Annotated in this window: 44 protein-coding genes and 1 pseudogene (2 of these 45 cut by a window edge); 11 read left to right on the top strand and 34 right to left on the bottom strand. The window is 71.3% G+C overall.

Annotated elements, in window-relative coordinates; genetic code table 11:
- Together ACI79C_RS05505 and ACI79C_RS05500 are read right to left on the bottom strand one after the other, a co-directional pair.
- Window positions 1–463, bottom strand: partial view of a DedA family protein gene (locus ACI79C_RS05505; protein WP_456944617.1) — the 5' portion only. 170 nt of this gene lie to the left of the window's left edge; only the first 463 of its 633 coding nucleotides appear in the window; its start codon is at window positions 461–463; the stop codon falls past the left edge of the window.
- Window positions 460–1281 carry an MBL fold metallo-hydrolase gene (locus ACI79C_RS05500; RefSeq protein WP_456944616.1) on the bottom strand — a complete coding sequence of 274 codons (822 nt, stop codon included), beginning with the start codon at window positions 1279–1281 and terminating at the stop codon, window positions 460–462. Before ACI79C_RS05500 ends, ACI79C_RS05505 begins: the two co-directional genes overlap by 4 nt.
- Before the next feature lie 279 nt (window positions 1282–1560).
- On the opposite strand from ACI79C_RS05500, the gene ACI79C_RS05495 reads away from it, so the two are divergent.
- A complete protein-coding gene (locus ACI79C_RS05495) occupies window positions 1561–2517 on the top strand; it encodes a hypothetical protein (protein ID WP_456944615.1) in 957 nt (318 codons plus the stop codon).
- On the opposite strand, the gene ACI79C_RS05490 is transcribed toward ACI79C_RS05495, so the two are convergent.
- Window positions 2518–5124 (bottom strand): EAL domain-containing protein, encoded by a 2607-nt coding sequence (locus tag ACI79C_RS05490; protein WP_456944614.1) that lies wholly within the window; start codon window positions 5122–5124, stop codon window positions 2518–2520.
- Between the two features lie 168 nt (window positions 5125–5292).
- On the opposite strand from ACI79C_RS05490, the pseudogene fdh reads away from it, so the two are divergent.
- The 4 genes and pseudogenes from fdh to ACI79C_RS05470 all read left to right on the top strand — a co-directional run bounded on the left by fdh (window position 5293) and on the right by ACI79C_RS05470 (window position 11193).
- Window positions 5293–8583 (top strand): annotated as a pseudogene (gene fdh, locus ACI79C_RS05485) (formate dehydrogenase).
- Window positions 8584–8701: 118 nt separating this feature from the next.
- Complete coding sequence (locus ACI79C_RS05480) at window positions 8702–9766, top strand: 4Fe-4S dicluster domain-containing protein (RefSeq protein WP_456944613.1); 1065 nt, start codon at window positions 8702–8704, stop codon at window positions 9764–9766.
- 73 nt (window positions 9767–9839) lie between these two features.
- Window positions 9840–10880 (top strand): NrfD/PsrC family molybdoenzyme membrane anchor subunit, encoded by a 1041-nt coding sequence (gene nrfD, locus ACI79C_RS05475; RefSeq protein ID WP_456944612.1) that lies wholly within the window; start codon window positions 9840–9842, stop codon window positions 10878–10880.
- 40 nt (window positions 10881–10920) lie between these two features.
- Window positions 10921–11193 (top strand): hypothetical protein, encoded by a 273-nt coding sequence (locus tag ACI79C_RS05470; protein ID WP_456944611.1) that lies wholly within the window; start codon window positions 10921–10923, stop codon window positions 11191–11193.
- Window positions 11194–11220: 27 nt separating this feature from the next.
- On the opposite strand, the gene ACI79C_RS05465 is transcribed toward ACI79C_RS05470, so the two are convergent.
- Window positions 11221–12375 (bottom strand): lipid II:glycine glycyltransferase FemX, encoded by a 1155-nt coding sequence (locus tag ACI79C_RS05465; protein WP_456944610.1) that lies wholly within the window; start codon window positions 12373–12375, stop codon window positions 11221–11223.
- A gap of 725 nt (window positions 12376–13100) precedes the next feature.
- Here ACI79C_RS05465 and ACI79C_RS05460 point away from each other — a divergent pair.
- Complete coding sequence (locus ACI79C_RS05460) at window positions 13101–13598, top strand: hypothetical protein (protein WP_456944609.1); 498 nt, start codon at window positions 13101–13103, stop codon at window positions 13596–13598.
- Between the two features lie 262 nt (window positions 13599–13860).
- Window positions 13861–14940 (top strand): NAD-dependent epimerase/dehydratase family protein, encoded by a 1080-nt coding sequence (locus tag ACI79C_RS05455; protein WP_456944608.1) that lies wholly within the window; start codon window positions 13861–13863, stop codon window positions 14938–14940.
- 60 nt (window positions 14941–15000) lie between these two features.
- Here the strand turns inward: ACI79C_RS05455 and murJ are convergent, their stop codons facing one another.
- Window positions 15001–16584: a murein biosynthesis integral membrane protein MurJ gene (murJ, locus tag ACI79C_RS05450; RefSeq protein ID WP_456944607.1), complete on the bottom strand. Its 1584-nt coding sequence runs from the start codon at window positions 16582–16584 to the stop codon at window positions 15001–15003.
- Between the two features lie 280 nt (window positions 16585–16864).
- Between murJ and ACI79C_RS05445 the strand changes: the two genes are divergently transcribed.
- Window positions 16865–17584 carry a class I SAM-dependent DNA methyltransferase gene (locus ACI79C_RS05445; RefSeq protein ID WP_456944606.1) on the top strand — a complete coding sequence of 240 codons (720 nt, stop codon included), beginning with the start codon at window positions 16865–16867 and terminating at the stop codon, window positions 17582–17584.
- 167 nt (window positions 17585–17751) lie between these two features.
- Window positions 17752–18372, top strand: coding sequence for a hypothetical protein (locus ACI79C_RS05440; protein WP_456944605.1), 621 nt, complete (start codon window positions 17752–17754; stop codon window positions 18370–18372).
- A gap of 140 nt (window positions 18373–18512) precedes the next feature.
- On the opposite strand, the gene ACI79C_RS05435 is transcribed toward ACI79C_RS05440, so the two are convergent.
- The 3 genes from ACI79C_RS05435 to ACI79C_RS05425 all read right to left on the bottom strand — a co-directional run bounded on the left by ACI79C_RS05435 (window position 18513) and on the right by ACI79C_RS05425 (window position 21542).
- Window positions 18513–19745 (bottom strand): flavin-containing monooxygenase, encoded by a 1233-nt coding sequence (locus tag ACI79C_RS05435; RefSeq protein ID WP_456944604.1) that lies wholly within the window; start codon window positions 19743–19745, stop codon window positions 18513–18515.
- Between the two features lie 319 nt (window positions 19746–20064).
- Window positions 20065–20280, bottom strand: coding sequence for a hypothetical protein (locus tag ACI79C_RS05430; RefSeq protein ID WP_456944603.1), 216 nt, complete (start codon window positions 20278–20280; stop codon window positions 20065–20067).
- Between the two features lie 65 nt (window positions 20281–20345).
- A complete protein-coding gene (locus ACI79C_RS05425; protein WP_456944602.1) occupies window positions 20346–21542 on the bottom strand; it encodes a glycoside hydrolase family 3 N-terminal domain-containing protein in 1197 nt (398 codons plus the stop codon).
- Window positions 21543–21678: 136 nt separating this feature from the next.
- On the opposite strand from ACI79C_RS05425, the gene ACI79C_RS05420 reads away from it, so the two are divergent.
- Window positions 21679–22419, top strand: coding sequence for a PP2C family protein-serine/threonine phosphatase (locus ACI79C_RS05420; RefSeq protein ID WP_456944601.1), 741 nt, complete (start codon window positions 21679–21681; stop codon window positions 22417–22419).
- Window positions 22420–22431: 12 nt separating this feature from the next.
- Here ACI79C_RS05420 and ACI79C_RS05415 read toward each other — a convergent pair whose 3' ends face one another.
- On the bottom strand, window positions 22432–23418 hold the full coding sequence (locus ACI79C_RS05415) for an LCP family protein (RefSeq protein WP_456944600.1): 987 nt from the start codon (window positions 23416–23418) through the stop codon (window positions 22432–22434).
- 842 nt (window positions 23419–24260) lie between these two features.
- Here ACI79C_RS05415 and ACI79C_RS05410 point away from each other — a divergent pair.
- The gene (locus ACI79C_RS05410) at window positions 24261–25580 is read left to right on the top strand and encodes a UDP-glucose dehydrogenase family protein (protein WP_456944599.1); all 1320 of its coding nucleotides are present in this window, start codon (window positions 24261–24263) and stop codon (window positions 25578–25580) included.
- Window positions 25581–25668: 88 nt separating this feature from the next.
- On the opposite strand, the gene ACI79C_RS05405 is transcribed toward ACI79C_RS05410, so the two are convergent.
- From ACI79C_RS05405 to ACI79C_RS05285, 25 genes are all read right to left on the bottom strand, one after another.
- A complete protein-coding gene (locus ACI79C_RS05405) occupies window positions 25669–26415 on the bottom strand; it encodes a carbohydrate deacetylase (RefSeq protein WP_456944598.1) in 747 nt (248 codons plus the stop codon).
- Window positions 26412–27431: a phosphotransferase family protein gene (locus ACI79C_RS05400; RefSeq protein WP_456944597.1), complete on the bottom strand. Its 1020-nt coding sequence runs from the start codon at window positions 27429–27431 to the stop codon at window positions 26412–26414. The genes ACI79C_RS05405 and ACI79C_RS05400 overlap by 4 nt, the downstream gene beginning before the upstream one ends.
- Window positions 27428–28573 (bottom strand): glycosyltransferase, encoded by a 1146-nt coding sequence (locus tag ACI79C_RS05395; RefSeq protein ID WP_456944596.1) that lies wholly within the window; start codon window positions 28571–28573, stop codon window positions 27428–27430. The genes ACI79C_RS05400 and ACI79C_RS05395 overlap by 4 nt, the downstream gene beginning before the upstream one ends.
- Window positions 28570–29748 carry a hypothetical protein gene (locus ACI79C_RS05390; protein ID WP_456944595.1) on the bottom strand — a complete coding sequence of 393 codons (1179 nt, stop codon included), beginning with the start codon at window positions 29746–29748 and terminating at the stop codon, window positions 28570–28572. The genes ACI79C_RS05395 and ACI79C_RS05390 overlap by 4 nt, the downstream gene beginning before the upstream one ends.
- A complete protein-coding gene (locus tag ACI79C_RS05385; RefSeq protein WP_456944594.1) occupies window positions 29745–30875 on the bottom strand; it encodes a hypothetical protein in 1131 nt (376 codons plus the stop codon). The genes ACI79C_RS05390 and ACI79C_RS05385 overlap by 4 nt, the downstream gene beginning before the upstream one ends.
- Entirely contained in the window at window positions 30872–31438 is a 567-nt protein-coding gene (locus tag ACI79C_RS05380; protein WP_456944593.1) for a class I SAM-dependent methyltransferase, read from the bottom strand. The genes ACI79C_RS05385 and ACI79C_RS05380 overlap by 4 nt, the downstream gene beginning before the upstream one ends.
- Window positions 31435–32595: a hypothetical protein gene (locus tag ACI79C_RS05375; protein ID WP_456944592.1), complete on the bottom strand. Its 1161-nt coding sequence runs from the start codon at window positions 32593–32595 to the stop codon at window positions 31435–31437. Before ACI79C_RS05375 ends, ACI79C_RS05380 begins: the two co-directional genes overlap by 4 nt.
- A gap of 2 nt (window positions 32596–32597) precedes the next feature.
- Complete coding sequence (locus ACI79C_RS05370) at window positions 32598–33815, bottom strand: aminotransferase class I/II-fold pyridoxal phosphate-dependent enzyme (protein WP_456944591.1); 1218 nt, start codon at window positions 33813–33815, stop codon at window positions 32598–32600.
- On the bottom strand, window positions 33799–34524 hold the full coding sequence (locus ACI79C_RS05365) for a class I SAM-dependent methyltransferase (protein WP_456944590.1): 726 nt from the start codon (window positions 34522–34524) through the stop codon (window positions 33799–33801). The genes ACI79C_RS05370 and ACI79C_RS05365 overlap by 17 nt, the downstream gene beginning before the upstream one ends.
- A 1-nt stretch (window position 34525) precedes the next feature.
- The gene (locus ACI79C_RS05360) at window positions 34526–35536 is read right to left on the bottom strand and encodes a hypothetical protein (RefSeq protein ID WP_456944589.1); all 1011 of its coding nucleotides are present in this window, start codon (window positions 35534–35536) and stop codon (window positions 34526–34528) included.
- Window positions 35533–36582 (bottom strand): glycosyltransferase, encoded by a 1050-nt coding sequence (locus ACI79C_RS05355; RefSeq protein WP_456944588.1) that lies wholly within the window; start codon window positions 36580–36582, stop codon window positions 35533–35535. Before ACI79C_RS05355 ends, ACI79C_RS05360 begins: the two co-directional genes overlap by 4 nt.
- A complete protein-coding gene (locus ACI79C_RS05350) occupies window positions 36579–38063 on the bottom strand; it encodes a glycosyltransferase (protein ID WP_456944587.1) in 1485 nt (494 codons plus the stop codon). The genes ACI79C_RS05355 and ACI79C_RS05350 overlap by 4 nt, the downstream gene beginning before the upstream one ends.
- A complete protein-coding gene (locus tag ACI79C_RS05345) occupies window positions 38054–39160 on the bottom strand; it encodes a glycosyltransferase family A protein (RefSeq protein ID WP_456944586.1) in 1107 nt (368 codons plus the stop codon). The genes ACI79C_RS05350 and ACI79C_RS05345 overlap by 10 nt, the downstream gene beginning before the upstream one ends.
- A complete protein-coding gene (locus tag ACI79C_RS05340) occupies window positions 39157–40137 on the bottom strand; it encodes a glycosyltransferase (RefSeq protein ID WP_456944585.1) in 981 nt (326 codons plus the stop codon). The genes ACI79C_RS05345 and ACI79C_RS05340 overlap by 4 nt, the downstream gene beginning before the upstream one ends.
- A complete protein-coding gene (locus tag ACI79C_RS05335) occupies window positions 40134–40976 on the bottom strand; it encodes a class I SAM-dependent methyltransferase (protein ID WP_456944584.1) in 843 nt (280 codons plus the stop codon). The genes ACI79C_RS05340 and ACI79C_RS05335 overlap by 4 nt, the downstream gene beginning before the upstream one ends.
- A gap of 21 nt (window positions 40977–40997) precedes the next feature.
- Window positions 40998–42194 (bottom strand): methyltransferase domain-containing protein, encoded by a 1197-nt coding sequence (locus ACI79C_RS05330; RefSeq protein ID WP_456944583.1) that lies wholly within the window; start codon window positions 42192–42194, stop codon window positions 40998–41000.
- The gene (locus tag ACI79C_RS05325; protein ID WP_456944582.1) at window positions 42185–43288 is read right to left on the bottom strand and encodes a glycoside hydrolase family 99-like domain-containing protein; all 1104 of its coding nucleotides are present in this window, start codon (window positions 43286–43288) and stop codon (window positions 42185–42187) included. The genes ACI79C_RS05330 and ACI79C_RS05325 overlap by 10 nt, the downstream gene beginning before the upstream one ends.
- Window positions 43285–45969 (bottom strand): glycoside hydrolase family 99-like domain-containing protein, encoded by a 2685-nt coding sequence (locus ACI79C_RS05320; protein WP_456944581.1) that lies wholly within the window; start codon window positions 45967–45969, stop codon window positions 43285–43287. Before ACI79C_RS05320 ends, ACI79C_RS05325 begins: the two co-directional genes overlap by 4 nt.
- The gene (locus tag ACI79C_RS05315; RefSeq protein ID WP_456944580.1) at window positions 45966–47876 is read right to left on the bottom strand and encodes a glycosyltransferase family 2 protein; all 1911 of its coding nucleotides are present in this window, start codon (window positions 47874–47876) and stop codon (window positions 45966–45968) included. Before ACI79C_RS05315 ends, ACI79C_RS05320 begins: the two co-directional genes overlap by 4 nt.
- A gap of 104 nt (window positions 47877–47980) precedes the next feature.
- A complete protein-coding gene (locus ACI79C_RS05310) occupies window positions 47981–50443 on the bottom strand; it encodes a glycosyltransferase family 2 protein (protein ID WP_456944579.1) in 2463 nt (820 codons plus the stop codon).
- An 8-nt stretch (window positions 50444–50451) separates the two neighbouring features.
- Entirely contained in the window at window positions 50452–52350 is a 1899-nt protein-coding gene (locus ACI79C_RS05305; protein WP_456944578.1) for an ABC transporter ATP-binding protein, read from the bottom strand.
- A gap of 74 nt (window positions 52351–52424) precedes the next feature.
- On the bottom strand, window positions 52425–54842 hold the full coding sequence (locus ACI79C_RS05300) for a glycosyltransferase (RefSeq protein WP_456944577.1): 2418 nt from the start codon (window positions 54840–54842) through the stop codon (window positions 52425–52427).
- Window positions 54843–55274: 432 nt separating this feature from the next.
- Window positions 55275–56222: a UDP-glucuronic acid decarboxylase family protein gene (locus tag ACI79C_RS05295; RefSeq protein ID WP_456944576.1), complete on the bottom strand. Its 948-nt coding sequence runs from the start codon at window positions 56220–56222 to the stop codon at window positions 55275–55277.
- 256 nt (window positions 56223–56478) lie between these two features.
- Window positions 56479–57573 (bottom strand): lipid II:glycine glycyltransferase FemX, encoded by a 1095-nt coding sequence (locus ACI79C_RS05290; protein ID WP_456944575.1) that lies wholly within the window; start codon window positions 57571–57573, stop codon window positions 56479–56481.
- Window positions 57570–57671 carry the final stretch of a sugar transferase gene (locus tag ACI79C_RS05285; RefSeq protein ID WP_456944574.1) on the bottom strand. Its footprint extends 576 nt past the window's final position, so 102 of the gene's 678 nt are visible here — the last part of the coding sequence; the start codon falls outside the window, past its right edge; the stop codon is at window positions 57570–57572. Before ACI79C_RS05285 ends, ACI79C_RS05290 begins: the two co-directional genes overlap by 4 nt.

Raw genomic sequence — 57671 nt, 5'->3', positions numbered from 1 at the left:
GGGCGTAGGCCAGTGCCCACAGGGCCGCGGCCAGCAGGGAGGAGGGCAGCAGCCGCCGCCAGGGGTAGGCCAGCGCGCCCGCGGCCAGCAGCACGGGGATCCGCCCGGCGGGCAGCAACCGCCCGACGACGATGATCTGCCAGCCGTGCCGGCGGAACTGCTCGCGGACCTCCTCGATCCGGTCGGCGTGCTGACCGCGGGCCACCCAGCGCACGGCGGCCGGGCCGCCGAACCGGCAGATGGCGAAGGTGACCACGTCCCCGGTCCAGGCCGCGAGGGTGGCGACGACGATCACCAGCGGCAGGTTGAGCTCGTGGGCGGTCATGGCGAAGGCGGCGCCCGCGCCCACCACGGCGCCGGTGGGCACCACCGGCACGATCGAGCCGAGCAGCACGCCGCCGAACAGGACCGGGTAGCCGATCGACCCGTCGGTCCAGCCCGCGGCGAGCGCGCCCGCGCTCATGCCGCCACCTCGGGGACGTCCGGCGCGGCCGGCAGGAGCACCGGCCGACCCGGCTGGGTGACGGCCACGTGGGTGTCCAGGCCGCGTGCGGCGACGGCGGCGGCGAACGCGTGCGGCGGCTCGGTCAGCAGCGGGCGCACCCGGCCCCGCAACCCCGGCAGCACCGTGCCGCCGGGGACGGTCAGGGTGCCCCAGTGCACCGGGACGGCGACCCGCGGGCGCAGGCGCGCGGCGGCCTCGGCGGCGGCCTGCGGGTCGAGGTGCCCCGGCCCGAGGGTCGGGCCCCAGCCCCACACCGGCAGCAGCGCGACGTCGACGCCGCGCTCGCCGAGCAGGTGCATCTCGTCGAACAGGTCGGTGTCGCCGCTGACGTAGACGGTGCGCCCGCCACCCTCGACGAGGTGGCCGACCGCGGTGGTGTCGGGGCCGTGGGTCAGGCGGGGACCCCAGCGGTGACCGGTGTGTTCGGCGGGTACGGCGGTCACCCGCAGCGCGCCGTGGTCGAACGACTCGCCGGGCAGGACCTCGACGACGTGCCGGAAGCCGCGCGAGCGCAGCCACGCCCCCGCGCCCCGGGGGACGACGATGCGCACGTCCGGCCCGAGCCGGCGCAGGGAGGGCAGGTGCAGGTGGTCGCCGTGCAGGTGGCTGACCAGCACCAGGTCGACGCCGGCCCAGGCTCCGGGCGCCGGCGGCGGGACCACCCGTCGCAGCGGCCCGACCCGGCCGGTGAGCAGGGGATCGGTCAGCACGGTGTGCCCGGCCAGCTCGACGCGCACCGTCGAGTGGCCGAGGAAGTGCAGGTCGAGGTCCCCCACCCGCCCAGTATCGACCTCGCCGGTGACATCCCGGCACCGGATCTCCCCTTCCGGGGAACCCCTGACCGCCGCACGTCACCGCGTGGTCACCTCGTGGTCACCTCACCCGCTTCCCCGTTGATCATGGGGTTGTTGCAGGCGACACGGTCGGACATGCCGTACGAGCCGACGACAACCCCATGATCACCGTCCGGGCGGCGGTGTCCCCAGGCCTCCGCGTCGTCCACAGATCCCCGAGGGCGGACCGCGGGGGGCCGACGACCGGTGACGGTCCCCACCATGACGAGGCTCGAGCTGGGGACGGCGTACACGTGGGCGTCGGCCCGCACGCGGGGTGCGACGCGGGGACAGATCGCGCAGGACGGCGTCCGGCTCGGTCGCGGGGTGTACCTGTCCTCCGCGGTGGACCCGGACCTGGTCGCCCGGTGCCGGGCCTGGGCGCTGGTCCTGCCCGCCGATGCGGCGTTCGGCCTCGGGACGGCAGCGGCCCTGTGCGAGGCCCCGGTGGGGTCGGCTCGCACGACCTCCGTGGTCGTCCCGTCCCGCGGACGGCTGCCCCGGCGTGCGGGCCTGACCGTGCACGAGCGGCTGCTCACACCGGAGGACGTCGTCGTGAACCCGGCGGGGCTGCGCCTGACGTCCGGACCGCAGACCTTCCTCGACCTCGCCGCCCGGCTGCCGGACGCGGAGCTCGTGGCCGTGGGAGACGCGCTGGTGCGCGCCGGCCACATGACGGCCGACGCGCTGGCCCGTCGGCTCGAACGCGCCGGCCGGGTGCGCGGGGTGGTGCGGGCTCGCGACTGCGCGTCGCTGCTGGACCCGAGGGCGGCATCCCGGCCCGAGAGCCTGGTCCGCTACTGGCTCGTGTCCAGCGACCTCCCCGACCCTGAGGTCCAGGTGCCCGTGCACGACCGGTGGGGGAGGGAGGTGACCCACGCGGACCTCGGCTACCCCGAGTGGCGGATCGCCCTGGAGTACGAGGGCCGCCCAGCACGCCGACCCCGAGCAGTTCGGGCGGGACATCGACCGGTACTCCCTCATGGCGGCCGACGGGTGGCTCGTCGTCCGGTTCGCCGCTCGGCACCTGACCGGCCCGGCGGTCGTCGTGGAGCGGACGCGGCGAGCCCTGGTCCACCGCGGCTGGCGTCCCTGATCTGCCCCGGCCAGGCGTTGATCATGGGCTTGTTGCAGGCGACACGGTCGAACACGCCGTACGGGCCGACGACAACCCCATGATCACCGAGAGAGGGAGCCGCGGACGGCGGGGCTGCGGCCGGTGGGCCAGTTCCCCGCCACGAGCTGCTCCACCTCGAGCGGCCGGGACAGTGCGTAGCCCTGCAGGTAGCGGTGCCCCATGTCGCGGAGCAGGTCCAGCTCCGCGTCGGTGGTGACGCCCTCCACCACGACCGGCAGGTCCAGGCTGCTGCCCAGGTGCAGCACCGACCGGCACAGCGCCTGCCGCTGCGGGTCGTGCTCCACGTCGGCGAGGAACTGCCGGTCCATCTTGAGGACGTCGATGGGCAGCCCTACCAGGTAGGCCAGGGACGACCAGCCGGTACCGAAGTCGTCGACGGCCACCCGGACGCCGAGCCGACGCAGCACGTCGAGGTCCTCGAGCACCGCATCGTCGTCGAGCAGCATCGACTCGGTCAGCTCGATGAGCAGCCGGCCGGCCGGCAGCCCGCTGGTCTCCAGCGCCGCGAGGACGTCGGACACCAGGGACCCGCTGCGCACCTGACGGGCCGAGACGTTGACCGCGACGGCCAGGTCGGAGCCGGGCAGCGTGGCGACGGTGCGGCACGCCTGGGCCAGCACCCAGCGGCCCAGCTCGGTGATGAGCGGCGAGTCCTCGGCCAGCGGCACGAACGTGGCGGGCGAGACCTCGCCGAACACCGGGTGCCGCCACCGGAGCAGCGCCTCCACGGACACGGTGCGGTGGAGGACGAGGTCGACCACGGGCTGGAAGACCACGCGCAGTTCCCCCCGGTCGAGAGCGCCGGCCAGATCGGCCCGCAGCGCCTCCCGACGCTCGCGCTCCAGGCGGGCGGCGTCCTCGTAGCGGTGCACGCGGCCCGGCCCGGCCGCGCGCAGGGCCAGGTCGGCCTGCCGCAGCGCCTCGCACGGGTCGAGGTCGTCGGACAGGGCGGTGACGCCGGCCGCGGCCTGGAGCTCCGCACCGGCCGCGCCGACCGTCGCGACCAGCCGGGCGGCGAGCACCTCGGCGTCGGCGATGGTCCCGTGGGCGACGACGGCGAAGGTGTCGTCCTTGGTCCGGGCCAGCCAGTCCTCGCCACGCAGCCCGCGGGCGAGGCGACCGGCGAGGTCCCGCAGGGCTGCGCCGGCCACCTCGGGTGCGAGCCGCTCCAGGCCGGTGACCCCCAGCAGCGCCAGGGACCGCGGGCGCCGCACCCCCTCGGCCCGCAGCGCGGCCATGCGGCGGACCAGCGCCGAGCGGTTGGGCAGCCCGGTGGCCGGGTCGGCCACGGAGAGCTCCAGCAGTGACAGGTCGGCGTCGGGCGCGGGCGCGTCCCCGGTGACGTCCCGGCAGTAGAGGACCAGGGCCCCGACGTCGGGGTCGGCGCGCAGGTCGCTCACCGTGGCCTGGATGAGCCGCCAGCGGCCGTCCGCGTGCCGGATCCGCGCGGTGCGGACGGCGGGTGCGGCCGCGGGCGCCGGCGCGGTGAGGGCGGCGGAGAGCGCCGGGGTGTCGTCGGGGTGCACGACCTCGGCGATCGGCCGGCCGACGACGTCGTCCGGCGTCCGGCCGAGCAGGTCGGTGATCGCGCGGGAGGCGAAGGTGACCCGGAGCCGGTCGTCGAGGATGACGACCGGGTCGGCGCTGCCGCGCACCAGCGTGCGGAAGCAGGACTCGCTGCGGAGCAGGTCGGTGGTGAGCCGGCGCTGGGTGTGCCACGTGGCCACCTGGTGGGCCAGGACGGCGAACAGCCCGACCACGCCCATCGCCACGTCGATGGGGTCGAGCTGCTCGGCGAACCCCAGCCGCAGCAGCAGCATGGTGCCGGCGACGACGACCAGCGCGTGCGGGACCAGGGACACCGTCAGGCAGGTCGCCCGCAGCCGCGGGTCCCCGGTCTCGGGCCGGGGGGTGTCCAGCCGGCAGGCCGCGCAGAGCAGGACGACGGCCCCGCCGACCGCCGGCAGGGCCCACCGCGCGAGTGCGGAGCCGCCCGGTGCCCAGCCCAGGACGGAGACCACGGTCGCTGCCCCGGTCAGCGCCTGCGCGCCGAGCAGCAGGCCGGCCACCCGCCGGCGGGACGCGGCCACGGTGCCGCGCAGGAGCAGCGCCACGGCGGTGGTCACGGCCACCACGAGCGGCACCACGTGCCCGGCCGCGACCAGCGGCGGCGGGGAGCCGGGGCCCGTGGCGGCCGGGTGCACCACCACGTGGACGCCGATCACCGTGGCGACGACGAAGAGCACCGCCGCGGTCGCCAGCTGCGCGCGTCCGGCGGGCCAGGGGATGGAGCCGCGCAGGGCCGTGAGGGCGACGACGCCCAGGAGCAGTCCGGGGACGGCGCCGACGACGGCGCCCGTCGGGGAGTCGAGGGCGAGGTGTGTGAGGGCCGCGCCCGCGCCGGTCGTCGTGACCGCCGCGGCCAACCAGCGCCAGCCGGCGGGGGCGGCGCTGCTGCGGGCGCCGGCGAGCAGGTGCGCCGTCCCGGCGAGGGCCAGGACGAGGCCCGTGGTGACCTGTACGGCCGACGGGGCGCCCAGCAGCGAGGACGCGCCCACGAGCAGCGCGGCCGTTCCCACGGACGGCAGGCCCAGCAGCCCGGACGCCGCGGGGACGGCCGGTCGCTCGGGAGTGGGGACGGGGGTCACCCTCCCTCCATCGGGACGACTCCGTCTGTACTCCAGCGGGTTCCGCGGCGGCTCACCCGGAGGGGGCGGCGCGCGACGGGCCCACGGTCGGCCGGCGCAACCCCCGTGACCTGCGCGGTCGCGCCGCCCGATGCGCCGGATCCGCCACGAGGTGGCAGAGTTCGGGGGGTGAAGACCTGGCTCGATGCGTGGCCGGTGTTCCGGCAGCTGACCGGCCCCGACCCCCTGGGACGCGGCAGGGCCGCGCGCAGCAAGGCGACCGAGAACGTGGTGAGCCGCACGGCCACCGCCGATCGCGTCGTCCAGAGCGTCTGTCCCTACTGCGCGGTCGGCTGCGGGCAGCGGATCTTCGTCAAGGACGAGCAGATCGTCCAGATCGAGGGCGACCCGGACTCGCCGATCAGCCGGGGCCGGCTGTGCCCGAAGGGCAGCGCCAGCAAGCAGCTGGTCACCAGCCCGACCCGGGTCACGAAGGTCCGGTACCGCCGTCCGTACGGGACGGAGTGGGAGGACCTCGACCTCGACACGGCGATGGAGATGATCGCCGACCGCGTCCTGGAGGCCCGCCGCAAGGGCTGGCAGGACGAGAACGACGGCAAGCGCGTCAACCGGACCATGGGAGTAGCGAGCCTCGGAGGGGCGACCCTCGACAACGAGGAGAACTACCTCATGAAGAAGCTCTACAGCGCCCTGGGCGCGATCCAGATCGAGAACCAGGCGCGCATATAGCACTCTGCGACGGTCCCCGGTCTGGGGACCTCGTTCGGACGTGGCGGTGCCACGAACACCCTCGAGGACCTGGCGAACGCCGACTGCATCGTCATCGAGGGCTCGAACATGGCCGAGTGCCACCCGGTGGGCTTCCAGTGGGTGTCCGAGGCCAAGGCGCGCGGCGCGAAGGTCGTGCACATCGACCCGCGGTTCACCCGGACCAGCGCGATCGCCGACCTGCACGTGCCGATCCGTGTCGGCACCGACATCGCGTTCCTCGGTGGGCTGATCAAGTACGTGCTCGACAACGACCTGTACTTCAAGGAGTACGTGGTCGCCTACACCAACGCCGCGGCGCTGGTGGGTGAGGAGTTCGTCGACGCCGAGGAGCTCGACGGCCTGTTCTCCGGGTTCGACCCGGAGAAGGGCACCTACGACGAGACCAGCTGGCAGTACGAGCCGGAGGAGGCGCCGCACGCCTCCTCGGACGACCCGGGTGAGGCTGCGGAGCAGAAGGCCACCGAGCAGCACCCCGACGTCAAGAAGGCCGACCGGGCGCAGGCCGCCGGCAGCGGTGGCCCGCCGATCGCGAGCAAGCCCAAGCGGGACGAGACGCTGCAGCACCCGCGCTGCGTCTTCCAGGTGCTCAGGCGGCACTTCGCCCGCTACACGCCCGAGATGGTCGCCGAGGTCTGCGGCATCGAGCCCGAGGCGTTCCTCCAGGTCGCCCGGTGGGTCACCGAGAACAGCGGCCGCGACCGGACGACGGCGTGGGTGTACTCGGTGGGCTGGACGCAGCACAGCGTCGGCGCGCAGTACATCCGGACCGCGTCGATCCTGCAGCTGCTGCTGGGCAACATCGGCCGGCCGGGCGGCGGGATCATGGCGCTGCGCGGGCACGCCAGCATCCAGGGCTCGACCGACGTCCCGACGCTGTTCAACCTGCTGCCGGGCTACCTGCCCATGCCGCACGCCCTCCAGCACCAGACGCTGGAGGAGTACGTCGCCGACGCGGCCGGCAAGGCCGGCTTCTGGGGCAACAAGCGGACCTACATGGTCAACCTGCTCAAGGCCTGGTTCGGCGACGCCGCGCAGCCGGAGAACGACTTCTGCTTCGACCACCTGCCCAAGATCGACGGCGACCACAGCTCCTACCGCACGATCGCCGACATGATCCAGGGGAAGGTCTCGGGGTACTTCCTGGTCGGGGAGAACCCGTCGGTCGGCCACCCCAACGGCCGGATGAACCGCTTCGGCCTGGCCAACCTCGACTGGCTGGTCGTCCGGGACCTGCAGCTGATCGAGTCGGCGACCTTCTGGAACGAGTCCCCGGAGATCGAGACGGGCGAACTGTCCCCGGACTCCATCTCGACCGAGGTCTTCTTCATGCCCGCGGCCACGCACGCGGAGAAGGAGGGCACGTTCACCCAGACCGAGCGCGTCCTCCAGTGGCGGCACAAGGCGGTCGAGCCGCCGGACGACGCCCGCAGCGACCTGTGGTTCTACTTCCACCTGGGCCGGATCCTGCGGGAGCGGTTGAAGGACTCCACCGACCCCCGCGACCGCCCGCTGCTCGACCTGACCTGGGACTACCCGCTCGAGGGGGAGACGCAGGACCCGAGCGCCGCGGCGGTGCTGCGCGAGATCAACGGGATGGGACCGGACGGCCGCGCCGTCTCCGGGTACATGGACCTCGAGGACGACGGCTCGACCTCGTGCGGCTGCTGGATCTACTCCGGCGTCTACGCCGACGAGGTGAACCAGGCCGCCCGCCGCAAGCCCGGTCGCGAGCAGGGGCCCACCGCCTCCGAGTGGGGCTGGGCCTGGCCGTACAACCGCCGGGTGCTCTACAACCGGGCCTCGGCCGACCCGGAGGGCCGGCCGTGGAGCGAGCGGAAGAAGTACGTCTGGTGGGACGCCGACGCCGGTCGCTGGGTCGGTGAGGACGTCCCTGACTTCGAGGCGCACAAGCCGCCGTCCTACGTGCCCCCGGACGGGGCCAAGGCGCAGGACGCGCTCGCCGGCACCGACCCGTTCGTCATGCAGGGCGACGGCAAGGCGTGGCTGTACGCGCCGGCGGGGCTGGTCGACGGCCCGCTGCCGACTCACTACGAGCCGGCCGAGTCGGTGGTGGAGAACGCCCTGTACAAGCAGCAGGCCAACCCGACGATCGAGCGCATCGAGGGTCCGTGGAACCGGGAGAACCCGTCGCGCAGCGAGGTCTTCCCGTTCCAGGTGACCACCTACCGGCTGACCGAGCACCACACGGCCGGCGGGATGAGCCGCACCCTGCCCTACCTGTCCGAGCTCCAGCCCGAGTTCTTCGTCGAGGTCAGCCCGGAGCTGGCGCAGCTGCGGGGGCTGGCCAACGGCGAGTACGCCACGCTGGTCAGCACGCGGACGGCGATCGAGGCCAAGGTGCTGGTCACCGAGCGGATGCGGCCCATCCGCCTGCGGGACGGCACGGTCGTGCACCAGATCGGGATGCCCTACCACTGGTCCTACAGCGGCATCTCCACCGGCGACTCGGCCAACGACCTGCTGGGCATCGTGCTCGACCCGAACACACACATCCAGGAGGACAAGGTCAGCACCGCCGACATCCGGCCCGGACGCCGGCCGCGCGGCCCGGAGCTGATCGAGTTCGTCGAGGGCTACCGGCGGCGGGCCGGGGTCGCCTCGGGTCGCGTCGGCCTCAACGGGCGCGACCCGGTCGCGGCCGAGGCCGGGGAGGGGTCCACGCAGTGAGCGCGACCGCGGCCACGATCAGGCCACCTGATCGTGGCGCGTCCTCCCTCGTGGCAGACGGTGGGGGAGGACGCGCCACGGCGCGGGAGGACGGCGGGATGAGCGAGAGGAGGCCGGCATGACGTCGATCAGCTCGGCGAGCCCGGCCTTCACCGGGCGGGACCCGGAGCACCGGCTGTTCGGGCCGCTGCCCGACGTCCAGGGTGAGGCCGGCTACGACGACGACCACCCGGCGCGGGTGGGCTTCTTCACCGACACCTCGGTGTGCATCGGCTGCAAGGCCTGCGAGGTGGCGTGCAAGGAGTGGAACTCCCTCCCGATGGACGACTCGCACGGCACGCGCGACGTCATCGGGCTGTCGGGCATGTCCTACGACAACACCGGTCAGCTGGGCGCCAACAGCTGGCGGCACGTGGCGTTCGTCGAGCAGAGCCGCACGGTGGACCTCCCGATGCCGACCTTCGGCCGGCCGGGCGACGACCGGCAGGGGCTGGGGCCCTCACCGTCCAACGCGACCGGGGACAGCCTGGCCGACGCGCAGGCCAGCGTGCTCAACGCCGAGGCGCTGTCCGAGTACGACCCGCAGACCGGTCAGTCGGGCACCGACAAGCAGATCCGCTGGCTGATGAGCTCCGACGTCTGCAAGCACTGCACGCACGCCGGGTGCCTGGACGTCTGCCCGACCGGGGCGCTGTTCCGCACCGAGTTCGGCACGGTCGTCGTCCAGGGCGACATCTGCAACGGCTGCGGCTACTGCGTGGCGTCCTGCCCCTACGGCGTCATCAACCAGCGCAAGGGCGACGGCCGGGTGTTCAAGTGCACCATGTGCTACGACCGGCTGACCGACGGGCTGCAGCCGGCGTGCGCCACCGCGTGCCCCACCCAGTCGATCCAGTTCGGCAACCTCGACGAGCTGCAGGCCCGGGCCGACGCGCGGCTGGCCACGCTGAAGGCGCAGGGCGTGGAGACCGCCCGGCTCTACGGGCGCGACGAGGACGACGGCGTCGGCGGCAACGGGGCGTTCTTCCTGCTGCTCGACGAGCCGGAGGTCTACGGCCTGCCGCCGGACCCGGTGGTGACCACGCGGGACCTGCCCGCCATGTGGAGGGCGGCCGGGGCCGCCGCGGCGATGATCGTCGGCGTGGCCCTGTCGGCCGTCCTCGGTTCGAGGAGGCACACGTGACCGAGCTTGCGAGGTCACGCACAGGCAGAGCACCGATGGGCACAGCTCCGACGAGCGCCAGCGAGGAGCAGCTGTGACCGAGGGGGTCGCCACGCCGGGTGCCGGCTGGCGCCGGGCCGGCGGCTCGGACGTCACGGCGAACGGGAAGCGGCGCCGTCGTCGGGGCGGCGGCCGTCCCGGCGGCGAGGTGCCGATGGTCGAGGAGGCCGAGTTCTCCTCGTACTACGGCCGGCAGATCGTCAAGACACCGGTGTGGAAGAGCCCCGACGTCCCGCTGTACCTCTTCCTCGGCGGTGCCGCCGGGTCGTCGTCGATCCTCGGCGCGATCGCCGACCTCACCGACCGCCCGCACCTGACCCGGGTCACCCGGCTGGTCTCGGGCGGCGGGGCGATCGCCTCGGTGGTCTTCCTGATCCACGACCTCGGCCGGCCCGAGCGGTTCCTGCACATGCTCCGGGTGCTCAAGCCGACGTCGCCGCTGTCGGTCGGCACCTACATCCTGTCGCCGTTCAGCGCGGCGGCCGGGGCGACGGCGGCCGTCGAGCTGCTCGGCTGGTTCCCGCGGCTCAAGCGCCTCGGCGGCGTGGTGGCGGCGCTGTTCGGCGGGCCGCTGGCCTCCTACACCGGGGTGCTGCTGGCCAACACCGCCGTCCCGTCCTGGCACGCGGCGCACACCCAGCTGCCCTACCTCTTCGGGGCCTCCGGGATGGCGGCCGGTGGCGGGATCGCGATGGCGCTGACCCCGGTCTCCGAGGCCGGCCCGGCCCGGAAGATGGCCGTCGTCGGCGCGGCGGTCGAGCTGGCCGTGACGCACCGGGTGGAGAACGACCACGGGATCGTCAGCGAGCCCTACCACGAGGGCCGGCCCGGAGCCCTGCTGCGGGCGGCGAAGGCGTGCACCGCGGCCGGTGCGGCGCTGACCGTCGTCGCGGGACGCCGGCGGCAGGGCGCGGTGGCCTCGGGCGTGCTGCTGGCGGCGGGGTCGCTGCTGACCCGGTTCGGGGTGTTCGAGGCGGGCATCGCCAGCACGAAGGACCCCAAGTACGTCGTCGTCCCGCAGCGCGAGCGGCTCGAGGCGGGGCAGAACGGGCACGCCTCGACCATCACCCGCTGAGGGCTGCGTCCGGCCGGGGCGCTCGCGGGGAAGGGCCGGTGTGTCGGTCTTCGTCCTCGCGGTGCCGGCGCTGCTCGTCGTCGTCCTGGGCTATGTCGTCGGCTACACGGTGTGGGAGGCGACCGGTCTCGGGGGCAACCCGGAGATCGCCGGCTGGCTCACCGGCCTGGTGCTGCTGGCCGGGGTGACGTGGGCGCTGCTGTCCCGGCCGCGGCGGGTGCGACGGGCGCTGCGCCGGGCCCGTGCCCGGGGGCTGGAGGCGGAGGTCGCCCGGCTGGAGGGCGAGTTGGCGCGGCGGCGGAGGAGGGGCTGACCGGGTCTCCTCGTCGGGAGGTCCGCGTCAGTGCCGCACCTTCCGCCGGACACGCGCGACGGTTCCCGTCCGCAGGTGCGCTCGTACGCGGGTGAGGAGCGCGTCCCCGACCGCCGTCCGTTGAGTCACGTCATACGCCCAGCGCAGGGCCGCAGGGCGGATGTACTCCATCGGTGTCGGGTACGCGTACGTCTGTCCCCCGAAGGACATCTTGTACCGGTCGCCCCCGGACAAGGCGTTGACGTCGATCTTCGTACCGGAGAGCACCAGGGGGAGCACCGGCAGGGACAGCCCGCCGAAGTCATACCAGCGGTACCCGTTCTCCTTGGCCCAGGTGAGTGCGGTCCAGTCGATGGCTGCGGGCACGTTGAGCCGCATGACGTCCTCTGAGCGGTCGAACCCGACCAGTCGCCGCTTGAGCACTCCCCCGCAACCGGTCAGCACCATCATGGCCACGGGGCGGCCGGCCACCTCGCCGACGAAGCTGACCAGATCACCCGAGCCAGCGAGTTCGTGGAACATCGCGGTCAGATAGTCGACGCTGAAGGGAGCGAAGCCCTGGTGCCGACTGGTCGCGGCGAGGAGTTCGGTGAGCTTGGGGAGGTCGTCCTCGGTTGTACGACGTACGTGGACCTCACCCGGCCCCCATCGGTTCATCTTGAGTCGACTGCTCAGGCGACGCCGAAGTCGCGTCAGGTCGACGTCGAGATCCAGGCGGACCGACGACCGCGGCGCGATCCCCGCCTCCGTGGGGCGGAATCCACGTCCACTCAGGCCGGCGGACAGGTCTTCGGCGCCTTCGGGTGGCTGGACGAACAGCATGCGGAGCCGCTCCTGGCCGACCCGTGCGAGCGCGTCGAGGATGACGTCGGACAGCGCTTCGGGCTCCTCGGCATCGGGCGCGATGAGCGGTCCGTACGCGAGATAGCCGAGCTGTCCCAGGCCCGTCACATGGCGCACCAAGATCTGGGCGCCGCTCACCAACCGGTTGGATCGGTAGGCCATCACGTACAGCGCCGTGAACCCGGCATGTCGACGAAGACGAGCCCACCCGGACAACTGGGCCGCATCGGCGAAGGGGACAGAACGAACGAAGTCGTCCCACTCGCTGATGAGGGAGGAAGACGGCGCCTCCAAGATCCGGACATCCAAGGTGTCGCCGGCGTCATCCGCGGAAAGCATCGGGGGTGCGTTCCCGCGCGGCCGACTCGCTGATCGCTGGACCGCCGCAGGCCACGCGATCCTGGGATGCATCAACTGGGTCGAGATCCGTCGGGCATCCAACGATTCCTCCGGAGGCAGTGCGCTGAATCGCGGTCATGAGTACCGGTCGTCGGATGGGCGAGCGACGTCACGGTGGCACAACGACGCCGAGAAATCGATGCACGAGCACATCGGCGTCTCTCTGCCGGGATCTCGGGGCCCGGAGCCGGGCATCCACCCACGTGCGTGCAGACCGGCTGTCCGCTGTTGCGGACCCCCGTCAGCGGGTGCCAGTGGAGCGGACCGTGAGGGGCCCGGCTTCGGGAGCGGACGCGAACGCGTCCGGGGCGCAGGACCTCCCGAGGAGAGGACCCGGCCTGGAGGAGCGTGACGCCGGAGCACACCGCCGAGCCCGGGGACGTCCAGGGCGCTGATGGCGCCGACGACCCGGGCGGTGACGGTTGTCACGCCCTGCAGGCTCCCGCGCTGCAGCAGCGCGGACCGGGAACGGGTCCTGCGCGATGGCCATGACGGGGGATCCACCCGACCCCAGGCGCCGTTGAGCCGGTCCCGCTCCGGCCACCCGGAGTGGTGGCGACACGACGGCGCTCCGAGGCGAGACCGCGCCGTTTCGTCGTCCCCGGCCCGTACGCTGCGCCGCGCGGGGCACGGGCGGTGTCCCTCGGGGGGCGACGGGGGAGCAGGTGGCAGTCGAGGACGACGTCGCGGCCGTGGCGTTCACGGTCGAGACGCGGCTGGCGCCGGTGCATATCCGGGCGGCCGGACGGCGGGCCGCCGACGCCGGCCGCGCGTACATGCAGACGACCATCACCGAGACGCAGGCGACGGAGTCGGTGCTGCGCTACGTGGCACACGGCCCGGGCGGGTTCGTGCGGCAGATGGCGCTGCAGGTCCGCTGGGAGGAGGCCGGCCCGGGCCGGCGGCGGGTGTACCTGACCGTCGGCGACCACCTGGTGGAGCGCCCGCGCCTCCTGGGCATCCCGGTCGGCCGGGCGACGGTGCCGGCGCTGGCCTCGGCGCGCCGTTTCGCCGACGCCCTGCGGGCCGCGCTCACCGAGCCCGCACCCCGCGGAGCGGGCGACGCCGCGCCCGAGGCCCGGTGGCGGGAGCCGGAACAACCGCCCGCGCCGCGAAGCCCGTCGCCGGTCTCCGGCGCCTCAGCGCGCGCGTCGGAGCAGTAGGCGGCCGATCCCGGCCGCGTGGTGCACACCCTGCCGTGATCGGGTCGCACTGGATGTGAGGGCGCGCCGCCGTCCGCCTGTGGTCGGGCACAACGTCCCTGCCCGTGCGTCGTGACCCCTCCTAGCGTCCCTCCCCTGACGGACGGGGGCGTTCCGGATCGTGTCGTGCCGGGGCGGGGCCGCCCGGGTCGGAGGCCCGGCGGGAGGAGGAGCCGTGCGCATCGACGCCCCGCCGCCCACGGCGCCGGCCTGACCGGCGGCCATGTCCTCCGGAGCGCCGCGCGGCACGAACACCGTGCAGGAACGCCTGGTCACCGACGAGCTCGGTCCCGGTGTCGACCTGTTCGGCACGCCGGTCCTGGTCACCGGTGGCACGGGGTTCCTCGGCTCGTTCGTCGTCCCCCGGCTGGTGGCCGCGGGCTGCCGGGTGACGGTCGTGGCCCCGGACCCCGGCTGGCGGGAGCCGGTGCGGCAGGCGGTCCGGGACGGTGTGGTGCGCCTCGTGGCGGAAGCCGAGTGGTGGCGGCCGGAGGTGGCGCGGCGTGTGGCCCGCAGCTCGGCGGGGGTCGAGCACCTGGTGCACCTTGCCTACGCGCCGGTCCCGCTGGGCCAGGGCACGCCGGTGCGGCGGGCGGAGCACGAGGTCGGGGTGAACGTCCGCGGGCTGCTGGAGCTGGTCCTCGCGCTGGGGGAGCAGGTCGGGCACGTCGTCCTCACCAGTTCCCTCGAGGAGTACGGCGGGACACCGCCCTGCCCGCTCGACGAGGACGTCCGGCCGGAGCCGGCCGACGCCTACGGGGCGGCGAAGCTGGCCCTGGAGGACCAGCTGCGGATTGCCGCCGCGGCCGGTGGACCCGAGGCGACGGTGCTGCGGCTGAGCACGGTGTACGGGCCGGGGGAGACCGTGCCGCGTGCTGTGCCCCGGTTCATCCGGGCCGGGCTGGCGGGCCTGCCCGCGACGATCGCCGGCGACGGGCTGGAGCGCCGGGACTACCTGCACGTCACCGACGCGGCGCGGCTGGTGGCGCGTGCGGTGGCCCGACCGCCGGGCGGGCAGCACGGGTTCCGGCTGGTGCACGGCGCCAGCGGGACGACGGAGCGGACGGTGGCCCTCGCCCAGCGGGTGCGCCGGCTGCTCGCCGCACGGGGCATCGTGGCGCCTCCGCCGCAGCACATCGAGGGCCCCTACGTCGCCGACGTCCTCAGCCGGACCGACCGGGCGCGCGAGCAGCTGGGCTTCGAGCCGCTGGTCGGCCTGGACGAGGGACTGGCCGGGGAGGTCGAGTGGTTCGCCGGCCGCCCGGAGCTGTGGCGGGACCTGGGCGCCGACGCGACGGTGTGAGCGCTTCTCCGCGGCGCCAGGTACCGCCCCAGCCGCGGAACGCGTCAGCCGCAGAGACGGTCAGCCTGCTCCACCCCGACGGGTCGCTGCGGAGAGCAGATCGGCCAGCTCGGGTGACCGCAGACAGCGTTGGACGGCCAGATAGGTCAGCGCACCGGCAGTGCTCGCGAGAAGGATCGTCACCACGTTCGCGCCGCGGCCGGTGCCGGGCGCCAGCGCGGCCAGCACCAGGAGGACGACCGGGACCATGGCGAGGCCCGCGAGGAGGGTACGCAGCAACATCCGGCCCAGAGAGGGGTGGGACCGGGGCAGACCGCGTCGCATCCACCAGCAGAGCAGGGCCCCGGACGCCAGGTCGCTGCCCGCGATCACCAGGCCGATCCCCAGCAGCAGTGCGCTGCCGTCCAGCAGGGCGAGGCACGCGAGCAGCCCCGACAGGGCGAGCCCGTTTCGGATGGCGACGGCGACGAGCGGACGGTGGGCGTCCCGTCGGGCGTAGGCGGCCCGGGTCGCGAAGAACAGCGCCGACCATCCGATGACCCCCAGGCCCAGGCCGAGCAGGGCGACGCGGACCAGGTTCCGCGCCTCCGGCGTCGCCATGTCTCCGAACGACACCACGGTCGCCAGTGGGGCACTCAACAGCATGTAGCCGACCGCCGCCGGCACGGTGAGGAACATGGCCAACCCGAAGGTGCGGTCGAACGTCCTCCCGTAGTCCTCGGCGCCACCGCGGTGGTGGGCGCGGGAGAGCTCGGGCAGTGCTGCCTGCGAGACGGGCTTGGTGATCAAGGCCCCCGGCAGGCCGTAGAAGGCGAGCGCCAGACTCAAGGCCACCACCCCGCCGGGCACAGCCGCTGCCACGACCAGGGGGCACAGAGAACCCGCCACGTTGAGCCCGGCGGAGCCGAGCGAGGGGACCGCCAGGCGCACGAGCTCGCGCACCTCCGGGTCTCGCCAGGTGGCGGCAGGCCGCAGCGGCACGCCGCAGCGGTGGGCGCCGTACCACTGCACGGCCGCGTGCAGCGCCACTGCGGCCGTCGTCCCGCCGCCCAACAACGCGACCTCGGCAGGGGTCGGTTCGTCGATGGGACCGCTTCCGCGGACGAGGGCATAGAGCGCGAGGACGACGATGATGCCCAGGTTCTCCGCAACCGGAGCGGCCGCCGCCAGGGCGAACCGACCCCGCGCGTTCTGGACGGCGGCGCCCATGCTGGCCACCAGGTAGAGCGGCACCTGCAGCAGGAGCAGCGCGAGCAGCAGCCAGGCGGTTGCCGTGCCGGTGGTGTCGGCTCCCTCGGGGACACCGGCCGACAGCAGACCGAGGATCAGCGGGCCAGCGGCGATCCCCAGAGCCACGACGCCCGTGGCCACCAGGACCGCGAGGGTGAGGAAGCCGCTCGCCAGTCTGTTGACGGCCGTGGGGTCGTCCTGGTCGAAGTGCCGGACCAGCGCCGGCACCACCAGGGAGACGAGCATCGTGCCGGTCAGGAGCTCGAAGGTCAGGTTGGGGAGGGTGTTCGCAGCTTGGTACAGGTCACCGAACCTGGTGGGGCCGAGCACGGCGGCCACGACGATGATCCGGGCGAGCCCGCTCCCCCGGCTGAGCAGTGTCCACGCCGACCCCACGAGGGAGTTCGACGCCACCCGCTGGATTGCGTTCGTGCCGGTTGGGGTCATGCACTGGACCCGTGAGACCCGTGAGCGGCAGGATGCGCCGCGCCGGAAACGAGATCGGCCAGCACGTGAGAACCCTTCTCCGGTCGTCCGGCTCGACGGGGACCTCCCGAGGGTGCCCGACCCGCCTGGCCGGTCTGGGATCCCTGCGGGATGGAGCCGGGCCGCGACCCTACTGCGACCGCTGCTTCGCGCGTAGGGTTCCGGCTCTGCCCTGGCTCACACCGCGGTCGCGAGGAGGCCGGTGTCGATGGCGAACGAGGCTCTACGTGCCCACTGGGCGTCCGTCGGCGGGAACTACACCGCAGAGTGGCAACCCCCTGCTCGCGCGAGGCTCGGCGAGCGTGAGTTGGACTTCGTGGTCGCCGCTCTGCAGAGGAGTGCTGCGCGCACGGCCCTGGACGTCGGGATCGGCAGTGGCCGGATCCTCTCCGCGCTGCTGGAACGCACGGAGACGACCGAGTTCTACGGGATCGACATCGCCGAGGCGATGGTCGAGGCGACGCGCAACCGGCTGGCCGGGGAGGAGCGCCTCCGCGACCTGCGGGTCTGCGACCTCTCTTCGGAGCCCCTGCCGTTCGACCGGACGTTCGACTTCATCTCTGCCATCCGGATGCTGAAGTACAACGAGGACTGGCGAGACATGGTCGGGAAGCTCGCGACGGCCCTGTCTCCCGACGGCGTCCTGGTGTTCACCATGACCAACAGCCGGTCGTTGAACCGGTTCGCCCGCGAGTACGCGGTTCCCTACGAGAGCACGACCCGGTCGGAGTTGGAGGAACTGGCTCGCACCCTCGGGCTGGACGTGCTGGACGTCGCGGGGTTCACCAAGCTGCCGCACCGCGTCTACAGCGGCGTGCGCTCTCCACGGCTGGCGAAGGGCCTCCTCGCCGTCGACGCGACCCTGGACAGGGTCGTCGGGTCGACGACGTTCGCCCGCGAGATCTTCGTGGCCGCGCAGCGGAGATAGCGATCTCCGAGCGGGTCCTGCAGGAGGAGTTCGGACGTCGGGTCGTCCTCGAGGAGGGCGGGAGCGTCGTCCGGAAGACCTTCCACGCCGGAACGGCCGAAGAGCGTCACCGTCAGGCAGCCGACGAGTACTCGCGGCTCCGGCAGTTCTGGACGGCGCTGGGCGACGTGGCCGGCGTCACCTGCCCGCAGCCGCTGGGGGTCGTGGAGGGGCCGCATCCCGGCTTCCGGATGTCCCGGATCGAGGGGCAGCCGCTGATGGACCACCTCGCGCGGACGGAACTGTCCGTTGAGCGGCTTGGCGCGCTGGCAGCTGCCGTCGCCACGGCGCTGCGCCTGTACGTCGAAACGGTGGGGGAGCCCTATCACGACCTCAAGCTCGACAACGTCATGCTCGAGCCCTCCGGAGCGCTGGCTTTCCTCGACTTCGGCCGTCCTCTCGGCCATGTGCCATCGGACGGCGTCGACGCGCTGTACGAGTCCAGCGTCGCGAATCTCCTGGCATCACTGGTGTTCGAGAGTGCACGACCGAAGCGGCTCGCTAACCGGCGGCTGCACCGACAGAGCGCATCGATGGCGACCGCACTGGTCGTGGCTCTCGCCGACCGGGGATCGGCCCTCGACCCGGAGCGGTTGCTGCACGAGGCTCGACGTGCGTACGTGCGCTCGACGTTCGGCCGCCGCAGCGTCGCCCGCACCGCGTGGTATGCGACGGTGGGCTGGGCGGTGGGTCGACGGGTCCGACTGTCTGATGGCCGGTTCGGCCCTGTTCCCCTGTGGGGTCGGTGATCGAGATCCGGCGCCCGGTTCTCCAGTGCAACAGCGGGCCGACTGCTCAGCGAGCCGGTCCGGCCTGCGCCCGTGGAGTCCCGTGCGAGCGGCTCGGGCACCGACCTCTGTCCGGTGGGCGAGCGCATCCGCCAGCGTCGTCAGGTCCGAGCCGGCGCTGTGGCGGATCGGTCGAGGGTCATCGGCACCATTCGGCTAGCAGGCAGCATCCGCTCGACGAGCCAGGCGGCGTCCGCGGCGACGTAACCCACCCAGTTCGAGCTCCGCGAGCGTTGGAAGGGCAGCCCCAGGAAGAACAGGCCTGGAGCGGCGCTGATCCCGTTGGTGTGCACGAGTCGTCCGTCGACGACGGCGCCTGGCACGTCCACCCAGGCGTGGTCCAGGCCGAAGCCGGTGGCCCAGACGACCGCAGCGACGTCGAGGGTGGAACCGTCGACGAACCCGACCGTCGTCCCCGACGCCGTCACCGCGCGGGGCCGTACGGAGACCCCGAGCGCACGCAGTCGGCGCCACGACATGCCGATGACGAACCCGATGGCATCCTGCTGCGCCTCAAGGCCGGGACGCGAGCGTTCACCGCCCGGACGCGAGTGGAGGCGGTCGTAGCAGGCCTTCGCGAGTGGCCACAGGACGCCCACGACCTTGTCGCGGATGCGGACTCGACGGGAGGGGCGAGACGGTCCGGAGTCAGCCAGGCCCAGCACAGTGATCCACCAGAACAGGTCCCGCCCCAGCGGCCGCTGCGAGATCATGCGGTTCCGTCTGCCAACAGCGAGGCTCACGGCATGGCCCGATTCGGCCAACTCAGCCGCTATCTGCACACCCGAGTTCCCGGCCCCCACGACGAGCACTGGACCTCTTGGCACGTCGGCCGCTCGTTTGTACTCGGAGGTGTGGAGCTGGACGACGTCCGGGTCCAATCCATGGGAGAGCTCAGCCGGCACGCGCGGTGACGCGAAGGCCCCCGTGGCGACCACCACCTGCCGGGCCGTGATCACACCGGTGGTCGTCTCAGCGACGAAGTCCTCGGAAGACTTCCACAGCCGGGTCACCCGCGTCCCCAGCCGTACCGGTAGGCGGAAGGTCTTCGCGTAGGTCTCGAGGTAGTCGGCCACCTGGTCCTTGGTGGGATAGGTGCCTGCCGGGGCGGGGAAGGGCAAGCCCGGCAACGAGTTGTACGGGGCTGAGCTGAACAGTCGCAGCGAGTCCCAGCGCGAACTCCAGGCGTGCCCCACTCGGGATCCCGCGTCCACGAGCAGGAAGTCAGTGCCCCTCTGCTGCAGGTACCAGGCCAGCGAGAGACCAGATTGCCCCGCGCCGATGACGAGCACGTCCACGTGGTCCTGGTCATCCGGCCGCTGAGGCTGGGTCATGAGCGCACACTGTAGGAGCCGTTCGGCCGGGATAGAACCGTCCTGACCACCGGACGATGGCTTCTCGGAACCGAGGTGACCCGCGAGTCCTGCGGCGTCGGAGACCCCGGTTCCGTTCCCGCCCATCCGGCGCGGCGGTGCTGCCGGTGCGGGTGGTCCTCGACGCTCGGACCGTGGTCATCCGGGCTGGGGTGGGCAACTACCCGGGCAGCCGATCGCAGGAGCGGCGAGTGTGATCGCGCCACTGACGCTGCGCTCACTGCTCGGGTGCGACCGCTGGCATCGGGTCCTGGCGGCGCCGGAACCCGGGGCGCGGGGGCTACTCGCGCCGCCCGGCGCTGAGGAGCAGGCCGGCCTCGGACAGGAGCGCGGCCGCCCAGCCGCCGACCACGAAGATGTCGCCGCGGTGGATGCCGTGGTCCTCGCCGAGGCGGAGGAGCACCGGACCGTCGTTGAGGTACTCGCCCGTGAGCAGGAGGAATGCGAACGTCGACAGGATGGCTGCCACGACGACGCCCAAGACCCAGCGGAGCACCCGGGCACGGTACGCCGTTGGCCCGCGGGAGGGGCGGGGTCGGGCTCCCGTGTCCCCTGTCCGGGTCACGGCGGCGGCAGCAGCCCGGCGCGGGCCTTGGCGGTGAGCGCGGTGCGGACGGCCGCGTCGACCCGGCCTGCGAAGACGGCGTCGCCCTCCGCGCGGGCCAGGACGGCGTCGATCATCTCGGACACCGTGCCGGGGTCCACGGTGAGGACCAGCGTGCCGCCGGCGGCGAGGAAGCGGGCCGCCCGCTCGCCCACCGGCACGTCCTGGACCGCCCGGGCGGCGCCGACGTCGTCGGAGATGACCACGCCGTCGAAGCCGAGCTCCCCGCGCAGCAGGTCGCTGACGACGACGGGGGAGAACATGGCCGGCGAGGCCGGGTCGAGCCGCGCGTAGGTCGCCGAGGACGTCATCACGAACGGGGCGGCGGCCGAGGCGGCCAGCGAGCCGAAGACGGCGAGCTGCGCGTCGTCGCGGGTGGTGACGTCGTCGGTGACGCCGGCGCTCTCGTCGGTGTTCTCCCGGACCCGCCCCAGCCCGGGGAAGTGCTTGATCGTGGCGGTGACCCCGTGTGCGGCCAGCCCCTCGACGACGGTGCCGGCCGCGGCCTCGACGGCCTCGGCGGTGCTCCCGTACTGGCGGCGGTGGGCGCCGATGGGTGCGTTGCCGTCCTCGGTCCCGTCCGGGACGACGTCGGCGACCGGCGCCAGGTCGAGGTTGATGCCGGCGGCCGCGAGCGACGCACCGAGTTCGTCGGCGAGACCGGCCAGCTGCTCGGCGGGCAGCCGCCCCTGGTCGAGCGCGGTCGGCAGCTCGGCGAACCCGGGACCGGAGAGTGTCTGCACCGAGCCACCCTCCTGGTCGACGGCGATCCACGGGTCGACCGGCCCGGTGCTCTGCGCCCACCGGGCCGTCGTGGCGGCCAGCTCCGCGGCCGGCGCCGCGCTGCGGCCCTGGAGGAAGACGCCGCCGACGCCGGTGTCGGCGACCAGCTCGTCGGCGGTGGACAGGTCGCCCAGCGGGACGCCGACGACGATGAGCTGGGCGACCTGCCCGCGGCGGTCCAGGGCCGCGAGGGCGGCGGCGACCTGCTGCTGGACCGGGTCGGGCGTGGGTGCCGGGCTCGGCGGGGCCTCGGGAGGACGGCTGGTCACCTCGCTGCTGCCGGGCGTCGCGCCGGTGCAGCCGGCCAGCAGCAGGCAGGTGAGCGCGCCGAGGGTGGTCAGGACGGAGCGAGGGGGAGCTGACGACCGCATCACGTCCATTGTCGCGTCCGGCTCCGCCGCCGGTGGTCCACGCGGGGCGACCTGCCGCTTCCCCGCAGACCTTCTACGCTCGGCGCACCCGCCCTCGTCGCGGGGCGTTGTCGTCGATGCGAGCCGTGGAGCGTGGATGCCGCCGGTCGAGCTGAGCTGGGGCGCGGCCACCGCGGTCGGCATGCGCGAGGACAACCAGGACAGGTACCTCGCCGAGCCGCCCGTCTTCGCCGTCGCCGACGGCATGGGCGGGCACGTCGGTGGCGCCGCGGCCGCGGAGGCGGTCGTCGAGGCGCTCCGGTCACTGGCCGGTGGCGGGCCGACCACGGTGGAGCGGATCCGTCTCGCGCTGCAGCGGGCGGACGGGGAGATCCGTGCCTTCCGCGGACCGGACCGGGCCGGGGCCGGGACGACGGTCGCCGGCGTCGCCCGCGGCGACGAGGGCGAGGGCCCGCAGTGGGCGGTGTTCCACGTCGGGGACTCCCGGGTGTACCGCTGGCACGACGGGCAGCTCGAGTCGCTGACCACCGACCACTCGGTCGTGCAGGAGCTGATCGACGCGGGCTACCTGTCCGACGCGGGTGCCGCCGTCCACCCGCAGCGGCACATCATCACGCGGGCCCTCGGTGTGGGGGCGCGCAACGAGCCGGACGTCGCCCTGCTGCCGATCGTGCCGGGCGACCGTTTCCTGGCGTGCTCCGACGGGCTGACCGGCGAGTTGGGCGACGAGCGCATCGCCGAGCGGCTGTCCGCGGCCGCGGGGCCGGAGGCGATCGTCGCCGACCTCGTGGCCGACGCCGAGGCCGTGGGTGCCCGGGACAACGTCACGGTGGTCCTCGCCATGACCGGCGGGTCGGCCGGTGTCCCCCTCCCGTGAGGGGGAGGACGGTCAGCGGGGCACGTCGGGCAGGGCCTCGTCGCTGAACTCCGCCGCGTTCTGGCCCAGCGAGTCGGTCTGCAGGTGGTTCCACATCCGCCCGCAGGCCACGTCGTCGAGGTAGACGACGCTCGCCGGGCCCTCCGTGCCGGTGCCCAGCACCGGTGCGGTGAAGAACGCGACGCGGTCGGGGTCCAGGCCGCGCAGCGAGTAGGCCAGCGCCAGCATGGCACCGTCACCCAGCTCGTCGTCCACGGAGACGGCGCTGGTCACGGCGAGGAGCGCGGCGTCCAGCCGGGCCGGGTCGGTGAACGCGTCGGAGCTGAACAGCTGACCGAAGACCGCCTGCAGGTACTGCTGCTGCCGGCGCACCCGGTCGAAGTCGCCGCCGGGCAGGCCGTGGCGCTGGCCGAGGTACCAGCGGGCCTCGTCGCCGTCGAGGTGGTTGACGCCGGCCGGGAAGGTGTAGGGCCCGTTGCTGGTGGTCTCCGCGACGACGACGTCCACGCCGCCGAGGTCGTCGGTGACCTGGATGATCCCCTGGAAGTCGATGGCCACGTAGTGGTCGATCCGGACGTCGGTGAGCTGCTCGACGGTCTGGACGAGCAGCGTCGGCCCGCCGTACGCGTACGCCGCGTTGATCTTGTCCATGCCGTGCCCGGGGATGTCCACCCAGGAGTCCCGCGGGATGGAGATGACCTGCCCGTGCGCCCGGTCCGCGGAGAAGCGGGCGATCATGATCGCGTCGGAGCGGCCGCCCTCGGCCACGCCCTCGTCCGCCGTCTCCCGGGTGTCGGAGCCGACCAGCAGGAACGTGACCGGCTCGTCACCGGCCTCCTGCGCGGGCGTCGCCGGGGCCGGGCGCGCCTGCTCGTCGAGGTCGGCGAAGACGTCGGAGACGCGGGCGATGTTGCCCGCGTACCGCTCGGTGAGGAACCACAGGCCGCCGCCGACCACCAGGGCGAGCACCAGCCCCAGGACGCCGAGGGTGATCAGCACCCGGCGCACTCTCCGACGCGGCGCGCGCTGGTGCTGCGTGCTTCCGTCCGTGCTCACTCCGACCCCCGTCGACAGGCAACGGCACCGAATGTACGGGCCTGATGCCGCAGAGTGACGGAGGTGTCACCCGGGTCAGGGGGCCGACCGCACCAGCCCGCAACGGCAGGCGTACAGGGAGGCGCCACTGAACGGGTCGTCGCCCACCCTGCGGAACCAGTGCACGTGCAGCCGGGGTCGGCGCGCGGTCACCGTCGGCCCCGGGTTCAGGGTTCCCGGTGCAATGTGGTCCGGTGGGCGGCCACCACGCACCGCGAGACGGCGGGGGGAGCACCGCGGGTCCGCCGGCGCCGGAGCGGGCAGGGGTCCGCGGCTGCCGGGGCTGGTCGATCGGCAGGCCTCGACGGGACGGGGACGAGCTCCTGGCGGTCGGCCAGGCGGATCGACCGGCTGACGACCAGCGCACCGAGCGTGCCCAGGACGAGCCAGCCGCCTCCCACCACCCACAGCACCAACGTCATGGACCCCTCCCGTGGGCTCCGGGCAGCACACTGGCGTCAGCGAGGACACGTCCCGGATCGCCCGGGAAGCGCTCTCCGGTGCCCACTACACCGGAGCCCGTCCCCCTGTGGAGCCCCCCGATGAACGGGGTGGGCGACACGCGGAGACGCACATGACGGACCGGTAGCCTCTCACCCCCCTGGGTGATGGCACCGGCGGGCCCCACCGGCGTGGACTGCTCCCTCGTGGTGAGCAGTGATGGCTCAGGCTCGCCGCCACCCCGTACCTTTCGGGACAGGTGACGACCGGCAACGTCGCCAGTGGCCACGCAGGGTGAGGTGCACATGAAGATCTCGGTCGTCGGTTGCGGCTACCTGGGCGCGGTCCACGCCGCCTCCATGGTGGAGCTGGGGCACGAGGTCGTGGGCATCGACGTCGACGAGCGGAAGGTCGCTGCGCTGTGCCACGCCAAGGCGCCGTTCTACGAGCCCGGGTTCGACGAGCTGCTGCAGCGGACGCTGGCCACCGGCCGGCTGCGGTTCAGCACCGACATCGGCGCGGCCGCGGGCAGCTCGGTCCACTTCGTCTGCGTCGGGACGCCGCAGAAGCGCGGCGAGTACGCCGCCGACCTGCGATACGTCGAGGCCGCGGCCGAGTCGCTGCTGGACGTGCTGACGGCAGGAGAGCTCGTCGTGGGCAAGTCCACCGTGCCGGTCGGCACCGCGGCCCGCCTCGCCGAGCTGGTGGGGAGCAAGGTGCCCGGCGCGCTGCTGGCGTGGAACCCGGAGTTCCTCCGCGAGGGGTTCGCCGTCCAGGACACCCTGCACCCCGACCGGCTGGTCTACGGCCTGCCCGACGGCTTGGACGGCGAGACCGCCGAGAGGATGCTCGACGAGGTCTACGGGCCGATCGTCGAGCGCGGGACGCCGAAGGTGACCACCGACTACGCCACCGCCGAGATGGTGAAGACGGCGGCCAACAGCTTCCTGGCCACGAAGATCAGCTTCATCAACGCGATGGCCGAGCTGTGCGAGGCCACCGGCGCCGACGTGAAGCTGTTGGCCGACGCGATCGGCTACGACGACCGGATCGGGCGGAAGTTCCTCAACGCCGGGCTCGGCTTCGGTGGTGGTTGCCTGCCCAAGGACATCCGGGCGTTCATGGCCCGCGCCGGGGAACTCGGCGCCGACCAGGCGCTGACCTTCCTGCGCGAGGTCGACAACATCAACATGCGTCGGCGGATCCGGATGGTGGAGCTGGCCCGGGAGGTGTGCGACGGGTCGCTGCTCGGCAAGCGGGTGGCGGTGCTCGGGGCGGCGTTCAAGCCCGACAGCGACGACATCCGCGACAGCCCGGCGCTCAACGTGGCCGCGCAGCTCCAGCTGCAGGGTGCCGACGTGCGGGTGACCGACCCTGCGGCGGTGGAGAACGCGCGACGGCTGTGGCCGCAGCTGGACTACGCCGACACCCCGGAGGAGGCCGCCGAGCGGGCCGACGCGGTCCTGGTGCTCACCGAGTGGCGCGAGTACCGCCAGCTCGACCCGGTCGCCTTCGGGAAGGTCGTGGCGCAGAAGCGGGTCCTCGACGGGCGCAACGCTCTCGACCGCGAGGCCTGGACCGCCGCCGGCTGGACCTACCGCGCCCTGGGCCGCCGCGCCGGCTGAGTCCAGCTGTCGCAGTCGTCCGGGCGCGGCTGTGCTCAGTGCGGCCGCCACTCCGGCTCCGACAGGGGGCACCGTGCCCGGGGGAGATTCAGGAGGCGGCAGAGCCGGTCCCGGCGAGTACTTCGTGGAACGTCGTCAGCCGCACGAGGTGCTGGTCCAGAGCGGCCCGGACCCGGGGGTCGCACAGCACGGAGACCTCCGAGCTGCGTTCCGTGCGGTACGGGGAGTCGAAGTCGTCGTCCTCTCCGGGGTGGCAGCCGAGTTCGGTGAACCCGGGAGGAAGTGTGGCCAGTATCCGCAGCAGAGCGTCCACCGTGATGCCCTCGGGCCACGGTTCTCCTGTGCCCGTCTGGCCGTGGAAGTCGCCGCAGTGGTCCACCATGGGCGTGCAGGCTCGCGTAGGGACGCCCAGCGGGTGGACCGTCTCCAGGAGTACCGACCGCACGGGCTCCCGCAGGTGAACGTGCTGGTGGGAGTCCACGTGCGTGGGGTCCCTGCCGACGAGCCGCCGGAACGTCTGCAGTTGGGCGGTCACCTCCGCGGCGACGGCCTCGGCGTCTTCTACGAGGGCCACGGTGTAGACGGGCTCCCAGTACCCGTCGCGGTGGACCCACTCGCCGAGGTCGAGGTGCAGTCCGACGCTGAGTGCGGGCCGCTCCCGGGCGTAGGCCGCCGCCTGGACGGCCGCCGGCCAGCGCACCATGAGGCTGGCGCTGGTCAGGATGCCGTGCTCGTGGGCTCTCCGGATGCCGCGGTTGATCCCCGGTGTCCGCCCGAAGTCGTCGCCGTTGACGATGAGCAGGCGCTCGGTCGAACCGCCGGTCGGCACGGTCACGACCCGAGCCGTTCGGCGAGCCGGACGGCCTGGCCCAGCCAGTCCCGGGCGTGGTCGGGAGGGGGCGACCAGCCGGGGGCCCAGCCGAGCCACTGGACGGCCACGCACAGGCTGCAGGAGTCGAGGAGGACGAGGAACTCCTCAGCCCTCGGCGGCCAGCCGGGACGGGGCCGCAGAGCCCGGCGGTAGGTGAGCGCGAGAGCTCGGCTCGTGTCCGCGTCCCATCCGCTGCACAGGGCCGCCACGTCGAGCAGTCCGGGGCCCAGCCCGGCCATCTCCCAGTCCACCGCGCACACGCGTCGACCAGCGACGCCCTCGACCACCAGGACGTTGGACGCGTACAGCTCTCCGTGCAGGAAGGTCACCGGCATCGTGGCGAGACGCTGCAACGCCCCATCCAGGCCGGCTCCCACCCTGCCCAGTGCAGACCGCTGGTCCTCCGTCGCGACTCCATCGACGAGGGCGGAGAGGGCTCGGTCGAGCCACCGACGGTAGTAGGCGGCGTCGTACCGGATCAGGTGGGCGCGCGACTCCTGCAGCTCCCCGGCGTAGTCCGTGAAACCGTCGTGCATGCCGGCCAGCCACCGGGCCACGTCGTGCCACACCGCCGGCTCGCCGACCTGGTACAGCTCGCGGCCGGGGACCTTCTCCAGGAGCAGTCCCGGCCCGCCGTCGTCGAGGGTGCCGTAGCAGCGGGCCGTCCCCAGTGCCTGGAGCGGCAGGATGTCCGCGTAGGCCTCGATCTCCCGCAGGGGGTCGTAGAGGAACGCGGGTTTCGAACGGCGCGCGCCCGGGAGCATCCCGGCTCTGTCGAGGTCCTTGAGGATCAGGTCCAAGCGGGTGCCGTCGTCCAGCTCCACCTCCAGCTCCTCCAGCCGGAAGCTCGTGCTGTAGATGTACGGCCGTCCCCGCAGGGTGGCGATGCGGCACGGGCGCCGGAGGCAGGAGGTCAACGCTCGCTCCAGGGCGCCGGCCAGCTCGGGCCGACCGACCGGCGGCGCTCCTGCTCCCGTCACGTCGCGTCCACCTCCCGCAGCAGTCGCCGGAGCACCCGGGCCGAGTCGAAGTGTGCCTCGGCCAGGGAGCGAGCGGCGGCCGAGTGCCGTGCACGGTCCTCGGCGATCTCCGCGACGGCGGCGAGTGCGTCCTCGAGGCCGTCGAAGGCCAGCAGGCCCGCCCCGGTCGGCAGGTGGCGGGAGAACCCGGTGTCCTGGGCGAGCACCGGCCGTCCGGAGGCCAGGTAGCACACGCTGCGATCGCTGAACCAGCCGCTGCGGGACAGGACGTACCCACTCTTGGCGATCCCCAGCTCCGCCTTCGAGCGCTGGACGAACTCCCGGTAGGCGGACGGCGAGCCGGCGACCTCTCCAGGGTCGAGGAGCTCCCACCTGTTGGCGCGCAGGGCCGCCACGTCAGCGACCTCTGCCGGGTCGATGGCGAGGGCCAGCAGGAAGCGCTCCTCGGTACGGGTGGGCAGGGCCATCAGCGGCCGGAAGGAGTGCACCTTCTGCCCGTACTGCACGCCGTCGAGCTCGACCGACCCGTAGCTGCGCCAGTTGGCCACGGTGGTGAACCCGGTGCCCGAGTCGCCGTGCCCGACCGGCCACTCGTCGAGGACCACGGGGGGCCACGTCGTGATCCAGTTCCGGCCGCCGATCGGGACGGGACAGCCCGGGCTGCCGAGGGACTGTCCGACGGTGACGAAGTGGGTGTGGCCGGCCAGGCCGACGTCGAGGCCCTGGGCGTCCCAGAGCTGCGTGAAGCCGGGGTCGACGTCGAGGTAGACGCGGACGGGGACCCGCGAGAACAGCTCCTCGCCGGCGAGCGTCCCGGAGATGTCGACGAGCACGGACGTGCCCGCTCCGATCCGGGCCAGGTCCGAGTGGGAGAGGCCGGCGGTCTCCTGCGTGTCCCGGCGCACCAGGGCCCAGGCGTCCTCGAGCCCGTGCTCCTTCATGACCTGCCTGCAGTAGCGGGCGTTGACCGAGTGCGGCAGGGGGACGTCGGCCGGCTGGGGGACCTCGGGGTCCACGGCCTCGACGAAGAAGACCTCGTGGCCCAGCCGGGCGAAGCCGAGGAGGTACTGGAGCACCGCCCAGGTGGCGCCGCCCTGGCCCGGCACCGCGGCGATCATGCCGCTCACCACGATCCTGGTCATCGATCCGGCCTCACGGGCGTGACCCCGATGCGCTCGAGGAAGGCGCCCAGGACGACGTCGGAGTCGAACCAGATCTCGGCGAGCTCCCGCGCTGCGTGGCGGTGGTGCTCGTAGTTCCGCACGATCTCCCGCACGCCGGCGGCGGCCTCCTCCATCGTGGCGAAGGACAGCAGGCCTTGGCCTGTCGGCACGGTTCGGCCGAGACCGGTGTCCTGGACGAGGACGGGCCTGCCGGCAGCGAGGTAGTGAACCGTGCGGTCGCTGATCCAGCCGCTGCTCGTCTCGACGTAGATCCCCTGCGCCGCCGAGAACTCAGCTGCAGATGCACGGACGTAGTGGCGGAAGGACTGCGGATCACCGGCCACCCCGCGAGGAGCCACGAGGTGCCAGCCGTGGCTCTCGAGCAACGCCCTGTCCCTGGCGTCGGCCGGGTGGATGTCGAGGGCGATCTCGAACATGGCCGGCGCGGTACGCGGCAGCGCGGCGAACTTGCGGAACTCGTGCGCCTTGAGCCCGAAGGTCCTGCCCTCCCAGGTGACCGGCCCGAAGGCGCCCCGCCAGCTGCCGACCGTGGTGAACCTCCGCGGGTCGGCGTCCGGACCCGCCGGCCACTCGTCGAGCACGACCGGGGGCACCACATGCCGCCAGGAGATGCCGTCAACGGGGATGGGGGAGTGCTCGGTGCCGACGTTCAGCCCGACCGTGTAGTGCGCGTCGTGGCGCTCCAGCCCCAGCGGACGTCCAGTGGCGTGCCAGTACTGGGTGAAGCCGGGGTCGACGTCGACGTAGACCTTGTGCGCCAGGCGGCGCATCAGCGGCTCGTACGTCAGGTGACCGCTGATGTTGACCAGCGCAGCCGCGGACTCCGCGCGGGTGAGCAGGTCGTCCTCCGGCATCCCGATGAACTGCGCCCCGTCGTCGACGATCAGGCTGGACACCGGCGCGAGACCGAAGGCGTCGACGACCGCGCGGAAGAAGGTCAGGTTCACCGAGCACTCGACCGGTGCGGGGGTCCCGTGGGCGTCCACGCAGACCCCGGACGAGATCTGCTCGACGAAGACGACGTCGACGCCGAGCCGCCGCATGCCGAGGACCCAACTGAGCCGGACCCACGCCTCACCACCGTTGCCCGGCTTGTTCGCCAACGCGCCGGCGACGAACACGGTGGTGGTCACTTGGGCGGTCTCCGGTCGGCGTCCGTCATCGTCCCCGATGAGACGGTTGGGCCTCGCCTGTCCTCGAAAGTGGCGAGGTAGGCGTCGGCTCGGTACGGCGGAGACACCGAGATGTCCCTGCACGGCCGGTCGTCGGTGAGCGGCCACTGGATGACCTCGACAACCCGGCGCGACGAGGTGTCGCGAAAGTCCTGGATCGCCTCGGCGATCCCCGGGGCGTCGTAAGCTGTTTCCCCGATCACCAGGGGCTGGGTCAGCCCGTTCGCCGCGAGGGTACGGTCCACAGCCCTCAGGTTCTCCAACACCCCGGCGGGGGTGTAGCCGGGATGGACCTCGAACCACCGGGGTGGGGGGAGCCCGGTGGCGCGCAGCGCGTCGATCATTGCTTGGAGTCGCCCCGCGGAGTCGGTCGGCCCCTGGGACGCGGTCGAGGAGACCACCACGTCGTCGACGCCGAACTCCTCGACGTAACGGGCGTAGGTCCGCTGGAGGTATGACGCCAACTGCTCACTCACCCGAGGCGGCGCAGGTCCAGGCGCGCCTTCGTTCATGAGGTCGATGACTGCGGACCGTTGGCCGGATTCCTTCACGAGCCGTGCGGTGGTGCGTATGAACTCCCAGTTCTCCGCCTCGGTGGAGGGGGCGAACCCCGCCTGCCTGGGGTCGTTGGCAGCCATTGGGGCGAACGACACGGTCAGCCGCTGGAACCCGGCTTCACGCACGTCCGCCAGATATGCAAGCAGGTTGTCGCGGTGCTGCGGCGTGAGCCGTCCACCAGCGGAGGGAATCACGCCCCAGTCACGCTCTCCGGGATCGCGCTGGTGCCACACGATGAGGCGCAGGGTCGCGATGCCGGCATGGCGCATTTCCCCCAGCTGTTCCTGGGCAGTGAAGCGGACGCCCCGGCGGTGGTAGTTGGCGATGAGGCCGGTGCCGTCCAGACTGCAACCGGGCACTGCGTGATGGGAGTAGTTGGTACCGACGAGCGGATCGGTGAGTGGTGGCGGGGCGTCGCGGCCGTTTCCCGACCAGATGTCCCCCCAGGGGACGACGAGAGTGACCATGGCGAGCGCCGAGAGCGCCAGGATCACCCAGGCTCTGCGCGGCGGATCGCCCGGAGCGGTCACTTAACGGCCTCCACGAACAGGCTCTCGCGTTCGCGGTTGTCCAGCGCCACGATGCCCCCGTGTGAACTGGCGGTCTCCCGAAAGGCGCAGTGGTGCACGGCGGTGAAACCCGCCGACCGGAGCAGTTCCTCGGCGAAGTCCGCGGTGAACAGGGTGACGCTGTAGCCGTACCAGAGCATGTGCACGATGAACTTGCCCCCGGGGCTGCGCACGTCCTCGTCGGGGATCAGGAAGTAGTCGTGGTCGCCGCGCACATACGCCTCGATGCCCTTGGCCAGGTCCGGCAGCCCCAGGCGCAGCACACCGCCCGTCCGCAGCATCCGGTGCAGCTCGCGCAGCGTCGGGACGAGGTCCGGATACGAGATCATGGGTAGGGCGTGGATGCTGACGATGTAGTCGAGGCTGTCGTCGGGCACCGGCAGGCCGTCCCGGATGTCCGCGCTTATGTCGATGCCCGGGCCCTCTTTCAGGTCCGAGTTGATCCACCCGGGCTCGCCCACCGCACCGCAGCCCCAGTTCAGCCGGCGCACCGACGGGCCGGGCTGCGCGCCGTCCGCGTTCACCCGACCCCCAACTCCCCGAGCAACCTGCCGAGGACCTTGTCCGAGTCGAACCAGTCCTCGGCCAGGCTGCGCGCCGCCCGCGCGTGCCGGCCGTAGTCGCCGCAGACCTCCTCGACCGCGGCCGCCGCCTCGGCCACCGTCGTGTAGGTCAGCAGCCCCTCCCCGATCGGGATGAAGCCGCAGAGCCCCGTGTCCTGAGCGACCACCGGGCGGCCAGTGCTCAGATAGCACGCGCTGCGGTCGCTGAACCAGCCCGTGCGTGCGCGCACGTACATCTGCTTGGCGACCAGGAACTCGGCCGTGGACGACTGGATGTATCCCCGGTAGGCCGACGGAGTCCCCGCGACGGTCGGTGGCGCCGCCAGCGACCAGCCGCCGCTGCGCAGCAGCTCCAGATCGCTCGCGTCCCCCTCGTCGATGTCGAGTGCCAATTCGAAGCGCTGACCGGTCCGTCGCGGCAGGTCCGCGAAGCGGCGCTGCTCGTGGACCCGGAGCCCGTACGTGACCCCCTGGTAGATCACCGGGGCGAACGGGCCACGCCAGGTCGCGACGCTGGTGAACCCCTTGTCCCCACCGGGGCGCGCGGGCCACTGATCCAGCACCACCGGAGGTCGGGTGGTGATCCAGCCGATCCCACAGTCGGGGACGGCGCAGTCCGGCCGGCCGATGTTCTGGCCGATGGTCACGTAGTCGTCGTGGTCGCGGAACAGCTGGTGCAGCCCCAGTGCCTGCCACATCTGGCCGAAGCCGGGATCGATGTCGAGCAGCACGCGCCGCGGTGCGGCGCCGAGCACGGCCTCATCGTCCAGATACCCCATGACGTTCAGCAGCAGCGCCGACCGCCGGGCGCGGTCCAGCAGTTGGTCGAAGGGCAACCCGATCACCTCCCGGCCCCGGTCGTAAAGCAGTGCGAAGTCGTCCTCGAGCCCGAACTCCCGCATCACACTCCGCAGGAACGCCACGTTGGCGGACTGCTCCGGCGAACAGGGGGCGCCGCGGGCGTCTACGCACATCCCCGGCTCCAGCCGGTCGACGAACAGCACGTTCCAGCCCAGCCGCCGGAATCCGAGCAGGTACTGCAGGAAGACCCATGCGTGCCCCCCGTACCCGGGTCGCTGGGCGAGCGACCCGGCCACCAGGATGTCGCCGCGCGCCACGTCTACCGCCCGCCGACACGATGGGGCGGCCGCAGGCGACGCGCGATCTCCTGGCCGCGGTGGACGCAGAAGCGGATGAGGTCGCAGATGCCGGTGGTGTCGTCGGCGCCCACGGCGGTGCCGGTCGGCAGGCAGAGGACGCGCTCGGCCAAATCCTCGGTCACGGGGAGGCGGACCTGGTGGCTCGCGGGCCGGCTGCGGTAGGGCTCCGCCCGGTGACAGCCGGGATGGAAGTAACGCCGGGCCAAGACGCGTTCGGCCCACAGCACCTCGGCCAGGTCGTCCCTGGTGAGCCCCGCGGCGGCCGGATCCACGGTGACGACGACGTAGTGGTAGTTGTGCGCATCCGCGTCGTCATAGGGCAGCAGCCGGATGCCCGGAGTACCGGCGAGGCCACTGCGATAGCTCTCATAGTTGGCCCGGTTGTGGGCGATGAAGTTGTCCAGACAGTCCAGGGACGCCAGGCCCATGGCGGCGGACGCCTCGTGCATCTTGCCGTTGATGCCGATGCTCCTGACGTCGTCGTATCCGGCGAACCCGAAGTTGCGCATCGCACGGACCGCGTCGGCGAGCGCGTCGTCGTTGGTCGCGACGGCACCACCCTCGAAGGTGTTGCACACCTTGGTGGCGTGGAAGCTGAACGCCTCGGCGTCACCGAAGTTGCCGATCATCGTGTCGCCGCGCGAGCTCCCGAGCGCGTGGGCGGCGTCGAACAGCAGCTTGAGCCGGTGGTGGCGCGCGATGCGCTCCAACGCCTCGACGTCGCAGGCACGTCCCCACAGGTGGACGCCGAGGATCCCTGTCGTACGGCTCGTCACCAAGCTGGCCGCGTGATCGGGGTCGATCAGGTGGGTCTCTGGAACGACCTCGCAGAACACCGGTGTCACGCCCATCCACTCGAGCGCGTGCGCGGTGCCGATGAACGTGAAGGAAGGGACGATCACCTCACCGGACAGGCCCACCGCCCGAGCCGCGAGCTGGAGGGCGACGGTGCCGCTGCTGGTGGCCACGCAATGGCGGGTCCCCAGCAGTCCGGCTAGGCGTTGCTCGAACTGCTTGACGCGGCGGCCGTCGTTGGTCAGCCACCTGTCGCACAGGATCTGCCTGAGCTGCGCCAGCACCTGCTCCTCGTCGCCCACGTTGGGGCGCCCCACGTGGAGCTCCTCGTCGAACGCCGGCACGCCGCCGAAGAGGGCCAGGTCGTCAACGGAGCTCTTCACCGGGCGCCCTCCCTCGTCTGATTCCCACGTACAGGCCTCTGCCGAAGGGCCCCTCGGCGTCCTGGCCTGCCGTCACCCCGGCAGCTTCGAACGCGCCGAGGTACTCCTGCTCCGTGAACAGCCCCATCTCGTGGCGCTCGGTCAAGTGCTCGACGCCCTCCGGCGTCCCGACCAGGTAGTTGATGTCGAAGACCGAGACGCGCCCGTCGATCTCGCTGGTGTACATCCAGGCGATCTTCAGCTCCGGCTCGTCCACGAAGTTCGTCGTCACCCGGCCGACCCAGTACTGCTCCGGAGAGATCCACGGCTCCACGAGCAGCAACCCGCCGGGGCGCACGTGCCGTGCCATGCCGGCTACGGCGGCCTGCAGCCGGTCGGGAGTGCGCACGTACGCGATCGCGCTGAACAGGCAGGTGACGACGTCGAACTCCCGGTGGAGGTCGAAGCCGACCATGTCGGCCTCGTGCACCGGGACCCCGGGGAGCCTGCCGCGGGCGATGGTGACCATCTGTGGGTCGATGTCCAGACCCTCCACCGTGTACCAGCGCTGCAACTCCTCCAGGTGCCTGCCGGTGCCGCAGCCGACGTCCAACAGGCTGCGGGCGCCGGGGGCCAGCCGGCCGATCAGGTCGCGCAGTTGCTCCGCCGCTGCCACGTAGTCCTTGAAGGCGTACAGCGCGTCGTAGAAGCGGGCGGAGCAGGTGAACACCTCAGGGCCTCCGGTACGGCGGGAACCAGCCGGTCAGGTCGTCGGGGTCGGCGCCGGCCCGGCGACACAGCTCCGAGTACCTGACCGGGTCGTACACCTGCTTCAGGTAGGTCAGCGGCAGCACGTCGGCCCCGAACCGCTGCTTGAACCGCGCGACCCCGTCGTCCTCGGCCACCCCGCCACCCAGGTTCAGCCACGGCACTCCCAGCGAGCGCAAGCGCAGCACGGCGTACCAGATCAGCGCCGCAGAGTGCCGTCGCCCCTCAGGGGCGGACACGTTGAACAAGTAGTCGCCACACGTCGCGGTGTAGCCGAACATCGAGACTGCGGTGACCCGGCCGCTGTCAGCCGCGCCCACCATGACCACGTTGTCCAGGCCCGCCAGGAAGGCGAGGGACTCGGGCGCCAGGTCGTACACGGAGGTTGCGTCGCGGGCGCGGAAGAAGGCCCGGTAGTGGTCGAGGAGGAACGCCGTCAGCTCGACTCGGTCGACCACCAGCCCGGCAGTGATCTGGTCCCATCGGCGCAGCTGGCGTCTGCGGTTCGTGTGCAGGCGGGCGTACAGCTCGTCGACCGGTCGGGTCAGGTCGATGGCGTAGACGTGCTTGTGCGTGTGAGCCTCGCCGGCCACCTCGTACGGTGAGCCGCTGAGCAGCGGGTTCTGCATGAGGAAGCCCGAGACGTACCCCCGTTCCCGAGCCCAGCGCCGCCACAGTCCCGGCAGTTCTTCGTCGGTCCCTTCCCCGGCGAAGCCGGAGAAGCCGTACGGCGTGACGACGTCCACGGTCTCGTCGAACACCCGCTCGGCGATGGGGCAGACGAACACGGCGTTCGGCGTCTCGGTCTCGTACAGGTAGGTGGCCAGTCCCGAGGACAGGTGCATGGCGTAGCAGTGCCCCCAGGTGTGCGCGAAGCCATGCCGCACGCGGGCCAGGGCCCGGCGCCACCGGTCCGGGGCGTCCAGCGGGATCAGCTGTTCACGCGTCGCCGCGAGAGCGCCGTGAGCGATCATGTGACCCTGCCCGCAGTCCCCGGCGTGTCCTGCAGCAACCTGTCCAGCTGGTCGGTGACCGCGCGCAGCTCGGCGGACGGCTCCGAGTTGGGCGGGCGCCTCCCCTCAACATCCCGGATCGTGCGGATCAGGCCGAACGCCGTGAGCATCCGCTGGTAGAGCCGACGCAGCTCGTCGAGGAGCGGCTCCTTGTCCTCAGGGCGCGTGAGCGAGCACAGGAGGGGCTCGATCTCGATCAGCCGGTCGCTCCACTCCGCCCGAATGGTCCGCAGCAGCGGGTCGTCGTAGAAGTCCTGGTACCACTGCAGCCCGGCGGCGAGCGCGGCCGCATGCTGCGGATCGGTCGCGTGGCGGCGTTGGTTCTCCAAGGCCTGCCGAACGCTCGCGAGCACCACCGCCGCGTCGATGGACCTGCTGGCGGCATGCTGGCGGTACTCCACCACCACCTCACCGTGGGCGGTCACCGGGAACCGAGCCGCGAGGCGGAGGTAGAGGTCATAGTCCTCGGCACCACCGACGGCGGCCGTGACGTCGAAGCCGTCGACTTGGTCCAGGGCCTCCCGTCGGTGGAGGACGGAATCGAGTGCCCAGATGTAGTTGCTGCGCAGCAGCTCGAGACGGTGATCCCTCTCGATCAGCAACTGGTAGGGGGTGAATAGGGGTGAGCCGTCTGGAGCGATCAAGGTGCAGTGCCCCGACACGAAGGCACTGTCCGGGTGTGCCCCGAGTAGGGCGACGCTGGTCCCCAGCGCTCCGGGTTCCAGCCGGTCATCGGCATCCAGGAAGAGGCAGAAGGTGCCGATGCTGGCATCGAGACCCGTGTTGCGCGCAGCGGCCGGGCCGCTGTTGGCCTGGCCGACGTACCTCACCTGCCCGTATCGACCGGCGATCACCGCGCTCTCATCGGTCGAGCCGTCGTCGACGACGATCAGTTCCACTGGCTCGTAGGTCTGGGTCAGGACGCTCTCGATCGCCTCCCCGAGGTAACGACCGCCGTTGTGGCAGGGGATGACCACGGACACCAGCGGCTGCGGACGCGAGCTCATGGCGACGACCTCTCCGGCAGGGCATACACGGTGCAGGCCTCCGCACGGGCGACCACGGCGCATTCCCGCTCCAGATACCGGCGGAGGGTCGGAAACGCCTCGAGCCACCATCGCGCGGCCGCCGGCAGGACCACGTACCGCACGCCCTGGTCGGCCAGGCGACGTACCTGCCGGACGGCGTCGGTGTCCGTCCTCGGCAGGTAGGCATCCAGTGCACGGACGGCGAGGTGGACCTCCCCGCCCGTACCGGGTCGCGCCTCCCACGAGATGGTCGTCGGGGAGACCCCGGGCCCTCCGGCTAGCGGGTTGGGCGAGGCGCTGACGCAGGCGCCCGCCGGGTGGTGCCCGCAGTCGTGGGGTTCGATCGCGGTCTCCCCGCGGACGACCGTGACCTCAGCGAGTGGCCGGTTCCTGTCGCTCTCGCCGTACAGACGGAAGTCGTAGGCCGATCCCTCGGCGATCCACGGCGCCTCCGCTGTTCCGGTGTCGCCACGGGCGAACAGCGCCTCTCCGATGTCGCGGGGGTCCCCGGGCGTGAAGTGTTCGGCCGGCCGGTCGCCGAGGTCCAACAGCGCGGCGTCTCCCTGCGTCACCACGCTGACGGGAGCGCGGGGTGGGATGGTCGCGTCGAGGGTCTCGCGGATGGCCTGACCGACGACGTGCGGGCAGCCGGCTCTCCGCCGGGTCCGCGGGTTCTCGTCACGGACACGCTCCACGGTCAGCTGTTCGCGCCACTTCGCGGCATGCGTCAGCAGAGGCTGCCGGTAGTCGGGCGGCAGCCGGTCCGCCAGGGTGCCGTAGAGCCCGACTAGGAGTTCGAGCTGCTGTCGGCGACTGCGGCCGGACCAGAAGCCGCCGCCGTGGACCCTGTAGGCGCCCATCACCTCGTCGAGATAGCCGATCCGGCCGCGCTCGGCGTGCAGCAGGTACAGGGGAAGGTCGCCCACTGGAGCAGTCCCGTACCAGGAGGGGAGCCGGTCGACGGCCGCGCGGCGCAGGACGGGGGAGCAGCCGGCGATGAAGGTGTACTCGAAGAGATCCTCGATCGTCGAGAACGGTCTCTGGTCAGGCACGTTGAACACGGCCGTTGGCGTCCCCTCCTCGTCCACCACGGTGACGTTGTGGAAGCAGATGGTGCAGTCGGGATGCCGGTCCAGGAAGGTGACTTGTCGTTCGAGCTTGTCCGGCCGGGTCCAGTAGTCGTCCCCGTCGAGGACCGCGACGTAGTCAGATTGCGTCTGGTCGTAGAGCTGGGCGAACGCCCGGTTGTCGCACCGGTTGTCGGGGAGAAGGACGACGCGCAGTCGGTCCGGGTTGTGCCTCGCGTAGCGCTCCAGGATGGCTGAAGTGCCGTCCTCGGAGCAGTCATCGATCACCACGACCTCGAACGGGAAGCTGGTCTCCTGCATGAGGACGCTGTCCACAGCCTGCGCGATGTAGCGCTCGTGGTTGTACGTGTTGAGGATGACGGTCAGCCGCACGGGGGGTCACCCTCTCCGGTCAGCTCGAAGATGAGCGCCTCGTCGTCGGCCCAGAGGCGCCGATGCCGGGTGACGAGGTATCGACCCCAGTCCCGGTACCGGCTGAACCACCAGAAGGCATTCGCCGGGATCAGGAGGTAGCGCGCTCCGCGTGAGCGCGCCTCCTCGAGGGCCTCGACGGCGGCGTCGGCGTCGGCGGGATGGTGGCCGGCGTAAGTGCCGTCGGCGAGCATGAGGTGCCGCGCCTCCCGTGGCCCGAGATCGAGCAGCTCGTCATCCCCTTCGGTCACCACCGCCACGGTTGCTCCAGCCGGGATGCAGCGTTCGACCGCGAGGAGCGCCCGCACCTTGGCCCGCGCGTACACGAGCTGCTCGTAGCTGCTGAGGGGCAGGACGTCGTTGAGGCGGCGATGCAACTCGAGCTGGTCGGCCAGCTCCTCAACACGGCTGGCGGTGTCCTGGCCACGCGGGGTTCTGGCGGCGGCCATGATCTCGGGTAGGTACCCGATGTCGCCGTGCCTGGCGATCAGCGAGGCGACCGCCCGGTCGGAGGACCGCAGCTCGTGCACCCAGGCGGGCAGGCAGGGAAGGGCCGACCGGCGCCACATCATCGAGCTCGGTGGCACTCGGGTGCGGGTGCCCAACAGGTCCTCCGCCGTCACCACCCCGGTCTCCGGGACGATGGAGGGGGCGCCGGCATCGGGCGACCCGTCGCTGAGGGTCGTCACGGCGTGGAACGAAGCCGAGCAGTCCTGGTGCTCGTCGAGGAACCGGGATTGGGTCCTGAGCTTGGCATCGCTCACCCACAGATCCGACCCGTGGAGCAGGGCAACGTACTGGCCGCGGCTGGCCTTCACCAGGTCCCACAACACGACGCTCTCGGAACGCGTACCTGGGGACGCAGGCCGGAGAGGCACGATCTGGAAGCTGTACCGGTTGCGGTAGCCGCTGAGCACGTCGACGGCGAGGGCGCCCAGCCCATCGTCGCCCGTCACGATCTCGAAGTCGTCATCGGTCTGCTGCATGACCGCGCTCTGCAGCGCCTCGGAGAGGTTGACAGGTGGGGCGTGGGGCAGGACCAGCACGCTGACCTTCACCGTGCACCACCGCCCGTTCCGGGGTGTCGTGCGCCGGCCATCTCCTCGACCATCCCGCCCAGCTGGTATGCCTCGAAGGTGCTGGCGTACAGCCGGTGCAGCTCCGCCCGGACCTCCGCATCGCCCGGCCGGTCCGGCAGAGCCTCCTCGAGCGCGGCCACGGTGCGGCGCCAGCCGGGGAGGTGCTCCTTCACTCCTGCCCAGCGGTCCGCCGCTTCCTCCGTACCGCAGTAGCGACGGACCTCCGGGGTCGGATGGAGGGCGCTGAACCGGACGAGAGCCCGCCCGCGACGCCAGGACCTCTCGCAGAACTCCTCGAAGGTCACCCTGCGCAGCATGTACGAGGCGGCGCGCTCGTTGAAGACGACCGACAGTCCTGACCTGGAGAGCCGGTAGCCGAGCTCGATGTCCTCGATGATCGAGGTGAAGGCAGGGTGGAAGACCCCGTTCTCCAGCAGGAATCGCCGCTTGCAGGAGGAACGGCCGCCCCAGAACGCGGTGTAGTCGAGCCGTCCGCGGCCTCGCATGCTCGGGTAGGCGAACAGCAACTGGCCGATCTCGGTGAGGTACTGCATGACCGGGGTGACGGTCAGGGTGGGCGACCACGTCGTGTACCCCAGGACCGCGACGGAGTCCGCCGGTTCGGCCTCGTGCGCGGCCAGGTGCTGGGCGAGCAGTTCCGGGTCGGCCTCGTCGTCGTCGTCTGCGTAGAGCACCAGCGGGGAGCGGGCGGCGAGGGTCCCGACGTTCTTGGCCAGCGAGATGCCCCCGTGCGCGAGGCGCCGGTAGGTCAGCGGGAACGGAGGCCAGAATCCGGCCACGAGTTCCGGCGTGGCGTCGGTCGAACCGTCGTCGACGACGATGACCTCGTAGTCGTGCGGCTCCAGACTCTGGTTGCGCAGGGCGGTCAGCGCTCTCATCAGCAGCTGCGCACGGTTGTACGTCGGGATGACGACGCTGATCCGCGGGGTGCTCACCGCTCTGTCCGCTCGAGCCAGATGCTGCCCCCGGGGTTTCGATCCCACGGCGGCAGCGCCGACGCCATCAGGTGCCAGTGGAAGCGTGCGAGGAACGAGTTGAACAGGCGGATCCGGAAGGCGTCGTTGTACATGAGGAAGGCACGGAGCAGGTAGGCCTCGTTCCAGCCCCGCCCGCCATACACCCAGTCCTTCGGGTACTCGAACGGGTACAGGATGTCGTGCACGTGCACGAACACGCCCGGTGCCAGTGCAGGCAGCACATCGAAGAGGAGCCGGTTGACGTCACTCGCCGTCTTGCCAACGTGACTGGAGTCGATGAAGAGCACGTCGCCGGACCGCAGCCCGGTGAAGAGCTCCAGGTCGACGTCCTGCACCGGCGAGGTGATGAGTTCGACGCGCTCCCGGTCGGTCGGCCGGAGCAACTGCAGCAGGCGCTCGGGATGGGGTTCGACGAAGGAGCAGCGGACGTCACCCCCCAGGAAGCGCTCGTTGATGTCGAGCAGGAGAGCGGAGGAGTAGCCCGACCCGACCTCGACCACGTGCCGGGGCTCCAGCAGCCGGAGCATGCCGTAATAGACGACGCCGTCACCGTAGGAGAAGTACTCGTTGTCGAAGTGGTAGCGCAGTCCGGCCGTCGGCCGGTCGCTGAAGGGCTGCGCGCGGACGTGCGCCTGCAGCCTGTGCACCAGCCGCAGTTGCTCGTCCTCCTGGAGGTCGATGCCGGGAAGGTGGCGCGGCGCCGCGAACACCTGCTCCTCGCGTGCCCGGACCTCCGCGGTGTCTGGAACGGGGGAGTAGTAGTGGCCAGGAGGCCACATCATGGGTGCGTCAGCCACCGGCACTGCGTTCCCTCCGCGTCACTTGATGCCCACGAAGAGGTCGCGGGAGCCGAACATCAAGTCATGGTGGCCGGCGTCGTACATGCGAATCTCCGAGAAGTCGCCTCTTGACGACATCACGTCGAACACCCAGCCCCTGTCGATGTGCGCCGGCAGTACGCCTGTGTACTGGTCCTCGCTGGCGTAGCCCATTTCGACGAAGCAGAGTCGTCCTGTCTTGGCGAAGAGGAGCTCGAAGCACTCGACGCTGCGCTCGACGCTCGTCTGTGCCATGACCCATTGGAAGACGGCATAGGCCGAGGTGACGTCGATGGTGGTGTCCACGGTGTCCGTCAAGTAGGCATGGGCGTCCGCGACCGTGTATGTGACGCCTCCCTTCCGCACGTACAGGTCCAGGAGGCGAGCGACCTCGATGTCCTCGGTGACCACGTCGACGCCCTCGGCGGCGAAGCCCAACTCGCTCATCCGGTGGCAGAAGTAGCCGGTGTTGCACCCCACGTCCAGGTAGGTAGGGGCGGATGCGTTCTCGACCGGCAGTCCGGCTTCACGCACGACCCGCGCCATCAGGTCGAAGCGATCGGGTGAGTCCGGTCGTAGGACCCTCCAGCCGGCACAAACGGGCAGTTCGACCGGCTGGTAGACCACTCGTTCACCCGGATACGGCGCTTGCTCGACCAGACGGTCGGCGATGTCGGCCTCGGCGGCTGCTGTCAGGTCCTGCTCGCACGCCCTGCAGAGGGAGAGCGTCGTGTTGTGGTCGACGTCGACCAGGGCGGTGGTTGCCTCGGCACGCCCGCACTGCTGACAGGGGGAGGAGAACACCTGCTCGACGAAGTGTTCGGGAGAGAGCTGCCGTAATTGAGCGTCGGACGGCGTCGCGACCACGACGTCGAGACCCCGGGCGGACGCGTCGAGCCAGCCGGGCGCCACTTCCGGCCCGAATCGGTACGCCTCGTCGAAGACGACGAGTGTTCCGGCGGGAAGCCGGGCCAAGGTGTCCATCGCTTCTCGAGTACCGAGGATGTGGTCCACCGGGCAGGTCAGACCCGGGCGACGGCTTCCCAACAACCCGTACTCGACAGTGGCCGGATTCGGGTTGTCTCTCGACGCGAAGGTCGCGACACGGCGCTGTCCGCTGATGGCCGAGTTCACCAGCTGGATGAGGTAGGTCGACTTGCCGGAGCCGGGTGGGCCCTGGAGGACGGTCAGCGGCACTGGTCGTGGCCTGCCTCTCGCGCGGGGTGAGCCCCGCCGTTCACTCCGACGCCTCCGTGTCCGACTCCGGGTCCGGTCAACACCGTCCGTGCCACTGCCTGCAGATAGCCGAGCCCATGCCGCTGGTCAGGTTCGAGATGGTTGCCTTCGGCCCACTCGTTCCACGCGTTCACGAAGATCAGCCTGTCCTCGAGCGGCTTGTCCAACGTCGACCGGACCGTGCGACTCAGTTCCTCCTCGAACGCCCGTGGCGTGGCATTGATGAAGACGATGCCGTTCTCGCCGCGTCGAGGCGTGTTGTCCCAGGAGACGAAGATGCCGGGATACACTGGATGGCTGCGTACCCGGCTGGTCATCCGTCGCCGGGCCGATGGGTAGTCGTAGATCTTGAGTCCCTCAGCCATGGGGCCGGGGAGCACGCCGAGTTGCGGCTCGAAGTCCATGGTGGCGTCGAAACCGAGAGTCCGGTAGTCGACGTCCGCGTGCGAGTTGCAGGCCATCAGGAAGGGTTCCGGCAGACCCACGGCGACGGTCTCCTTGCGGAAGAGCTCGGTCGTCCGCTGGGGGTCGGGGAGGTCGTTCGGGCGGTACACCAGGAACAAGGGACGGCCGTGGACCCTGAGGTACCTGGGGTCGGCGAAGGCCCCGATGAGCCAGCGGATGTGCTCCAGGTCGTCATCCGGTGAGTACTCCTGCTTCTGCAGGATGTCGCGCTCCTCGCCCAGCCATCGTCGCGACCACGTCTCGTTGGCCCAGGCGAGGCAGAACGGGAAGTCGGGACGACCCGACGCGCGTACCTCGGCGAAGGGCCGCTCGAGCAGGCGGCGTCCCTTGAACCAGTAGTGCCAGTAGCAGAAGGCCTCGATGCCGTGGGCCGAGGCCAGCCGGGCCTGCGCCTCGCGGACCTCGGGCACGCGGAGGTCGTAGAACCCCAGGTGGGCGGGGAGGTGGGGTTGGTAGTGGCCCTCGAAGAGCGGGCGCGCCCTCGCCACGTTCGTCCACTCGGTGAAGCCCCGGCCCCACCACGCGTCGTTCTCCGGGATCGCGTGGAACTGGGGGAGGTAGAAGGCGATCAGTCGGGCGATGGCGCTCACCGTGCCCTCCTCGCGGTGGACGCCGCCGCGGCGTCCCGCAACGCCGCTGAGGTCGCCTCGAGGTAGGCCAGACCATGTCTCTGGTCCGGCTCGAGATGACAACCCTCGCCCCACTCGTTCCAGGCGTTGACGAACACGAGGCGCTCGTCCAGTGGGAGGCCTCGCACCCGTTCGATCGCTCGTCCGAGCCACTCCGCGTAGGCGTCGGGCGTCGAGTTGTGCAGTACGACGCCCTCGGCTCCTCTGCGGGGGGTGTTGTCCCAGGTGGGGAACACGGTGTCGTACCTCCGGTAGTCCACGGGCTCGGGCTCTGCGAGCACCCGCCACGCCTGTTGGTAGTCGTAGACGCGGAGGCTCGACGTCTCCGTGCCGCTCAGCCGCGGCAGCCCGAAGAGGGTCGTGAACTCCGGCTGGAACAGGACCTTGGCGTCGAAACCCGCCTCCGTGGCGTCCCAGCCCACATCCCAGCCCGTCTCCACGGTCATGAGCCACAGCCCCGGCAGCCCGGCCCCATCCACCTCGGTTCGCCAGGTGTCCACCGTGCGCGCGGGATCCGGGAGGTCCTTCCCCTGGTAGACGAGGAACACCGGCTTGCCGTTCACGGTCAACGCGCGAGGGTCTCGCAGTGCCGGGAGAAGCGACCGGATGTGAGCCACGTCGTCCTCATGGCTGTAGGTCTGCGGCTGCAGGACGTCGTGCGGCTGCCCGTCCCAGCGACGCGACCACGGCTCGTTGGCCCAGCAGAGGCAGAAGGGCATGTCCGGCTTCCCGGAGGTGAGGACCTCGTTGAAGGGGCGGTCGAGCAGTTGCTTCCCGTGGAACCAGTAGTGGTAGTAGCAGAATGCGGAGATCCCGTGCGCGCGGGCCAGGGTCGCCTGCTGTTCGCGCGTCTCCGCCAATCGCAGGTCGTAGAAGCCGAGGTCGGCCGGGAGATGAGGCTGCTCATGTCCTGGGAACAGCGGCGTCGCGGCCGCGACATTGGTCCACTCGGTGAAGCCCTCGCCCCACCAGGTGTCGTTCTCGGGGATGGGGTGGAACTGCGGGAGGTAGAAGGCGACCAGCCGCGCGGCCGAGGTGTCGTCGAGCGCGGCGATGCCGGCCCGGTCCCGCTCCTCCACCACGGTGACGGCGCGATCGCCACGGCTGAGCTCGAAGATCGTCACCAGGCCGTCGTGGTTGGCCACCAGCCTGGCGGTGGACCGTAGGTGGGCGGCGAATTCGGCGTAGTGGTCGAGCCACCATGCCGACGTTGCTGGTACGACGAGATACTCAGCCCCCCGTTCCTGCAGTTCCTGCAGGTGTGCGACGGCGTCGGCGCTGGCCGTGGGGTGTGCTCCAGTCGGCCTGCCCGCGGGGTCCTGGGGGAAGTGCCAAGCGATGACGGACGGCCCGAGGCGGAGCAACTCGTCGTCGCCTTCGCTGGCGACTGCGACGACCGCCTTGGGGCGGATGCAGTCACGGACGACGTCCCGGATGAGAGGCAGGATCCGCTGGTTCTGCTGGTGCCGCACACGCCGGCTGTACGAGCTCTCGTCCAGTTCCGGTAGCCGCTGAGGCTTGGGCGGCCGCAGGGCCACCTCCTGCAGCGCGCTCGTCAGCGTGCTGCGGACCGCCGCTCTTCCGTGGGCGGCCCCGATGTGCCGGTGCCCGTCCGTCGACAGCCGGTTCCACAGGTCTTGGTCATGCAGCAGCGTCGTCATCGCCCGGGCGAACTCCGCCGGGTCGTCAGCGAGCAACACGTGCTCCCCGGACCGGAGGTCGAGCCCCTCCGCTCCTACGGAGCTGGTCACCGTCGGCGTTCCCAGCGCCAGTGCCTGGATCATCTTCCGCTTCGTCCCTGCTCCGAACCGCAGCGGCACGACCGAGATGCGGGCGTGTTCCAGGTAGGGCAGCACCGACGGGACCCAGCCGATCATCCTCAGGTGCGGCGTCCTCCGGGCACGGGCCTTGAGGACATCGCTGAGACCGTCGCCGACGATGCTCACGGGGTGTTCGGCGAGGACGTCGGGGTCGAGCAGGGGGATGATGGATTCGCGCAGGTACTTGAGCGCATCCGCATTCGGCGGGTGGCGGAAGCTCCCGATGAAGACGATGCCCTTGCGCTGCTCGAAGGGCAGTGTCGACTGAGCCAGCTCTTCGATGTCGGGCACTGAGCGGACCGGGTGCCCGGTACCGAGCAGACCGCTCACGATCTGCGCTTCGATGGAGGAGACCGTGAGCACCAAGTCAGCTGCGGCGTAGACGTTCAACTCGCCGATCATCTCGTCCCCGTAGCTGGTGTGCAGCAGCCCCCCGTCGCTCTCGGGCCCCAGCGTTCGGCGGGCCTCGCGGATGAACTGCAGGTCGACGGAGTCCACCACCACGCGCGTTGTCGGCGAGACCCGGCGCAGCATGGGGAGGTAGCGCTCCGCGATCTGCCAGAAGGAGATCAGAGCGAGGTCGAAACGGCCCTCCGCCACGAACTGCTCGACGGAGATCCTGGTCGCGTCGAAGACGGAGACTCCGCGCTGCTCGAGCAACCGGGCCCGCCGACGGTCCGGGATCCCGTTGGCGGCGAGGAACGAGACGGCCTGCCCTTCCCCGGCCAGCAGGTCGATGAGGTCGAGGAGCCGCCGCGAGCCACTGTCCCGGTCCGGTTCGGGCGGGTAGTAGGAGAGGACAAGCGCACGTCTGTTGCTCATGACCGGCGGGACTTCCACTCGGCGTGGACCAGGCGGTGCAACGTCTCGGCGCTGAAGGGTTCGCGCGGTCGGTCCGGTCGTTCGGCCAGGGCCGACCCCCACCGTTCGACGAACTTCGCGTGATTGAGCAACTGGTGTCGTTTCGCGCCCCGTCTGACCGTGTTGCCGGTGGTGGCCCCTTCCACGTGGATGACCGCGCACTCGTTCTGGTAATAGACCTCCCGCCCGTGCTGGCGGACGTTGAAGCAGTAGTCGGTGTCCTCGTAGTAGGCAGGGCTGTAGCGGGGGTCCAGCCCCCCGATCTTGCGGAACAGGGGCAGCGGCGTGGCCAGGAGAGCGCCGGAGCAGTAGTCGACCCGACGCACGAAGTTGAACAGCGGCGCGTTGACATCGAACTCGCGGTAACCGATCTTCGCCGCAGTGCCGTCTCGGAAGACCACGCCGCCGGCCTCCTGCAGCCGGCCGTCGGGGAACAACAGCTTTCCGCCGACGGCGCCGGCGTCGTCATGATCACGGAAGGTGCGCTGGAGCGCCTGGAGCCAGCCCGGCAGGGGTATGCAGTCGTTGTTCAGCAGGACGAGCATGTCGGCGTCGGCGGCGTCCGCGCCCAGGTTCACCGCGTGTACGAACCCCAGGTTGGTCTCGTTGTGGACAATCCGCAGCCAGCTCCTGGTGCGCGCGTGCTCCACCAGCCATTCGTGCGTCTCGTCGGTCGAGCCGTCGTCCACCACGACAACCTCGGCTCCTTCTGCAGGAAGCGTCTCGGCCAACGCGGTCAGACACATCTTCGTGTAGCGCAGTTGGTTGAAGCAGGGGATGACGATCGAGGCGGTCCCGTCCGCCCCCGGGCGCGGCCTCAGCCACGTGACTTGAGCCTGGCTCTCGCCGTCGTAGACGGATGCCGCTCGACCGTTCACCTCAGGGTGCACGTTGACGACGGCGAGCTCGGCCACCCGCTCGGCCTCTGCGACCGCCACAGGGTCCGTCGACCTCAGGGCCACGATCGGGACGCTGTCATCGAGGTACGGAAGTGTTCGCCCGGCCCCCGCGCCCGGCGCGAACACGGCGGAATCCGGGAGCAAGTCGGGCAGGGGCAGCCCGGTGTCCCAGTCGAGGACGACGGGGTCGTCCTCCCCGAAGGAGTCGCGGCAGGTCAGGAGCACCTCCCGCAGCTCCTGCGCGCCCCGGGACGTTGCTGCCGGACCCTGCTCGCCCAACGCGAAGATCGTGCCAACCTCGGGCTCCTCCGCGACCTTGCGAGCGTTGTCCTCCAGGTGACTGCGTAGTTCCGGATACTGATCGAGCCACCAGGCGCTCGTCGCGGGGAGCAGGAAGTACTGACCGCCGAATGCGCGCAGCGCCTCCAAGTGCACGACCGCGCTCTGGCCGCTGGGCGGGTGGTAACCGGCGTAGAGACCGGATTCCTCCCGGGGGAAGTGCCACGCCCGGCGGCCGTACAGCTTGAGCAGTTCGTCATCGCCCTTACTGACCACGATGACGGTGGCGTCGCCCGGCAGGTGCCGATGGACGAGGTCGCGGATCCGGCTGATCATCTGCTCGTACGCCAGTCGTTCCGGCGTCGCGGTCACCAGGGGGTTCGAACCCGACTGCGCGCGCTCGATGCAGTACAGCGTCGACGCCATCTCCTGGGCGTAGAGGGTCAGCCGCTCGCTCAGCGCGTCGATGGCCCCGGCGAGGTCGGACTGCCCGAGCCCTTGCGCCGTCACGCGGCGAAGGAGGGACTCCACGAGTCGCTCCAGCCGGGTCAACGTGACGGTCATCGATTCCCGCTCGCGCGCGGACTGCTCAACGGCAGCCTGGAGCAGCGCGACACGATCATTCACGTCGCCCGTCGGTGCATCGCCCGGCACGGCGTTCTCGCCGATCTGGATCTTCTTGCTGACCATTCGCCCGTCCTGCTCGCTGGATGACTCGGGTGCTTGCGGCTCGCTGTGGTTACTGGCGAGCGCGATCGCGTGGCGTGCGTGAGATTCGAGCCGCGCGGGCCTCCTCATGGCGGGATCAGAGGTCCGAAGATGCGGCAGGCGTCGACGTCGGCGACTTCCTGGAACGTGGATTCCAGATAGGCCTTCAGCCCGGTGTAGTGATCCAGCCACCACATCGACGTTTCAGGGAAGACGATGTAGTCGGCACCGCGGACGCACAGGGCCTGCAAGTCGTCGACCGCCTCCCGGTCGTCCGCTGGGTGATGGCCCGCATAGACGCCCCTGTCGTCCTGGGGGAAGTGCATCGCCCGGCGACCGCCGAGCTCCAGCAGTTCGTCATCCCCCTTGCTGACGACCAGGACGGTGGCGTCCGGCGGGACCTGCGCGCGGACGGCGGCCCGGACCTGCTCGACCATCGCCGCATACTCCGGGTCCGGACGACGGCCGTGCGGTGTCCACGGCCGGCCCCACTTCTCGGCGAAGCGCTGCTGGTTGGTCCGGAACAGCTCGCCGTACTCCCCGGTCGGCACGAGCTTGCCGAAGGACGCTTCACCGAAGTGGTGCACGAAGACGTCCTGCGCACACACCACCCGCAGGCCGGCGGCACGCACCCGTTCCGCGTAGTCGTCGTCCTCGAACATACCCAGTCCGAACTGCTGGTCGAGGCCCCCGACGGCTGCGTAGAGCTCTCGTCGCATGGCGACGCAGAACATGGTGAGGACCGGGATGTCGACGGCCTGCGGTGGCCTGTGACTCATGCCGGCGGCGAAGCTGCGCAGCTCCCCGTAGGTGCGGTAAGGGACGGGGATCTGTGCCTCGTTGCCGGCGGCGTTGGTCACCGGGCCGACCATTCCCATCGAGCCGTCGGCCAGGTGGGCCGTCAGCCCGCCCAGCCAGCCCGGCGGAACGACCGTGTCGTTGTTGAGCAGGACGAGCAGTTGTCCCTGGGCCGCGGCGAGGCCCTGGTTGGCCGCGCGGACGAAGCCCAGGTTGGTCTCGTTGAGGACTGGCCGGAGCCGGGGGAACCGGGTCGCCATCTCCCGCAGGTAGGACGGGGTCCCGTCGGTCGAGCCGTTGTCGACGACGATCACCTCGGTGCTCACGTCGGTCGACGCGAGCACTGTCTCCAGGCACATCCGGGTGAAGACGAGGTTGTCGTAGGAGACGACGACGACACTCTCCGCTGGGGACGTCGCCGGGGGAGCGAGGCGGTCCACCGGTGGGAGGGGGAGCGCGAGCACCCGCTGGACCGTGTCCTCGGGAAGCGTGGTCGGCCGCTTCGAGATGGGCGTCAGGACGAGGTCCGCGGGCAGGGGCTGGCCGGCTGGGAGGTCGGGCCGCTGAAGGTGTCGCGGACGGTGGCCGCCGAGATCGGCCAGCAACCTGCCCAGCACCACATCGCTGTCGAAGCACTCGCGGGCCACCTCTGCAGCGGCCCGCGAATGCTCTCCGTAGTTGCCGACGACGTCGGTGACGGCCGCGACCGCGTCGTCCGGCGTCGTGAAGGGGAGCAGGCCCTTCCCGGTGGGCAAGGCGTTGCTGAAGCCGGTCTCCTGGGTGACGACGGGGCGTCCGGCCGCCAGGTAGGTGGCGCTGCGGTCGCTGAACCAGCCGCTCCGGAGGCGCACGTTCTGGTCCTTGGCGACTGTGAACTCGGCCCGGGAGGTGGTCACGTAGTCGCGGTAGGCGTCCAGGTCCGTCGACACGCCGAGCCCTGAGCGCACCCTCCATCCGTGTTCCTCCAGCTGGGCGCGGTCGGCGTCCGTCCAGCTGCTCAGGGCCAGCTCGAAGTCCTGACCCGTGGCCCTCGGCAGGTCGAGCACCTTGAGGAACTCGTGGTGCTTGCTCCAGGTGTACGTGTCACCGCGGAAGTACACCGGGCGCCAGTCCTGCCGCCAGTTGCCGATGGTGGTGAACGACGACCTCGTCGTCGCTGCCCTGCCCGCCCACAGGTCCAGGACCACCGGCTGGCGTGTGGGCAGGAAGGGGAACCGGTCCGACAGGGGCAGTCCGCAGTCGGCGTTGCCGAGGTTCTCGCCGAAGGTGAAGAAGGCCTGGTGGGCCGACAGGAAGTCCACCGTCTCCGGGACGCCGTCGTCCAACTCGACCTGGAGCTGGACCGGATCGGTCTCCAGGTAGACCAGCCGGCCGCTCTCGGCGTGCTCGGCCAGGGGTTGGGTCCCACCGTGCAGGTTGACCAGGAGGGCGGCCGAGCGGTAGAGCCGCCGGAGCTCCGGCTCGCTCATCCCGTAGCACCTGCCGTCGGCGTGCAACGCATGGAACGCCCAGCGGTCGCCGAGCCCGAAGCGCCGCATGAGCGATCCGAGGAAGTCGGCCGCGCGCGCGGAACTGTCGTCCTCCTCGTGCCGCATCAGCATGGAGGGCGTGCGGGCGTGGGCTTCCACGTAGTGGGCTTCGTACCCGAGTCGCTCGAAGCCCAGCAGGTAGTGCAGGGTCTGCCACACGACACCGGCGACCGGCATCTTCGTGATCATGCCCAGCAGGACGATCTTCTCCGGCCTTCGCACCAGGACACTCATCGTGGAGCCCCCAGGCCGTCGGCCGACATCGTGCTCGGGGCCGGAGGGACGACCACGTGCGGGGAGCGCCTCCCGTTCTGGGCCTCGTACATCTCCCGGTACAGGCCTTCAGCTCGGACGAGCTCGTCGTGAGTGCCACGTTCGACGATCCGGCCCTGGTCGAGGACGAGGATCTGTCCGGCGTTGCGAACGGTGGACAGACGGTGAGCGATCATGAAGGTCGTGCGCCCCACCATCAGCCGGTCGAGCGCATCGAGGATGACGGCCTCGGTCCGTGAGTCGATCGACGACGTCGGTTCGTCGAGGATGAGGATCGGGGCGTCCTTGAGGAATGCCCGCGCCACCGAGATGCGCTGTCGCTCGCCTCCCGAGAGGTGCGCCCCGCCCTCGCCCAGGATGGTGTCGTACCGGTCCGGCAGCCGCATGACGAAGTCGTGGGCGTTGGCAGCTCGTGCCGCACTGATGATGTCCTCGGGCGAGGCGTCGAGCCGGCCGTAGCGGATGTTCTCGGCGATCGTCCCCGAGAAGAGCAGCGGCTCCTGCAGCACGATGCTGATCTGCCGGCGCAGCGACTCCAGGGAGATGGACCGGATGTCCACGCCGTCCAGCAGGACCTGACCCTGCTTGGGGTCGAAGAAGCGCGGGATGAGGCTGACCAAGGTGCTCTTGCCGGCCCCCGTCGGACCCACCAGCGCGACGACCTCCCCGGCCGGTGCCTGGAAGGAGATGTCCGTCAGCGTGTCGAGGCGCCCGGCGTAGGCGAAGTCGACCCCGCGGAAGGCGACCCCTCCGGCCACCCGGTCGAGGACCAGGCCGTCCGGCGGGTCCTTCACCTCGATCTCCGTGTCCAACAGCTCCACGGCGCCTTCGAGGCTGATCAGTTGCTCCTGTGCCGCGGCCATCGTGCCGCTGATCTCCTCGAGCGGACGGTAGACGGCCCCGATGTAGGCCAGCACGACCAGCAGTTCACCGACCGTCATCTGCCCCTGCAGCACGAGATGTGCGCCGTACGCGAGGACCACCGCCGTGCCGCCGGCGGTGAGCAGGTTCACGCCCAGTGAGAAGGCGGTCTGCCGCACGGTGACGTCGATACGCGCGTCGACGGCCTCGCGCCCCTGGGAGCGGAAGCGCTGGTGCTCGTGCCGCTCCCGGCCGAAAGCGACGATGACCCTCATCATGGACATCGCTTCGTGCACGATGGACAGCGAGTTGCCCTCGAGTGCCCGCACGTTGCGGAGCCGTGGCTCCACGCGATTCGCGTAGACCTGCGTGGAGTAGTAGATGGCAGGCACGATCGTGAGCGCCAGCAGGGCCAACCGGGTGTCGAACCGATAGGCGATGAAGCCCATCCCCGCGACGGTGAGGACGTTCTGCGCGAGCGGCAGCACGGAGACGGTGATCTCCCCGACCGACGCGGCCTGGTAGTTGATGGCGAACATCAGCCCGCCGGTGCGGGTCTTGTCGTGGAAGGCGAGCGACAGCCGTTGTACGTGGCTGAAGAGGTCACTCCGCAGGTCGAAGATCATCCGCTGTTCGAGCCGCGTCTGTACGTACGAGCTCAGGATGCTGACCGCGTTCGACACGAAGGTGAGCAAGAGGCCGAGCAGAACGGCGAAGAGGATCATCCGCCAGGGGCTCGTGCCGATGAGCGTGGACACGAACTCGGGCGGGCGCCGGTCGCCGAGCACGCTGTCCACGAGGAAGGCGAGCGGCCAGGGGGCCGCCAGGCTGAGCGCGGCCAGCACCACCATCAGCACGACCGCGAGCCCCATCAGATGCCGGTACGGGCGGAGGTAGGGGAAGACGCGCGGCACGTACCGGAGCGCGGCACCCAGCCCTCGGGACTCCTTCACCGGGGTCCGTTCCTTGTCCGGCTCGGGGCGGGGCTCGCTCACCGCACCCGGACGTCTCCGAACGATCCACCGGAAGCGGCGAGGCTGCGGCTTGCGGTGTCGCGCCCGGCCGCCACTCATCGCGCGGCCTCCTCGAGACAACGGCGGACGCCCGCGGAGATCCACGACAGGCCGCGGGCCATCTCGCCGATCCCCACGGCGAGGACGACCGCAGCCACCAGTGGGCTCAACGTCGCCAGCAGGCACACGAGGGCGAGGAAGGCCATCGTGGCTCGCCAGCGCAGCCGGCGTCGGACCCGCAGTTGGACCCAGCCCTGGACGTGACCGCTGCTCAACAGGTCTCCGATGGCGAAGGGCCCGGAGCGGATGCGGGCGTCGAAGTCGGTCCAACCGTCTCCCGGGGCGACGCGGAAGCCCGAACGCTGGAGGGCGGCGACCGCGGCCGCCGTCACCTCGGCGCGTTCACCAGGGCAGGGTGTCATGAGGGTGCTGCGGTCGACGCTCGTCAGCGGCCGTGGCAGAGGTGGGCCGGGCGGGCACTCGCGCCGCGCCGCCGTCCGGTGGCGGACCCGTCCCCACGTGCGCACGAGCGGCTGGAGCAGGTTCAGGACCGCCACACCCGTTCGGAAGCGCAGCCGGCTGCCGGCGTACGTCCGCGGCGGATCGGCCTGGACGAAGTCGGTGCAGCCCAGCGCGAGCAGGCCGAGGACGGCCAGCACCGCCGGGAGGGAGAACGCCGGGAGGACGAGCCCCAGCGGCGCGGCGAGGAGGCCGGCCGTGAGGGCAGGTACCCCGACCTGGTGGGCCAGGTCCAGCGCGTGACCGCCCCCTCGGTAGACCGACTGGTAGGCCGCCGTCCCGTACGGCCCCCGGTAGATCCGTTGCCGCCACGGGACCGGCGCGGCCGCGTCGTAGATCGAGCCCCGCCAGCGAGCGGTGCCCCAGGCGGTGAAACGGTCCGGATGTCGGGCCTCGACCAGTGCCTCGCTACGGCCGTAGCCGAGTTGCTGGCGCAGGTAGGGGCGCAGTCCTCCGCGACGGTGGTGCCACACCAGGGCGGCAGGATGGAAGGCGATGTCCCAGCCTCGGTCGAGCACGCGCCAGCACAGGTCCACGTCGTCCCCGGCGGAGGTGTAGACGGGGTCGAAGCCGCCCACCTCGAGGAGGACCTGCTTCCAGAAGGCCATGTTGCAGCCGGGGACGTGCTCCGCCCGGTCGTCGCTGAAGAGCACGTGCACCGGTCCTCCGGGCGCCCGGGCCACTCGGAGCTCCCCCGGACCGGCCCGCGGGGGTGGCACGTTGGGCCCGCCGACGCCACCGACGGTCGGACCGTCCAGTCCGAGGGCCAGGTAGTACGGCCATTCCGGACTGGGGTAGGCGTCGCTGTCCAGGTATGCGATCAGCTCGCCGCCAGCAGCCTCCAACCCTGCGTTCCGAGCGACTGAGAGGCCCCCGTGGGGGATGCGGAGGAGCCGCGCGCGGGAATGGGACGCGGCTATCTCGGCGGTGTCGTCGGTGGAGCCGTCATCGACGACCAGGATCTCCAGCCCGGGGTAGTCCAGCTCGCACGTGTACCGGAGGCACTCGTCCAACGTGGCAGCCGCGTTGTACGCGCAGACGACGACGGTGAGGGTCGGCCACTCCACCGGCAGGTCGGCGACCGACCGGCTGCTCCACGACGCGGCCACCTCGAGCGCCGGTCGGGGTGAGCGGTCGGCCCCGGTCAGGCCGAAGTGCCAGCCCTCGACAGCAGCGTCACCCACCCACCACTCGTCGGACCAGGAGAAGATGCAGGTACCGGCCACGCCCCTCTCCACTGCTGTCTCCAACTGCCAGTCGATCACCTCAGCCTGGCGGGCCTCCCCGGCACCGCCCGCACCCGCGTCGATCCCCATCTCGCCCAGGACCAGCGGCCGGTCGCCGGCCAGGTGGTGGAGGCGGGTGAGGTATCGGCGGAAGTCGGCGCGTCCCTCCAGGAAGACGTTGAAGGTCACGAAGTCCAAGCAGTCCAACGGCAGGAACTCCGTGGTCGGGTAGTTGGCGTAGGTCACGAGCCGGTCGGGGTCGACGTCCTTGACGATGGCGGCGAGCTCGCCGATCAATCGAGCTACCCGATCCGTGCCATGCCAGCGCACGGCGTCCGCGGGTACCTCGTTCCCGAGTGACAACCCGAGGACCCACGGGTTGCCGACATACCGTTCGGCGGCTGACCGGACCTCGGCCTCGGCATCCTGCGCCATGCGCCGACGTGTGCGCGGCGACGTCCCGACCAGGTAGCGCCAGTCGGGGTAGAAGACGTCGACCAACAGACGGAGGCCCCAGTCGGCGGCGAGATCGACGACGTCGTCGGGCGGCGGCGTGTAGGTCCGGACGACCGTGAAGCCGGCTTGACGCATCATCGCGAAGTCGCGCTTGACCGCGTCGCGCTCGGGATACCTGGCTCCGTCGCAGCGAGGCTGGAAAGTCCCGTAGGTGACCCCGCGGAACAGGAAGCGCCTCCCGCCCACGGAGAAGTGCTTCCCGTCCGCCTGCACGTGATCGCTCAACCGATCGACCAATCGCTCAGGGGCTCGTCCGGGCAGCCCCCCGTACGAGGACCACCGCGAGCGCCGGGACGATCACCCGAGGACTCGATGGGCCAGGGCGGCAGCGTGATCGGTTTCATCAGATGACCGCTCAGTCTCGCGACGACGCCGGGCCAAGGCTGCGCACGGCATTGGTTGGGGTGGAGAGGGGGACGGCTGTCCGGTGCGGCTCTAGCGGAGGCACATACTCGGACGGTCGGGTGTCGTTTCGCAACCGGAGCCGGTCCAGGCCCGATTCGGGTCGGAGACATCAGAGTCCGAGACCCCTGCCAGGTCCTCCTGTCGGCACCCTTGACCTGGGAGGAGGAGTCGACACCGCGCATCGACGCACGGCAACGCGCCCGCCAGGTGCGGGGTGAGGGCAGAGACGACCCGGAGCTCTCATGCCTGCACCACGCTCGCTTGGGTACGGAACCACTCCACGGTTCGGGTGAGTCCCTCGTCGAAGCCGACCCTGGGTTCCCAGCCGAGTTCGCGCCGCGCCACGGTGATGTCTGGTTGGCGGACGCACGGGTCGTCGACGGGGCGGGGGACGAAGGTGATCTCGCTCCCGCTGCCGACCAGGCGCTTGATCGTCTCGGCGATGTGGAGCACCGAGGTCTCGTGGGGGTTGCCGATGTTCACCGGGCCGGCCAGATCGCTGCGCAGCAGGTGCATGATCCCTTCGACGAGGTCGTCGACGTAGATGATCGACCGGGTCTGTGAGCCGTCGCCGGCCACGGTGATGGGCCGGCCGGCGAGGGCCTGGGTGGCGAAGGCCGGGATGGCGCGTCCGTCGTTGGGGCGCATCCGTGGGCCGTGCGTGTTGAAGATCCGCACGATCGCCGTGTCGACGCCGTGCGTCCGCCGGTAGGCCATGGTGAGCGCCTCGGCGTAGCGCTTCGCTTCGTCGTACACCCCGCGCGGACCCACCGGGTTCACGTGACCCCAGTACGTCTCCGGCTGTGGATGGACCTGAGGGTCTCCGTAGGTCTCCGAGGTGGAGGCCAACAGGAACCGGGCGCCCTTCTCCTTGGCGAGGCCGAGTGCGTGCAACGTGCCGATGGAGCCCACCTTGAGGGTCTCGATCGGCAGCATCAGGTAGTCGATCGGTGAAGCCGGGCTGGCGAAGTGCAGGACCTGGTCGACCGGACCAGGCACGTGCACGAACTCCGTCACGTCGGCCTTGACCAGGTGGAAGCCCGGCCGGCCCAACAGGTGATGGACGTTGGTGGGGGTGCCGGTGATGAAGTTGTCGAGCGCGATCACCTCGCACTCGTCGTTGAGCAGGCGGTCGCACAGGTGCGAGCCCAGGAACCCCGCACCTCCGGTGATGACCACTCTGGTCATGATCGGACTCCTCGCTAGGACGGCAGTGCAGGACGGGGCCGTGAACACATCGGCTGGGTGGTCGTTGGGGAGCCCTCCGGAACGGGATGACCATCTGAGGGGCTCTTGGGAGCACGAGTGGCACGATTCGGTACGCGCCGCACATCCCGGTTGTCGGAGCCAACCGGAGGTCGTCAACGGGTCGCGCATTGGGCAGGTGCATGGGGTTCTCGGTGACTCGACTCGCGCAGCGGCAACATCAGGCGCCCTGGGAGTGTCAGCAGAAGAACCGGTACAGGGACGCACCGGCCCGTGCCGTGACGTGGTCGGGCACGGACGGGTCGGTCAGCAGGTCGATGACGAGGCGCAGCGCGTGTTCGACGTCCTCGGACCGGCCGACCGGTGCCCCACCGGCGTTGAGGGTGTGGATGCGCCGCTCCGTGCTGGCCCACTTGCGCTTGTAGGAGGCCAGGCCGGGTTGGCCGAGGTCCGACAGCCCCCAGTCCAGCGCCCGCAGCCCCTGGTCGTGCGCCCACTGGATGACGTTCCAGTGAATCGCGTCGTTCGGGCGCAGTGGCAGGGTGTCGGCCTGTGAGGCACCGAACTTGTAGTAGAGGGTGTCCTGCCAGATGAGATAGACCGCGCCGGCCACCGGGCGCCCGTCGACGAGGGCCAGCGCCGTCCGGATCCCGTCGTCGGGGGCGAACTCGTCCCAGATGCGCTCGAAGAAGTCCAGCGGCTGGGCGAGCAGTCGGTACTTGCGCTTGCGGAGCTCCACGTGCAGCCGGTGGTACTCGGCCACCGCCTCCCTGTCGGTCCTGAGGACCACCTCCACACCGGCCCGTTCCGCCGTCGCGATGTTCCGCCGGGTCTGCGACCGGAACGCCTCGAGCAGTTCCTCCAGCGGACGGTCCAGCGGCGTCAGGTGCCAGGCCGCCTCTCCGAGGGGTGTGAACCGCGGATCCCCGATGGAGACGGACGTGTCCAGGCACCGCAGCGTGAACGGGAGGTCCCCGGCCAGGGCGTCGGCCGAGACCGCCGCCCAGGCCCCGGCGTCCGGCAGGATCGGGTCGGCCCGGTCGCTGAATGGCAGCGCCAGCCGCCGCTGGCCGCGCAGGTCGCGGACGTCCGCCCAGGCCAGTCCTCCCACCGGCCGCCCGTCCGGCTGCAGCGCGACCCGTGCCGTGGGCTCGAGTCCGTAGGCACCGCTGACGGCCCTGATCCACGGCGGGGACGTGAACAGGTTGCTCTCCGCCCCGCTCGCCAGTTCGGCCCACGCGGGGTCGGTGCGGGGATCGACCCGTCGAACCGTCGCCGTGGCCGGACCCGGTAGACGGTCCGCCGGCAGGGCGTCGATGGACTGTGCGGTCACCGGGCACCGTCCCCGCTCAGCATCGAGGGGATGGTGCGGAGGAGGATGCGCACGTCGAGTCCGAGGCGCCGAGCCCTCACGTACTCCACGTCCAACCG

Source organism: Geodermatophilus sp. SYSU D00697 (assembly GCF_054050175.1).
This window is presented reverse-complemented; position numbering and strand designations above follow the sequence as displayed.

What these genes read in the sequence shown, in the direction of transcription:
- ACI79C_RS05425 (WP_456944602.1), bottom strand. Translation starts at nt 21,542, where the DNA reads ATGCGGTCGTCAGCTCCCCCTCGCTCCGTCCTGACCACCCTCGGCGCG.
- ACI79C_RS05355 (WP_456944588.1), bottom strand. Translation starts at nt 36,582, where the DNA reads ATGAGCTCGCGTCCGCAGCCGCTGGTGTCCGTGGTCATCCCCTGCCAC.
- ACI79C_RS05360 (WP_456944589.1), bottom strand. Translation starts at nt 35,536, where the DNA reads ATGATCGCTCACGGCGCTCTCGCGGCGACGCGTGAACAGCTGATCCCG.
- ACI79C_RS05465 (WP_456944610.1), bottom strand. Translation starts at nt 12,375, where the DNA reads ATGCTTTCCGCGGATGACGCCGGCGACACCTTGGATGTCCGGATCTTG.
- ACI79C_RS05495 (WP_456944615.1), top strand. Translation starts at nt 1,561, where the DNA reads ATGACGAGGCTCGAGCTGGGGACGGCGTACACGTGGGCGTCGGCCCGC.
- ACI79C_RS05295 (WP_456944576.1), bottom strand. Translation starts at nt 56,222, where the DNA reads ATGACCAGAGTGGTCATCACCGGAGGTGCGGGGTTCCTGGGCTCGCAC.
- ACI79C_RS05420 (WP_456944601.1), top strand. Translation starts at nt 21,679, where the DNA reads ATGCCGCCGGTCGAGCTGAGCTGGGGCGCGGCCACCGCGGTCGGCATG.
- ACI79C_RS05480 (WP_456944613.1), top strand. Translation starts at nt 8,702, where the DNA reads ATGACGTCGATCAGCTCGGCGAGCCCGGCCTTCACCGGGCGGGACCCG.
- ACI79C_RS05410 (WP_456944599.1), top strand. Translation starts at nt 24,261, where the DNA reads ATGAAGATCTCGGTCGTCGGTTGCGGCTACCTGGGCGCGGTCCACGCC.
- ACI79C_RS05435 (WP_456944604.1), bottom strand. Translation starts at nt 19,745, where the DNA reads ATGACCCAGCCTCAGCGGCCGGATGACCAGGACCACGTGGACGTGCTC.
- ACI79C_RS05315 (WP_456944580.1), bottom strand. Translation starts at nt 47,876, where the DNA reads ATGGTCAGCAAGAAGATCCAGATCGGCGAGAACGCCGTGCCGGGCGAT.
- ACI79C_RS05320 (WP_456944581.1), bottom strand. Translation starts at nt 45,969, where the DNA reads ATGAGCAACAGACGTGCGCTTGTCCTCTCCTACTACCCGCCCGAACCG.
- ACI79C_RS05445 (WP_456944606.1), top strand. Translation starts at nt 16,865, where the DNA reads ATGGCGAACGAGGCTCTACGTGCCCACTGGGCGTCCGTCGGCGGGAAC.
- ACI79C_RS05395 (WP_456944596.1), bottom strand. Translation starts at nt 28,573, where the DNA reads ATGACCAGGATCGTGGTGAGCGGCATGATCGCCGCGGTGCCGGGCCAG.
- ACI79C_RS05455 (WP_456944608.1), top strand. Translation starts at nt 13,861, where the DNA reads ATGTCCTCCGGAGCGCCGCGCGGCACGAACACCGTGCAGGAACGCCTG.